This window comes from Arenicella xantha (assembly GCF_003315245.1).
Classification (GTDB): Bacteria; Pseudomonadota; Gammaproteobacteria; order Arenicellales; family Arenicellaceae; genus Arenicella; species Arenicella xantha.
Genome location: NZ_QNRT01000003.1, coordinates 248,947 through 303,887 on the forward strand (window position 1 = coordinate 248,947; position 54,941 = coordinate 303,887).

General features: G+C 48.1%; 66 protein-coding genes and 1 other RNA gene. 57 read left to right on the plus strand and 10 right to left on the minus strand.

Translation table 11 applies throughout. From position 1 onward, the window contains the following. From DFR28_RS13040 to DFR28_RS13185, 30 genes are all read left to right on the plus strand, one after another. Positions 1-123: EF-Tu C-terminal domain-related protein (locus tag DFR28_RS13040; protein WP_483959966.1), on the plus strand; the 123-nt coding region annotated here is incomplete at its 5' end. 82 nt (positions 124-205) lie between these two features. Continuing rightward, complete coding sequence (rpsJ, locus tag DFR28_RS13045) at positions 206-523, plus strand: 30S ribosomal protein S10 (RefSeq protein WP_113954802.1); 318 nt, start codon at positions 206-208, stop codon at positions 521-523. 60 nt (positions 524-583) lie between these two features. Beyond that, complete coding sequence (gene rplC / locus DFR28_RS13050) at positions 584-1,225, plus strand: 50S ribosomal protein L3 (protein WP_113954803.1); 642 nt, start codon at positions 584-586, stop codon at positions 1,223-1,225. A 9-nt stretch (positions 1,226-1,234) separates the two neighbouring features. Further along, positions 1,235-1,837, plus strand: a complete 603-nt coding sequence (gene rplD / locus DFR28_RS13055) for a 50S ribosomal protein L4 (protein WP_113954804.1) — start codon at positions 1,235-1,237, stop codon at positions 1,835-1,837. After that, positions 1,834-2,148 carry a 50S ribosomal protein L23 gene (gene rplW, locus DFR28_RS13060; protein ID WP_113954805.1) on the plus strand — a complete coding sequence of 105 codons (315 nt, stop codon included), beginning with the start codon at positions 1,834-1,836 and terminating at the stop codon, positions 2,146-2,148. Before rplD ends, rplW begins: the two co-directional genes overlap by 4 nt. 43 nt (positions 2,149-2,191) lie before the next feature. Then, complete coding sequence (gene rplB / locus DFR28_RS13065; RefSeq protein WP_113954806.1) at positions 2,192-3,016, plus strand: 50S ribosomal protein L2; 825 nt, start codon at positions 2,192-2,194, stop codon at positions 3,014-3,016. A gap of 24 nt (positions 3,017-3,040) precedes the next feature. Further along, entirely contained in the window at positions 3,041-3,313 is a 273-nt protein-coding gene (rpsS, locus tag DFR28_RS13070) for a 30S ribosomal protein S19 (protein WP_113954807.1), read from the plus strand. Between the two features lie 11 nt (positions 3,314-3,324). Beyond that, positions 3,325-3,672, plus strand: coding sequence for a 50S ribosomal protein L22 (rplV, locus tag DFR28_RS13075; RefSeq protein ID WP_113954808.1), 348 nt, complete (start codon positions 3,325-3,327; stop codon positions 3,670-3,672). Continuing rightward, complete coding sequence (rpsC, locus tag DFR28_RS13080; protein ID WP_113954809.1) at positions 3,672-4,349, plus strand: 30S ribosomal protein S3; 678 nt, start codon at positions 3,672-3,674, stop codon at positions 4,347-4,349. Before rplV ends, rpsC begins: the two co-directional genes overlap by 1 nt. A gap of 37 nt (positions 4,350-4,386) precedes the next feature. Next, positions 4,387-4,800, plus strand: a complete 414-nt coding sequence (gene rplP, locus DFR28_RS13085; protein ID WP_113954810.1) for a 50S ribosomal protein L16 — start codon at positions 4,387-4,389, stop codon at positions 4,798-4,800. Positions 4,801-4,817: 17 nt separating this feature from the next. Further along, entirely contained in the window at positions 4,818-5,027 is a 210-nt protein-coding gene (rpmC, locus tag DFR28_RS13090; RefSeq protein ID WP_113954811.1) for a 50S ribosomal protein L29, read from the plus strand. A gap of 17 nt (positions 5,028-5,044) precedes the next feature. Continuing rightward, positions 5,045-5,308 (plus strand): 30S ribosomal protein S17, encoded by a 264-nt coding sequence (gene rpsQ, locus DFR28_RS13095; protein WP_113954812.1) that lies wholly within the window; start codon positions 5,045-5,047, stop codon positions 5,306-5,308. A gap of 66 nt (positions 5,309-5,374) precedes the next feature. Continuing rightward, a complete protein-coding gene (gene rplN, locus DFR28_RS13100; protein WP_113954813.1) occupies positions 5,375-5,743 on the plus strand; it encodes a 50S ribosomal protein L14 in 369 nt (122 codons plus the stop codon). A 29-nt stretch (positions 5,744-5,772) separates the two neighbouring features. Further along, complete coding sequence (rplX, locus tag DFR28_RS13105; RefSeq protein WP_113954814.1) at positions 5,773-6,087, plus strand: 50S ribosomal protein L24; 315 nt, start codon at positions 5,773-5,775, stop codon at positions 6,085-6,087. A gap of 35 nt (positions 6,088-6,122) precedes the next feature. Beyond that, positions 6,123-6,665, plus strand: coding sequence for a 50S ribosomal protein L5 (gene rplE / locus DFR28_RS13110; protein WP_113954815.1), 543 nt, complete (start codon positions 6,123-6,125; stop codon positions 6,663-6,665). A gap of 49 nt (positions 6,666-6,714) precedes the next feature. After that, complete coding sequence (gene rpsN / locus DFR28_RS13115; RefSeq protein ID WP_113954816.1) at positions 6,715-7,020, plus strand: 30S ribosomal protein S14; 306 nt, start codon at positions 6,715-6,717, stop codon at positions 7,018-7,020. A gap of 53 nt (positions 7,021-7,073) precedes the next feature. Continuing rightward, a complete protein-coding gene (rpsH, locus tag DFR28_RS13120) occupies positions 7,074-7,466 on the plus strand; it encodes a 30S ribosomal protein S8 (RefSeq protein WP_211316994.1) in 393 nt (130 codons plus the stop codon). Between the two features lie 72 nt (positions 7,467-7,538). Further along, complete coding sequence (gene rplF / locus DFR28_RS13125) at positions 7,539-8,072, plus strand: 50S ribosomal protein L6 (protein ID WP_113954817.1); 534 nt, start codon at positions 7,539-7,541, stop codon at positions 8,070-8,072. 14 nt (positions 8,073-8,086) lie between these two features. Then, on the plus strand, positions 8,087-8,443 hold the full coding sequence (gene rplR / locus DFR28_RS13130; protein WP_113954818.1) for a 50S ribosomal protein L18: 357 nt from the start codon (positions 8,087-8,089) through the stop codon (positions 8,441-8,443). 20 nt (positions 8,444-8,463) lie between these two features. Continuing rightward, positions 8,464-8,982: a 30S ribosomal protein S5 gene (rpsE, locus tag DFR28_RS13135; protein WP_113954819.1), complete on the plus strand. Its 519-nt coding sequence runs from the start codon at positions 8,464-8,466 to the stop codon at positions 8,980-8,982. Positions 8,983-9,143: 161 nt separating this feature from the next. Next, a complete protein-coding gene (gene rpmD / locus DFR28_RS13140; RefSeq protein WP_113954820.1) occupies positions 9,144-9,332 on the plus strand; it encodes a 50S ribosomal protein L30 in 189 nt (62 codons plus the stop codon). A gap of 4 nt (positions 9,333-9,336) precedes the next feature. Next, on the plus strand, positions 9,337-9,771 hold the full coding sequence (rplO, locus tag DFR28_RS13145; RefSeq protein ID WP_113954821.1) for a 50S ribosomal protein L15: 435 nt from the start codon (positions 9,337-9,339) through the stop codon (positions 9,769-9,771). Between the two features lie 90 nt (positions 9,772-9,861). After that, the gene (gene secY / locus DFR28_RS13150; RefSeq protein ID WP_113954822.1) at positions 9,862-11,223 is read left to right on the plus strand and encodes a preprotein translocase subunit SecY; all 1,362 of its coding nucleotides are present in this window, start codon (positions 9,862-9,864) and stop codon (positions 11,221-11,223) included. A gap of 104 nt (positions 11,224-11,327) precedes the next feature. Then, positions 11,328-11,441 carry a 50S ribosomal protein L36 gene (gene rpmJ / locus DFR28_RS13155; protein WP_113954823.1) on the plus strand — a complete coding sequence of 38 codons (114 nt, stop codon included), beginning with the start codon at positions 11,328-11,330 and terminating at the stop codon, positions 11,439-11,441. Between the two features lie 193 nt (positions 11,442-11,634). Continuing rightward, complete coding sequence (gene rpsM / locus DFR28_RS13160; protein ID WP_113954824.1) at positions 11,635-11,991, plus strand: 30S ribosomal protein S13; 357 nt, start codon at positions 11,635-11,637, stop codon at positions 11,989-11,991. A gap of 46 nt (positions 11,992-12,037) precedes the next feature. Continuing rightward, positions 12,038-12,427 (plus strand): 30S ribosomal protein S11, encoded by a 390-nt coding sequence (gene rpsK / locus DFR28_RS13165; protein WP_113954825.1) that lies wholly within the window; start codon positions 12,038-12,040, stop codon positions 12,425-12,427. A 147-nt stretch (positions 12,428-12,574) separates the two neighbouring features. Continuing rightward, complete coding sequence (gene rpsD, locus DFR28_RS13170; RefSeq protein ID WP_113954826.1) at positions 12,575-13,198, plus strand: 30S ribosomal protein S4; 624 nt, start codon at positions 12,575-12,577, stop codon at positions 13,196-13,198. Positions 13,199-13,316: 118 nt separating this feature from the next. After that, positions 13,317-14,309: a DNA-directed RNA polymerase subunit alpha gene (locus tag DFR28_RS13175; RefSeq protein WP_113954827.1), complete on the plus strand. Its 993-nt coding sequence runs from the start codon at positions 13,317-13,319 to the stop codon at positions 14,307-14,309. Positions 14,310-14,339: 30 nt separating this feature from the next. Beyond that, positions 14,340-14,759, plus strand: coding sequence for a 50S ribosomal protein L17 (rplQ, locus tag DFR28_RS13180; protein ID WP_113954828.1), 420 nt, complete (start codon positions 14,340-14,342; stop codon positions 14,757-14,759). A 236-nt stretch (positions 14,760-14,995) separates the two neighbouring features. Next, positions 14,996-16,495, plus strand: a complete 1,500-nt coding sequence (locus tag DFR28_RS13185) for an FMN-binding glutamate synthase family protein (protein WP_113954829.1) — start codon at positions 14,996-14,998, stop codon at positions 16,493-16,495. A 64-nt stretch (positions 16,496-16,559) separates the two neighbouring features. Here DFR28_RS13185 and DFR28_RS13190 read toward each other — a convergent pair whose 3' ends face one another. Further along, positions 16,560-17,540 carry a polyprenyl synthetase family protein gene (locus DFR28_RS13190; protein ID WP_113954941.1) on the minus strand — a complete coding sequence of 327 codons (981 nt, stop codon included), beginning with the start codon at positions 17,538-17,540 and terminating at the stop codon, positions 16,560-16,562. 281 nt (positions 17,541-17,821) lie between these two features. On the opposite strand from DFR28_RS13190, the gene rplU reads away from it, so the two are divergent. Together rplU and rpmA are read left to right on the plus strand one after the other, a co-directional pair. Next, on the plus strand, positions 17,822-18,430 hold the full coding sequence (gene rplU, locus DFR28_RS20080; protein ID WP_113954830.1) for a 50S ribosomal protein L21: 609 nt from the start codon (positions 17,822-17,824) through the stop codon (positions 18,428-18,430). Between the two features lie 54 nt (positions 18,431-18,484). Further along, positions 18,485-18,742, plus strand: coding sequence for a 50S ribosomal protein L27 (rpmA, locus tag DFR28_RS13200; protein ID WP_113954831.1), 258 nt, complete (start codon positions 18,485-18,487; stop codon positions 18,740-18,742). A 114-nt stretch (positions 18,743-18,856) separates the two neighbouring features. On the opposite strand, the gene DFR28_RS13205 is transcribed toward rpmA, so the two are convergent. Further along, positions 18,857-19,537, minus strand: coding sequence for a helix-turn-helix transcriptional regulator (locus tag DFR28_RS13205; RefSeq protein ID WP_170132090.1), 681 nt, complete (start codon positions 19,535-19,537; stop codon positions 18,857-18,859). A 212-nt stretch (positions 19,538-19,749) separates the two neighbouring features. Between DFR28_RS13205 and DFR28_RS13210 the strand changes: the two genes are divergently transcribed. Next, positions 19,750-20,592, plus strand: coding sequence for a hypothetical protein (locus tag DFR28_RS13210; protein ID WP_113954833.1), 843 nt, complete (start codon positions 19,750-19,752; stop codon positions 20,590-20,592). Positions 20,593-20,660: 68 nt separating this feature from the next. Here DFR28_RS13210 and cysG read toward each other — a convergent pair whose 3' ends face one another. After that, positions 20,661-22,085, minus strand: a complete 1,425-nt coding sequence (gene cysG, locus DFR28_RS13215; RefSeq protein ID WP_113954834.1) for a siroheme synthase CysG — start codon at positions 22,083-22,085, stop codon at positions 20,661-20,663. Positions 22,086-22,131: 46 nt separating this feature from the next. On the opposite strand from cysG, the gene DFR28_RS13220 reads away from it, so the two are divergent. Further along, positions 22,132-23,217, plus strand: coding sequence for an anthranilate phosphoribosyltransferase (locus tag DFR28_RS13220; protein ID WP_113954835.1), 1,086 nt, complete (start codon positions 22,132-22,134; stop codon positions 23,215-23,217). Between the two features lie 163 nt (positions 23,218-23,380). Further along, complete coding sequence (locus DFR28_RS13225) at positions 23,381-24,514, plus strand: type IV pilus twitching motility protein PilT (RefSeq protein ID WP_113954836.1); 1,134 nt, start codon at positions 23,381-23,383, stop codon at positions 24,512-24,514. A 295-nt stretch (positions 24,515-24,809) separates the two neighbouring features. Here DFR28_RS13225 and DFR28_RS13230 read toward each other — a convergent pair whose 3' ends face one another. Both DFR28_RS13230 and DFR28_RS13235 read right to left on the minus strand, forming a co-directional pair. Beyond that, the gene (locus tag DFR28_RS13230; RefSeq protein WP_113954837.1) at positions 24,810-25,274 is read right to left on the minus strand and encodes a peroxiredoxin; all 465 of its coding nucleotides are present in this window, start codon (positions 25,272-25,274) and stop codon (positions 24,810-24,812) included. Positions 25,275-25,314: 40 nt separating this feature from the next. After that, a complete protein-coding gene (locus DFR28_RS13235) occupies positions 25,315-25,962 on the minus strand; it encodes a histidinol-phosphatase (protein WP_113954838.1) in 648 nt (215 codons plus the stop codon). Between the two features lie 125 nt (positions 25,963-26,087). Here DFR28_RS13235 and DFR28_RS13240 point away from each other — a divergent pair, with 125 nt between their 5' ends. Both DFR28_RS13240 and DFR28_RS13245 read left to right on the plus strand, forming a co-directional pair. Further along, positions 26,088-26,615, plus strand: coding sequence for an RNA pyrophosphohydrolase (locus tag DFR28_RS13240; RefSeq protein WP_113954839.1), 528 nt, complete (start codon positions 26,088-26,090; stop codon positions 26,613-26,615). 131 nt (positions 26,616-26,746) lie between these two features. Then, on the plus strand, positions 26,747-27,898 hold the full coding sequence (locus tag DFR28_RS13245) for a penicillin-binding transpeptidase domain-containing protein (protein WP_147251021.1): 1,152 nt from the start codon (positions 26,747-26,749) through the stop codon (positions 27,896-27,898). 48 nt (positions 27,899-27,946) lie between these two features. Here the strand turns inward: DFR28_RS13245 and rfaE2 are convergent, their stop codons facing one another. The 5 genes from rfaE2 to DFR28_RS13270 form a co-directional block, all read right to left on the minus strand. Continuing rightward, positions 27,947-28,441: a D-glycero-beta-D-manno-heptose 1-phosphate adenylyltransferase gene (gene rfaE2, locus DFR28_RS13250; RefSeq protein WP_170132091.1), complete on the minus strand. Its 495-nt coding sequence runs from the start codon at positions 28,439-28,441 to the stop codon at positions 27,947-27,949. A gap of 15 nt (positions 28,442-28,456) precedes the next feature. Then, a complete protein-coding gene (locus DFR28_RS13255) occupies positions 28,457-29,083 on the minus strand; it encodes a BON domain-containing protein (RefSeq protein WP_113954841.1) in 627 nt (208 codons plus the stop codon). A gap of 92 nt (positions 29,084-29,175) precedes the next feature. Beyond that, positions 29,176-29,748, minus strand: coding sequence for a D-sedoheptulose-7-phosphate isomerase (locus DFR28_RS13260; RefSeq protein ID WP_113954842.1), 573 nt, complete (start codon positions 29,746-29,748; stop codon positions 29,176-29,178). Between the two features lie 64 nt (positions 29,749-29,812). Beyond that, positions 29,813-30,172, minus strand: coding sequence for a YraN family protein (locus DFR28_RS13265; protein WP_170132092.1), 360 nt, complete (start codon positions 30,170-30,172; stop codon positions 29,813-29,815). Further along, a complete protein-coding gene (locus DFR28_RS13270) occupies positions 30,117-32,186 on the minus strand; it encodes a penicillin-binding protein activator (protein WP_113954843.1) in 2,070 nt (689 codons plus the stop codon). The genes DFR28_RS13265 and DFR28_RS13270 overlap by 56 nt, the downstream gene beginning before the upstream one ends. Positions 32,187-32,278: 92 nt before the next feature. Between DFR28_RS13270 and rsmI the strand changes: the two genes are divergently transcribed. From rsmI to ftsZ, 20 genes are all read left to right on the plus strand, one after another. Next, positions 32,279-33,178 (plus strand): 16S rRNA (cytidine(1402)-2'-O)-methyltransferase, encoded by a 900-nt coding sequence (gene rsmI / locus DFR28_RS13275; protein WP_245941762.1) that lies wholly within the window; start codon positions 32,279-32,281, stop codon positions 33,176-33,178. 16 nt (positions 33,179-33,194) lie between these two features. Continuing rightward, positions 33,195-34,382 (plus strand): D-alanyl-D-alanine carboxypeptidase, encoded by a 1,188-nt coding sequence (locus tag DFR28_RS13280; protein WP_170132093.1) that lies wholly within the window; start codon positions 33,195-33,197, stop codon positions 34,380-34,382. After that, entirely contained in the window at positions 34,379-36,151 is a 1,773-nt protein-coding gene (locus tag DFR28_RS13285; protein ID WP_211316995.1) for an ABCB family ABC transporter ATP-binding protein/permease, read from the plus strand. The genes DFR28_RS13280 and DFR28_RS13285 overlap by 4 nt, the downstream gene beginning before the upstream one ends. A gap of 40 nt (positions 36,152-36,191) precedes the next feature. After that, entirely contained in the window at positions 36,192-37,316 is a 1,125-nt protein-coding gene (gene pyrD / locus DFR28_RS13290) for a quinone-dependent dihydroorotate dehydrogenase (RefSeq protein WP_245941763.1), read from the plus strand. Positions 37,317-37,384: 68 nt separating this feature from the next. Beyond that, positions 37,385-37,730: RNase P RNA component class A (gene rnpB / locus DFR28_RS13295), an RNA gene on the plus strand. A gap of 510 nt (positions 37,731-38,240) precedes the next feature. Further along, positions 38,241-38,696 carry a division/cell wall cluster transcriptional repressor MraZ gene (gene mraZ, locus DFR28_RS13300; protein WP_113954846.1) on the plus strand — a complete coding sequence of 152 codons (456 nt, stop codon included), beginning with the start codon at positions 38,241-38,243 and terminating at the stop codon, positions 38,694-38,696. An 8-nt stretch (positions 38,697-38,704) separates the two neighbouring features. Further along, positions 38,705-39,667, plus strand: a complete 963-nt coding sequence (rsmH, locus tag DFR28_RS13305) for a 16S rRNA (cytosine(1402)-N(4))-methyltransferase RsmH (RefSeq protein WP_113954847.1) — start codon at positions 38,705-38,707, stop codon at positions 39,665-39,667. After that, entirely contained in the window at positions 39,660-39,962 is a 303-nt protein-coding gene (gene ftsL, locus DFR28_RS13310; RefSeq protein WP_170132094.1) for a cell division protein FtsL, read from the plus strand. The genes rsmH and ftsL overlap by 8 nt, the downstream gene beginning before the upstream one ends. Beyond that, positions 39,949-41,730 carry a peptidoglycan D,D-transpeptidase FtsI family protein gene (locus DFR28_RS13315; protein WP_113954849.1) on the plus strand — a complete coding sequence of 594 codons (1,782 nt, stop codon included), beginning with the start codon at positions 39,949-39,951 and terminating at the stop codon, positions 41,728-41,730. The genes ftsL and DFR28_RS13315 overlap by 14 nt, the downstream gene beginning before the upstream one ends. Next, positions 41,730-43,184: a UDP-N-acetylmuramoyl-L-alanyl-D-glutamate--2,6-diaminopimelate ligase gene (locus DFR28_RS13320; protein WP_113954850.1), complete on the plus strand. Its 1,455-nt coding sequence runs from the start codon at positions 41,730-41,732 to the stop codon at positions 43,182-43,184. Before DFR28_RS13315 ends, DFR28_RS13320 begins: the two co-directional genes overlap by 1 nt. Then, complete coding sequence (locus DFR28_RS13325) at positions 43,181-44,560, plus strand: UDP-N-acetylmuramoyl-tripeptide--D-alanyl-D-alanine ligase (protein ID WP_113954851.1); 1,380 nt, start codon at positions 43,181-43,183, stop codon at positions 44,558-44,560. The genes DFR28_RS13320 and DFR28_RS13325 overlap by 4 nt, the downstream gene beginning before the upstream one ends. Then, on the plus strand, positions 44,554-45,636 hold the full coding sequence (gene mraY, locus DFR28_RS13330; RefSeq protein ID WP_113954852.1) for a phospho-N-acetylmuramoyl-pentapeptide-transferase: 1,083 nt from the start codon (positions 44,554-44,556) through the stop codon (positions 45,634-45,636). The genes DFR28_RS13325 and mraY overlap by 7 nt, the downstream gene beginning before the upstream one ends. Before the next feature lie 5 nt (positions 45,637-45,641). Beyond that, on the plus strand, positions 45,642-47,024 hold the full coding sequence (murD, locus tag DFR28_RS13335; protein WP_113954853.1) for a UDP-N-acetylmuramoyl-L-alanine--D-glutamate ligase: 1,383 nt from the start codon (positions 45,642-45,644) through the stop codon (positions 47,022-47,024). After that, positions 47,021-48,187, plus strand: coding sequence for a putative lipid II flippase FtsW (ftsW, locus tag DFR28_RS13340; RefSeq protein ID WP_113954854.1), 1,167 nt, complete (start codon positions 47,021-47,023; stop codon positions 48,185-48,187). Before murD ends, ftsW begins: the two co-directional genes overlap by 4 nt. After that, complete coding sequence (gene murG, locus DFR28_RS13345; RefSeq protein ID WP_170132095.1) at positions 48,187-49,257, plus strand: undecaprenyldiphospho-muramoylpentapeptide beta-N-acetylglucosaminyltransferase; 1,071 nt, start codon at positions 48,187-48,189, stop codon at positions 49,255-49,257. Before ftsW ends, murG begins: the two co-directional genes overlap by 1 nt. Further along, positions 49,250-50,653: a UDP-N-acetylmuramate--L-alanine ligase gene (gene murC, locus DFR28_RS13350; protein WP_113954856.1), complete on the plus strand. Its 1,404-nt coding sequence runs from the start codon at positions 49,250-49,252 to the stop codon at positions 50,651-50,653. The genes murG and murC overlap by 8 nt, the downstream gene beginning before the upstream one ends. Continuing rightward, positions 50,650-51,588 (plus strand): D-alanine--D-alanine ligase, encoded by a 939-nt coding sequence (locus DFR28_RS13355; protein ID WP_170132096.1) that lies wholly within the window; start codon positions 50,650-50,652, stop codon positions 51,586-51,588. The genes murC and DFR28_RS13355 overlap by 4 nt, the downstream gene beginning before the upstream one ends. Next, the gene (locus DFR28_RS13360) at positions 51,581-52,390 is read left to right on the plus strand and encodes a cell division protein FtsQ/DivIB (protein WP_170132097.1); all 810 of its coding nucleotides are present in this window, start codon (positions 51,581-51,583) and stop codon (positions 52,388-52,390) included. Before DFR28_RS13355 ends, DFR28_RS13360 begins: the two co-directional genes overlap by 8 nt. A 20-nt stretch (positions 52,391-52,410) precedes the next feature. Continuing rightward, complete coding sequence (gene ftsA / locus DFR28_RS13365; RefSeq protein ID WP_113954858.1) at positions 52,411-53,646, plus strand: cell division protein FtsA; 1,236 nt, start codon at positions 52,411-52,413, stop codon at positions 53,644-53,646. Between the two features lie 97 nt (positions 53,647-53,743). Then, entirely contained in the window at positions 53,744-54,916 is a 1,173-nt protein-coding gene (gene ftsZ / locus DFR28_RS13370) for a cell division protein FtsZ (protein WP_113954859.1), read from the plus strand. The last annotated feature ends 25 nt before the right edge of the window (positions 54,917-54,941 follow it).

A 54,941-nucleotide genomic window follows, 5' to 3' on the forward strand; every position in this document is an offset into this window, starting at 1 on the left:
GACAACATCAAGATGCAAGTTGAGTTGATTGCTCCAATCGCGATGGAAGAAGGTCTTCGTTTTGCGATTCGTGAAGGTGGCCGTACTGTTGGTGCGGGTGTTGTAGCGAAAATTACTGACTAAATCTGGTAGGCGCTCTCGGTTCGCTGAGAGCTCTGCTTAAAAGTCACTATAAGAATATTTATATTAAGGTTATAGGTTAACTATGAGCGTCGAAAATCAAAAAATTCGGATTCGACTAAAGGCTTTTGATCACCGCATGATCGATCGCTCGGCACAGGAAATTGTGGAAACAGCTAAGCGCACAGGCGCTATGGTGTGTGGCCCAATTCCATTGCCAACACGCATTGAGCGAATGACTCTCTTGCGTTCACCTCACGTGAACAAGAAAGCACGAGACCAGTTCGAAGTACGTACTCATAAGCGTATCGTCGATATCGTTGAGCCCACTGACAAAACTGTTGATGCGTTAATGCGTCTTGATTTGGCAGCCGGTGTAGACGTTGAAATTAAGGTTAACTAGGACTTCAGTTTAGTCGCTGATAAGTCCCTCTAACCAATCACTAATAGAGTTGATAGAAAAATGTCACTTGGATTAATTGGACAAAAAATAGGTATGACGCGCGTCTTCCAAGAAGATGGTCGCTCAGTGCCTGTTACGGTAGTAGAAGTATCTACTAACCGTGTCACACAGGTTAAAACGGTCGAAACTGACGGTTATGAAGCTGTGCAAGTAGCAAGCGGTGAACGTCGTGCAAATCGCGTTCCAAAAGCGCTTGCTGGTCACTATGCTAAAGCTAAAGTAGCACCAGGTACTCGACTTGTTGAGTTTCGTGTTAATGCGACTGAAGCTGAGCTCGAAATCGGGTCGGAAATCAAAGTCGATTTGTTTGAAGCAGGCCAAAAGGTAGATGTGCAAGGCACAAGTATCGGTAAAGGTTTTGCTGGCGGTATTAAGCGATGGGGTTTTGGTGGTTTGCGTGCAACCCACGGTGTCTCCGTTTCTCACCGTTCACTCGGTTCGACTGGCCAATGTCAAGACCCAGGTAAGGTCTTCAAAGGCAAGAAAATGGCTGGTCACATGGGCGCACGTAAGCGTACGCAGCAGGGCCTTGAAGTAGTTCGAGTTGATGCTGAGCGTAACGTCATTTTGGTGAAGGGTTCTGTGCCTGGATCAAAAGGTGGCAGCGTGATCATTAAGCCTTCTGTTAAAGCTAAGAAGTAGGTCACTATCATGGAACTTAAACAACAAAATGGTTCGGCCCTAAAAGTCTCTGAGGCTGTTTTCGGCGCGGATTATAACGAAGCATTGATTCATCAAGCAGTGGTGGCATATCAAGCCGGCGCGCGTCAAGGTACTCGTGGCCAGAAGAATCGTTCTGCGGTTTCTGGTGGCGGTGCTAAGCCTTGGCGTCAGAAAGGTACAGGCCGAGCGCGTGCTGGTACTTCTCGAAGCCCAATTTGGCGTGGTGGTGGTAAAACGTTTCCTGCTGGACCTCAAGACTTCTCACAGAAAATGAACCGCAAAGCATACCGTATTGCGATTCGTTCGATTCTTTCTGAGTTGGTTCGTCAAGACCGCTTGGTAGTCGCCGACGATTTCGTCGTGACTGAGCCAAAGACTAAGCAATTAGTCGCCAAGATGAATGATTTCAAATTGGACGACGTGTTGATCGTAACGCATGAATTCGATGAGAACTTGATTCTAGCGTCGCGTAATTTGTACCACGTCGGAATTTTGGAAGCGCAGGAAATTAACCCTTTGAGCTTGATCGGTTTCGATAAGGTCTTAATGACGACCGAAGCGATTAAGCAAATCGAGGAGAAATTAGCATGAGTCAATCTAAGCTAAGCAAAGACGAATTATATAAGGTGATTATTTCACCAATCGTCACCGAGAAAAGCACTCGCGCAGCTGAGCATCACGGTCAAGCCGTGTTCCAAGTTGCAAATAGCGCTAATCGTCACGATGTTAAAGCAGCTGTTGAGCAAGCATTTGACGTTGAAGTCGAATCAGTGAAGATCTTGAACGTGAAAGGTAAAACTAAGCGTTTTGGTAATGCTCTCGGTAAGCGTAACGATCGTAAAAAAGCATACATACGTTTGAAAGACGGCAGTGATATTGATTTCACTGAGTTCCAAGCGTAAGTACGTCTAAAGACAAGTAGTTAAGAGAAAAGGTAATTAGAAAATGGCATTGGTAAAGTTAAAACCTACCTCACCCGGTCGCCGCGGTACGGTTCGAGTTGTTAACTCGGATCTGCACAAAGGCGAAGGCTTTAAGCCTTTGTTGGAGTCCAAGCGTGCGATTAGTGGTCGTAATAACGTAGGTCGCATCACTGTCCGTCATCGTGGTGGCGGTCATAAGCGTAAATATCGTGTTATTGATTTTCGTCGTAACAAAGACGCTATCCCTGCGAAAGTAGAGCGTTTGGAATATGACCCGAATCGTAGCGCTCATTTGGCACTGTTGTGTTATGCAGACGGCGAGCGTCGTTACATTTTGGCTCCGAAAGGCCTGAATGCTGGTGATTCGGTAATCTCTGGATTGGATGCTCCAATTGCAGTAGGTAATACCTTGCCGCTACGCAACATTCCTGTTGGTTCAGTAGTTCATAATGTTGAACTAAAGCCTGGTAAAGGCGGCCAGTTGGCTCGCTCTGCCGGTACCTCGATTCAGTTCGTTGGTAAAGAAGGTAATTACGCTCAGATCAGAATGCGTTCTGGTGAGATGCGTAAAGTGCACTTAGAGTGTCGCGCTACCTTAGGTGAAGTAGGTAACTCAGAGCATTCATTGCGCAAATTGGGTAAAGCTGGTGCGAAGCGCTGGCGTGGTATTCGCCCAACCGTTCGCGGTGTGGCAATGAACCCGGTAGACCATCCGCATGGTGGTGGTGAAGGCCGTACCTCAGGTGGACGTCATCCAGTATCACCAACGGGTGTGCCAACCAAAGGTTACCGTACACGTAGCAACAAACGCAGCGATTCGATGATTATTCGTCGTCGCAAGAAATAAGGGATAGAGGTCTAGATAAATACTATGGCACGTTCAATTAAAAAAGGTCCATTTGTAGACCATCACCTTTGGGCAAAGGTTGAGAAGGCCGCGGCAGCACATGACCGCAAGCCTATCAAAACTTGGTCACGTCGCAGCATGATTATGCCTGAATTTGTAGGCTTAACGATTGCGGTTCATAACGGCCGTCAGCATGTACCTGTGTTGATTTCCGAGAATATGGTTGGTCACAAGTTGGGCGAGTTTTCACCAACTCGTACCTTCAAAGGCCATATCGCTGATAAGAAAGGTCGATAGGAGCAATAGATATGCAAGTTAAAGCTACTGCAAAAAACGTACGTATCTCGCCACAAAAAGCGCGATTAGCTGTGGATCTGATTCGCGGTAAATCGGTTGCGCGTGCTCTTGAGATTCTTTCATTTAGTGAGACCAAAGCGTCTACGCTAGTTAAGAAAACGCTAGAGTCTGCGATCGCTAACGCGGAACATAACGAAAGTGCTGACATCGATGAGTTGTTTGTTGCTAAATGTTTTGTTGACGAAGGTCCGACCATGAAGCGTATGCGTCCGCGTGCAAAAGGCCGCGCGTTCGGAATTTTAAAGCGTTCTAGTCACATTACAGTGGCCGTGAGCGATGATCTAGCAGGAGGCCAGTAATGGGTCAGAAAGTACATCCTAATGGAATGCGTCTTGGCATTGTTAAAGACTTCAATGCTAAGTGGTATGCCGATAAGACCGACTATGCAAAGTTCTTGTTACAAGACTTGAAAGTTCGCGAGTTTCTAGAGAAGAAACTTAAGAATGCAGCGGTTAGCGAAATTACTATTGAGCGTCCTGCGCAAAATATCAATGTGATTATCCACACGGCTCGTCCAGGTATCGTAATTGGTAAAAAAGGCGAAGATATTGACCGTATGCGTAAAGCAATTGCGGCCATGACTGGTCTGCCAACACAAGTGTCGGTAGAAGAGATTCGTAAGCCTGAAATTGATTCTCAATTAGTTGCTGATGGAATTTGTCAGCAGCTAGAGAAACGCGTAATGTTTCGTCGTGCGATGAAACGAGCGGTTCAGTCTGCAATGCGTGCTGGTGCTCAAGGTGTGAAAGTGATGATTTCTGGCCGTTTAAACGGTGCTGAAATTGCACGCTCGGAATGGTATCGCGAAGGTCGTGTGCCACTTCATACACTACGTGCCGATATCGATTACGCCACTTCAGAAGCTCTTACTACTTACGGCATTATTGGCGTAAAAGTATGGATCTTCAAAGGTGAAGTGTTTCAAGCGCTGAATAGCGCGCCTGCAGAAGAAGCAAAACCTGCGGCGAAGTCTTAGACTTCCCCGGTTGCGAAAAGTTTAGAGGTTAATAGAAATGTTATTACCAAAGCGTACCAAATTCCGCAAAGCGCACAAAGGGCGTAATCGCGGATTGGCTCACACTGGAAACAAGGTGAGCTTCGGAGAATTCGGTTTACAGTCAACTACACGTGGTCGAATGACTTCGCGTCAGATCGAAGCGGCTCGTCGAACTATTACACGTCACATTAAACGTGGCGGTCGAGTTTGGATTCGAGTGTTTCCAGATAAGCCAGTTTCTAAAAAACCATTAGAAGTTCGAATGGGTAAAGGTAAAGGTAACCCGGAATTTTGGGTTATGGAAGTTAAGCCAGGTCAGATGTTGTACGAATTGCAAGGCGTTAGCGAAGAACTCGCACGCGAAGCTTTCGAACTGGCAGCAGCTAAGCTTCCATTCAAATGTAAATTTGTTAAGCGTCAAGTCGGATAAGGCTGGGAACATTAGATATGGCTACTGAATCAAGAGCAGCTGAATTGCGAGCTAAATCGGCTACTGAGTTGAAAGACGAATTGGTTGAATTACGTAAAGAAGAATTCGGCCTTCGCATGAAAAGAGGGACTGGTCAATTGGCAGACACCGCGCGTTTCAAAAAGATTCGCCGCGACGTGGCTCGCATCAAGACCATCCTTAACGAACAAGCTAAAACAGCTTCCTAAGGTTAGAGAGAATCAAGATGACTGAGAACACTGGTGCCCGTACTGTTGAAGGCAAAGTGGTGAGCAACAAGGCTGAAAAAACTATTTCAGTATTAGTTGAGCGCCGCGAAAAGCATCCTTTGTATGGCAAGTATATTCGCAAATCGACAAAATTCCTCGCACACGATGAAGCCAATGAATGCGGTGAAGGCGACAAAGTGCTGATCGAAGAGTGTCGCCCATTGTCAAAGCACAAGACTTGGCGTTTGGTTAAAGTGATCGAAAAAGCAGTAATTGTTTAATCGAACACTCGAAGTCAAACTAAGTCGAATTGAATTTAACGCACTGAATAGAATTGGAGTAACCCCATGATTCAAATGCAAAGTATTTTAGATGTAGCTGATAACAGTGGTGCACGCAAAGTTATGTGTATCAAAGTATTGGGCGGGTCTAAACGTCGTTACGCCGGAATCGGTGACGTGATCAAAGTCAGCGTAAAAGAAGCGCTACCCAATTCTCGTGTGAAGAAAGGTGGTGTTTATGATGCGGTTATCGTACGCACCCGTAAGGGCGTACGTCGCCCAGACGGATCAGTCATCCGCTTTGATAAAAACGCTGCGGTTATTTTAAACGCTTCTCGTCAGCCAATGGGCACTCGTATCTTTGGGCCTGTGACTCGTGAGTTGCGTGGCGATAACTTTATGAAAATCGTTTCTCTAGCGCCAGAAGTGCTTTAGACGATTATTCAAAATAGGCAGAGAACAAGATGAATAAGATTAAAAAAGACGACACCGTAATTGTGATCAGCGGTCGCGATAAAGGCAAAACTGGCAAAGTACTCCAGATTTTGGAAGACGGACGTGCGTTGGTAAACGATATAAACCTCGTTAAGAAACACACGAAAGCAAACCCGATGGCTGGTGTAACCGGCGGCATTCTGTCAAAAGAAGCCCCGATTCAATTGTCTAATGTTGCGATTTTGAATCCTAAGACTAACAAGGCGGATAAAGTTCGCATTGAAGGCGAAGGCAAAGACAAGCATCGTGTATTTAAATCGGATGGCAGCAAGGTTGACGCGTAAGCGCCAAACCCTCCATCTACGACAGGTATAGAACAATGACTAGATTGCAAGAACATTACGTAAAGAATGTGGTTCCTCAATTGCAAGAGAAATTTCAATTTTCGAGCGCGATGCAAATTCCTCGCATCACCATGGTCTCCATTAATATGGGTCTAGGTGAAGCCGTTGGTAACAAGAAAATTATCGAGAGTGCGGTTGCCGATCTTGAAGCGATTACTGGTCAGAAACCAGTAGTGACTTTGGCCCGTAAATCAGTTGCTGGATTCAAAATTCGTGACGGTTGGCCGATTGGTGCGAAGGTAAATCTTCGTCGTGATCGTATGTATGAATTTTTGGATCGCTTGATTTCAATTGCGATCCCACGAATTCGTGACTTTCGCGGTTTAAATTTGAAGTCGTTTGACGGTCGCGGAAACTATACGTTCGGTTTGAAAGAACAGATCGTGTTCCCTGAGATCGATTATGACAAAGTAGACTCACTACGTGGTATGGATGTAACCATTACTACTAGCGCTGCTACTAATGAGGAAGCTGAGGCACTATTACGTGGCTTCAACTTCCCACTGAAGACCAAATAATTACAACGCCTTCGGTTAGTCCGGGGTTTATAGAGTTAGAGACACAGCTATGGCTAAAAAATCAATGATCGCTCGCGAAACGAAGCGTACCAAACTGAACAACCGCTTTGATGCGCGTCGTGAAGAGTTGAAAGCAGTCGTCAGCAATGAAGATGCTGACTACGATTCAAAATGGGACGCGATGATGGCTTTGCAGAAGTTGCCACGCGATTCAAGTAAAGCACGTCAGCGTAACCGCTGCGGTTTGACTGGACGCCCACACGGCTACTATCGCAAGTTCGGCCTAAGCCGTAACAAGCTTCGTGAAATCATTTTAAAAGGCCAAGCGCCGGGTGTTGTGAAAGCGAGTTGGTAACAGCAAACGCCTAACAACGATCCAAATAACAGAGATAGAAACGGTACAGCACCATGATGACAGACCCAATCGCGGATCTACTAACGCGTATCCGCAACGCGCACCATGCTGAAAAAATTTCTTTGACCATGCCTGGTTCAAAGATCAAATCAGCAATTGCGAAGGTGTTACAAGACGAAGGTTACATCGAAGGCTTTGAAGCTGCTTCAGAGGACGGTAAACCTACGTTGACAATCAAATTGAAGTACTACGAAGGTGAGCCCGTTATCGAGCAAATCCAGCGTATCAGCAAGCCTGGTCTTCGCGTTTATAAAAGCGCTGAAGAGCTTCCGAAAGTAAATGGTGGCTTAGGTATTGCTATCGTTTCAACTAGTAAAGGCATTATGACTGACCGCGCGGCTCGTACCGCTGGTGTTGGTGGTGAAGTGCTTTGCTCCGTTAGCTAATTTATTAGCTAGTTTATTAAGTAAGCTGAGGCGCAAAGTCGTCAATAAGCTGCATTAATCGAGAATTTAGACATGTCTAGAATTGCAAATGCACCTGTCAGTATACCAAGCGGCGTTGAAGTGACGCTTGATGGTCAATTGGTTAAGGTGAAGGGATCGAAAGGTCAACTCGAGTGGAATGTCCATGAGTTGGTCACTGTCAAACAGGAAGATACTGACATAAAAGTATCGGCCAATCGAGACAGTAAAGAAGCCGTTGCGTTGGCTGGTACCACACGCGCGTTGGTCAATAATATGGTAACTGGCGTTAGCGCTGGTTTTCAGAAAAAGCTAACAATTATAGGTGTTGGTTATCGTGCACAAGCACAAGGTCAAACATTGAATTTGACGTTGGGTTTTTCACACCCAGTTGCTTACGCCATTCCAGAAGGTATCAAGGTTGAAACGCCAAGTAACACCGAGATCGTTGTTTCCGGTGTTGATAAGCAAGCCGTTGGCCAAGTAGCAGCAGAGATTCGCGCCTATCGTAAACCTGAGCCTTATAAAGGTAAGGGTGTTCGGTACGCTGATGAATATGTATTGCGTAAGCAAGCTAAGAAGAAGTAATCGGGGAGTTAGACATGAAAGATAAAAAATTAGCACGTCTGCGTCGGGCTCGTAAGCTCCGCGGAAAAATCGCCCGACAAGGTGTTTCTCGTTTGAGTATTCACCGTACTTCACAGCATATTTATGCGCAGGTGATTGATGAAACAGGCAGCCGCGTACTCGCTGCTACATCAACGTTGAGCCCTAGCATTAAGAAAGAAGCCAAGAACACTGGCAACTGCGAAGCCGCAGCGTTAGTGGGCAAAGAAATTGCTGAGTTAGCGAAACAAGCTGGCGTTGAGTCAGTTGCCTTCGATCGATCTGGTTTTCGTTACCATGGTCGCGTTAAAGCACTGGCTGAAGCGGCTCGCGAAGCTGGCTTGCAGCTGTAATACATACCAGGAGATTAATTATGGCTGGTCCAAAAAGAAATTCACGTAACGATCGTGAGCCTGTAGATGAGAGCTTAGAGCAACTTATCAACGTACGTCGTGTAGCGAAAGTTGTAAAAGGTGGTCGAATTTTCGGTTTCTCGGCTTTGACAGTAGTCGGAGACGGTAACGGTAGCATCGGCATTGGTCGTGGTAAGTCGAAAGAGGTTCCTCTTGCTGTGTCTAAAGCGATGGATTCAGGTCGCCGCGATATGAAAAAAGTACATTTGGTAGGTGGCACACTACAGTATCCTGTAGTTGCAACTCACGCCGGATCTACCGTTGTCATGCGCCCGGCTTCACCGGGTACCGGCATCATTGCTGGTGGCACCATGCGCGCAGTATTCGAAGCGGCCGGCGTTAAAGACGTTTTGGCTAAGTGTATTGGTTCTACTAATCCGGTAAACGTTGTTCGTGCGACTCTAAAAGGTTTGCGATCAATTAATAGTCCTGAATCTGTAGCGGCTAAGCGCGGCAAATCAGTAAAAGACATCTTATAAGGTTAGGGCGATAGCGTAAGTAACGATAGCGGTCAGTCATGACGAAGGTTTATTCGTCGTGGACAGTGTAGAAATAGCACTGTTTACTGACCTCGCTAAGATTACTGGCAAATTGACTCCTTTATAAGAAGCGTTCAAATTCAAACTTTCGGTATAGACAAATGGCTAACGAAAAGAAAATTAAAGTGACTCTAGTCAAGAGCATGTTTGGTCGTGGTGCGAAGCACATGGCCTGTGTTAAAGGCTTAGGTTTACGTCGCATGCACCATTCGGTTGAGGTGATTGATACACCTGAAAACCGTGGCATGATTAACAAAGTTTCTTACCTTCTAAAAACGGAAGAGGTATAAGACGATGCGTTTAAATACTATTAAACCAGCTGAAGGTGCTAAGCACGCTCGTAAGCGTGTTGGTCGCGGTATTGGTTCTGGGACTGGAAAGACTGCGGGTCGTGGTCATAAAGGCCAAAAGTCGCGTACTGGCGGCAAAGTGCAAATCGGTTTTGAAGGTGGTCAAATGCCAATTCAACGTCGCTTGCCAAAACGTGGTTTTCGTTCAGTAACGGCTAAAAATATGGCAGAGATTCGCTTGCATGAGTTGAATCTAGTTGAAGGTGAGGTCGTTGATTTGGCATCACTACGGTCAGCTGGCCTATTAAATGCTAGTCACCTTCGTGCCAAAGTGGTGTTGTCAGGTGAGCTGAATAAGGCAGTAACGCTAATGGGTATCGGAGCTACGGCTGGCGCTAAAGCGGCAATCGAAGCTGCCGGTGGCAAAGTAGAAGGCTAATCCTCGGATTAGTCTTTTATGATTTAAGTTTGCCCCGATAAAGCTATTACTACTAATAAGACTAACGAAGATTAAAGCTTAGGTTTCAGTATGGCACGTGAACAAGCCGCAGCCCTCGCAGGGTCTGGCAAATTACAAGAACTTTGGTCGCGAATTTTATTCGTGCTTGGTGCGTTTATCGTTTACCGAATAGGTACGCATATTCCGGTGCCTGGTGTGGATCCTATCGCAATTGCCGCTCTCTTTGAGCAAAGCCGCGGGTCGATTCTTGACGTACTCAACATGTTCTCTGGTGGAGCATTAAGTCGTTTGTCGATCTTGGCGCTTGGTGTCATGCCATACATTTCTGCATCGATTATCATGCAAATGTTGACCGCTGTAGAGCCGCGCATGAAGCAGGTGAAGCAAGAAGGTGAGGCTGGTCGTCGTAAGATACAAAAGTGGACTCGATATGCCGCGGTTGTTCTAGCGACATTTCAAGCCTTCGGTGTTGCAAGCACAGTTCAAGGTCAGGATGTTGGTGGTTCACCGGTAACGCTGATTGGTGGCTTTCAGTTCACCATTGTGTGCGTATTGGCATTGGTCGCTGGCACCATGTTTCTAGTGTGGTTAGGTGAACAAATTACTGATCGTGGTATCGGTAATGGTATGTCGCTAATCATTTTCGCTGGTATCGTCGCTGGTCTGCCAAGCGCGATAGCTGGGACTATTGAGCTAGCGAGCAGTGGCGAGTTCTCACCGATTTTTGTGGTCTTTTTACTGGTTGCTGTCGTAGTCGTAACCGCATTTGTGGTGTTTGTTGAGCGCGGACAACGTCGCTTAACGGTTAATTACGCTCGACAACAGCGTGGCAACAAGTTGATGCAAGCGCCGAGTAGCTATTTTCCACTTAAAATGAATATGGCTGGCGTGATTCCGCCGATCTTTGCGTCTAGTATTATTTTGTTTCCAGCGAGTTTGGTGGGTTTTTTCGGTAGTGATTCAGCCACAGGTGTGGCGGGAGTGCTGCGCGATATCTCAACCAAAATGCAACCGGGTGAATTGATTTACACGGTAATGTATATCGGTATGATCTTGTTTTTCGCATTTTTCTATACTGCGTTGACATTTGACCCGAAAGAGATTGCCGAAAATTTGAAGAAACAAGGCGCGTTCGTTCCCGGTATTCGACCTGGTCAGCAAACGGCACGTTACATTGATGGCGTGGTATCAAAGTTAACCTTAGTTGGTGCTTTGTATCTTGCTGTAGTGTGTTTGCTCCCAGAGCTGCTAATTGTTAATTACAATGTGCCATTTTATTTTGGTGGTACGTCGCTGCTGATTATTGTTGTAGTAATCATGGATTTGATGGGCCAAGTGCAATCACATCTCATGTCACAGCAATATGAAAGCTTAATGAAAAAAACCAACCTCACCGGTAAGTCAACTGGCGGTAGAAAGCGTCGTAAATAGTTGATGACTTGTGGGGCGATTGTTACTAGGTAGTATTTGGGTAATGATCAATTTGGCTGTAAAGACAGCGCGTTATAGCGTTAAAGAAAGTTTCGAGGAATATTATGAAAGTTCGTGCATCAGTAAAGAAAATTTGCCGTAACTGTAAAGTTGTACGTCGCAAGCGTGTGGTTCGGGTTATTTGTAGCGATCCGCGTCACAAGCAACGTCAGGGCTAGTCAGTTAGCATAAGACGGCATAAATTGTCTAGAAAACTCCGCATATCAACAAGTATTCGGTTGATTTTTTAGATTCTAAACAGTATCCTAGCGCGCCTTTCGCAGGTCGGCTAGGGCGATAAGAAATTGTCTGGCGACATTTGGAACTATCCAGACTCGCTGGTTATTATTAAGAAGCATCCGGAGACACATAGTGGCACGTATTGCAGGTATTAACTTACCATCACACAAACATGTTGAAATCGCGTTAACGTCGATTTACGGCATAGGTAAAACTCGTTCGCAAAAGATTTGTGACGCGGCTGGCATTGAAGGCTCTACGAAAGTAAGTGCCCTTAGCGAACCAGATGCAGAAAAATTGCGTTCCGAAGTTGCGAAATTCGAAGTTGAAGGTGATCTCCGCCGCGAAGTATCCATGAACATCAAGCGATTGATGGATCTAGGCTGCTATCGTGGTCTCCGTCACCGCCGCGGTCTGCCTTTGCGCGGCCAACGTACTAAAACTAATGCACGTACCCGTAAAGGTCCGCGTAAACCTATCAAGCGCTAAGCGCCAGCTTTTAATCCGTTAAAAGATCTGTTTTTGAGAGTTTAAAATGGCTAAATCACCTAGCAAATCGAAGAAGAAAGTTAAAAAGCATATTGTGGATGGCATTGCGCACATCCAAGCTTCTTTCAACAATACCATCGTTACTATTAGCGACCGTCACGGCAACGCCCTATGTTGGGCTACTGCTGGTGGATCAGGTTTTCGTGGTTCACGAAAAAGTACTCCATTCGCTGCTCAGGTTGCAGCTGACCGCTGTGGCAAGATGGCCCAAGAATTCGGCATGAAAAATTTGGAAGTTCGCGTTAAGGGCCCTGGTCCTGGTCGTGAATCTGCTGTTCGTGCATTGAATAACTGCGGGTTCGAAGTGACTCAGATTACTGATGTTACTCCAATCCCACATAATGGTTGTCGCCCTTCTAAGAAGCGTCGCGTATAACCCGTTCGATTCGGTGACTTTTTGAGTTTAATTTTCTTCGAAAATTAAAGGCCGCAGGCGCTAAGTTAGTTTTAGTGATTCTTGCTTAAAGGCTTAAAAAGTACGTCACACCGGTCGAGAGCAACTTTAAAGACAGAGAAAACAATAATGGCAAGATATATAGGCCCAACTTGTAAGTTGGCGCGTCGTGAAGGCACGGATTTATTCCTTAAGAGCCCAGCACGTTCGCTTGAATCAAAGTGTAAGATTGATAAGGTACCTGGAGCGAACGCACAGTCGCGTCGTCCACGTACTACTGTTTACGGTACTCAGCTCCGTGAAAAACAGAAAATGCGTCGAATCTACGGTGTATTAGAAAAGAAATTCCGTGCTTATTATGCTGAAGCAGCTCGGGTAAAAGGATCAACTGGTGAAAACCTATTAACGTTGTTGGAGTCTCGACTTGATAACGTTGTTTACCGTATGGGTTTTGCTGTAACACGTGCAGAAGCACGTCAACTGGTCAGCCATAAATCAATCAAAGTGAATGGGCAGATCGTGAACATTCCTTCGTTTCATGTGAACCCTGGTGACGAAATCGAAATTCGTGAGAAAGCCAAGAAGCAGCTTAGAATCAGTGCTGCGCTTGAAATTGCAGAGCAAATCGGCATCGCTGATTGGGTAAGCGTAGATTCTTCAGCGAAGAAAGGCGTTTTCCGAGCAGCTCCTGAACGAAACGAGTTGTCTGCAGGTATTGACGAGTCACTCGTAGTAGCACTTTACTCTAAGTAAGTTAGTTGGTCTTAAACGACGTTAAGTTGTTTAAGACCGCTGTTACTTAGACGAAATAATATTCTAAACATTGACCTGCGCTCCGCCAGAGGAGCTGGGTAAATAACGGAGATTTTCCATGTCAGAAACAATTGAACAGCTGCTTACCCCGCGTTTCGTTGATGTAAATACCGAGGACGGAGTACGTTCAAAAGTAGTGATCGAACCTTTAGAGCGCGGTTTTGGTTACACGTTAGGTAATGCTTTGCGTCGAATTTTGTTGTCTTGTATTCCAGGCGCAGCAATTACCGATGTAAAGATCGATGGTGTTTTACACGAGTACTCTTCAATCGAGGGCGTTCAAGAAGATGTCATTGACATTTTGTTGAACCTTAAAGGCGTTGCGATTAAGAAAGAGTTTGATGAGCCAGTTACATTAACGCTGACGTCGACAGGCGAAGGTGTGTTGACTGCAGGCGACATACAGACCGTTTCTGACGTTGAGATCGCTAATCCTGAGCACGTAATTGCTCATCTTTCTAAAGATGCTAAGTTTCATGCTGAGTTAACGGTGCGAAGTGGTCGCGGTTATCAAGTCTCTGAAGCTCGTAAGAGTGAGACTGAAGATAAAGAGATTGGCTTGATGCAACTCGATGCTACCTATAGTCCAGTGCTTAAGGTATCTTATTCAGTTGATGATGCTCGCGTAGAGCAACGTACCGACCTTGATAAGTTAACGCTTAATATCGAGACTAACGGCACGATCGATCCTGAAGACGCAATTCGCAAGGCAGCCACTGCGCTGAGCCAACAGATTCAGGTTTTTGTTAATCTGGAAGAAATTGCTGCTGTTGCGCACGAAGAGAAAGAGCCGGAAGTAGATCCTGTATTGCTTCGTCCGGTTGATGAGTTAGAGCTGACAGTTCGATCTGCGAACTGCTTGAAAGCCGAGAGCATTTACTACATCGGCGACTTGGTTCTACGCTCAGAGGTTGAGTTGATGAAAACTCCAAACTTGGGCAAGAAATCGCTCACCGAGATCAAAGATGTTCTAGCACAACGTGGACTTTCTTTGGGAATGCAATTACAAAATTGGCCGCCAGCTGCACTTCGTGTAGACAGCGATCGATAAGAATTAAACAATAGGACAGAGGTTTCTATCATGAGACATAGAAAATCAGGTCGTCAGTTCAACCGTAACTCCAGTCACCGCCAAGCGATGTTTCGCAATATGATGGTGTCTTTGTTGAAGCACGAGCAAATTAAAACCACAGTGGCTAAAGCCAAAGAACTGCGTATGTTTGTTGAGCCAGTCATTACCTTAGGTAAAGACGCTACGCTTGCGAATAAACGTAGTGCGTTTGCTAAGCTTCGCGATCGCGATATCGTTGCGAAATTGTTCGATAATATCGGCGAGCGTATGAAAGATCGTCCCGGTGGCTATACTCGTATTTTGAAATGCGGCAATCGCGCCGGCGATAATGCACCGATGGCGTATATTCAGTTGGTGGACTTCGATTTAGAAGCTCACGCTGCATTATTTGTGGATGACGAAGAAGAGTTCGAAGAGAACGCTGCTTAGTAACTGCAAGCGCAGAATGTTTTAAAAAGGGTCTACTTTGGTAGGCCCTTTTTTGATGTGTCGAGGGAATTGAAGGAGTGGTAGGGAACGGTAGCTAACACCATCGCTTTTGATTAGTGGGGCTGCATTTAATTAGTAGTTTTGTAGCAGATAGAAATGTTGGGAAATTCTGGAGTCATGCCTTACTATGGTTGGTATTCCAATCATGACCTGTGTTTAAAAAGCGCGATTATATTATGAGTAGCATAGCCGGCTTCGCAAGTTCTTTTATCACCTTCACCGTCGTCTTATTTGTTTTTCTAGTTGGTGTTTTGTTCGTTTATTTGATCGCGATTTACTTTATCGATAGAACTCAAACAGAGCATACAGTGCGGCGGAATTACCCGGTTATTGGTCGGTTTCGCTACATCTTCGAGCATTTAGGGGAGTTTTTTAGACAGTATTTCTTTGCAATGGATCGCGAAGAGATGCCCTTTAATCGAGCTCAAAGGTCTTGGGTTTACCGTGCCGCTAAGGATATAGATAGCACCGTGGCGTTCGGCTCGACTCGTGACCTGCGCCCAGAGGGCACGGTGATGTTTGTTAATTCTGCGTTTCCGCCGTTAACCGATGAGTCTTTGCCGCCGAAGCCTATAGTCGTAGGTGATGGGTTTTGTGCCAACCCTTTTACCAGCAGTGCCTTGGTGAATATATCCGGCATGAGTTTCGGGGCGATATCAAAGCCTGCTGTTTTGGCTCTTTCACATGGAGCAAAAAAAGCGGGATGTTGGATGAATACCGGCGAAGGCGGCTTGTCTCAGTATCACTTAGAAGGCGGTTGCGACATTGTCTTTCAGATTGGCACCGGTAAATTTGGTGTTCGCGACGAGTTTGGCGGGCTAAGCGAAGAGAAGCTTAAGGGTATCGCGGGGCATGACGTGGTTAAGATGTTTGAAATCAAATTAAGCCAGGGCGCTAAGCCTGGTAAAGGCGGCATGTTGCCAGGTGCCAAAGTGACTAAGGAGATTGCGAACATAAGAGGATTGGAGGTCGGGCAAGATGCGATTAGTCCAAACCGCCACCATGAATTAGAGAATAACGAGGATTTGCTCAACATGATTCAGCGAGTACGTCGAGTAACTGATAAACCGACCGGTTTTAAAGCGGTGATCTCCTCAATGGCTTGGTTGGATGACCTTTTTGAACTAATCAATCGACGTGGTTTAGATGCTGCGCCTGATTTTATTACCGTAGATAGTTGTGATGGCGGCACCGGGGCGGCACCTATGTCGTTAATGGATGACATGGGTTTGCCGGTCAAGGAAAGTCTGCCAATGTTGATTGATAAACTAAACGAGTATGGCCTTCGCGAGCGTATTAAAGTTAATGTCTCGGGTAAGATGATTAACCCAACTGAAGTCGCTTGGGCGCTGTGTATGGGAACTGATTTTGTATCGACAGCACGCGGTCCGATGTTCGCTTTGGGTTGTATTCAGGCATTGCAATGTAATAAAAACACCTGTCCAACCGGCATTACCACGCACGATAAAGATTTGCAAAAAGGCTTGGTCGTCGCGAGTAAGCAGAAGCGAGTTGCCAACTATATTAAGAACTTAGAGAAGGAAATTCGTATTATTGCGAATTCGTGTGGGGTTCGGCGACCACGCGACCTAAATCGAACACACGCACGAGTAGTGGTATCGCATGGGCGATCGAAAACGCTAGCGGAGCTGTACCCCGAAATTTCTAAAGACTAATGACGCTAATTCGTTTGCTGCAATAGACGTGATTTTGCGTGTTCGCTTAGGCGCCGGCATTTTATCAAAATGCGCGATTAACTGAAAATTCAGCTAAATCAATCAATGCGGTTTTATGTGGCGACTCCGGTAGAATTTTAAGAGCGGTTTGCGCAAGGTCGGCTTGTTCGCGAGCCACTCGAGCCGTATAAGCCAACGAACCGGTTCGTTCGATAATGGCTAGCACCGCATCCAAATTCTCTCGACTGGCGTTCGTGATGGCTTCAACTAACAGCTTACGGTCATTGCCGGTTGAACGCTCAATGGCATTGATCAAAGGTAGTGTTGGTTTGCCTTCAGCTAAATCATCTCCGACATTTTTCCCCATAGCTTCCGCGTTAGCGGTGTAGTCCATAATGTCGTCCATCAATTGAAACGCTGTACCAAGGTGCAAGCCGTAGGCTGCCATTGCTTCTTCAACGGGTCTGGATTGGTGTGTAATAACCGCGCCTAGTTGAGTTGCGGCTTCGAACAAAATTGCCGTTTTAGACTGAATTGTTTCCATGTATTGCGCTTCGGTGGTATCTGCCGAACCGCAATTAATCAGTTGCATCACCTCGCCTTCTGCGATTTGATTGGTGGTGCGCGACAAGATTTCCATGACACGCATGCTGCCGACCTCTACCATCATTTGAAAGGCCCGTGAATAGAGATAATCACCAACCAGAACACTGGCCGCGTTACCGAATAATTCATTCGCTGTCTCACGACCGCGACGTAGCGCGGATTCGTCGACGACGTCGTCATGCAGAAGCGTTGCTGTATGGATAAACTCCACAATGGCCGCTAGTAGAGTTTGTTCAGCAGTGGTAGTAGTTAGTTCGGGATTGCTCGCCTTTGCTGCGAGTAGCAATGATACCGGCCGTAGACGCTTGCCACCGGCTTGAATAATGTAAGCACCTAACTGATTAATTAGCGCAACCTCGCTGTTGAGGTTATCGATAATGGTGCGATTAACCAGAGCCATATCGTCCTTGACTAGATCAATAATGACTTTGATATCTATGCTTGGTGACGCGATGTCACTAATGGGTGAGCGTTTTAGGGTCATAGGTCGAGATTATAGCCTAGTCGAATGAAAATCCTTCTATTTTGAGTCAAATCTCGTGCCAAACTAAGCGTTGAGCAAAAGCTAACTAAATTGCGGTTAGTTGGTTGACCTTGATGTGTAGAGGAACTAGAATTCGCCTCCTGTTCGCTGGGTCCGTTAAAAGGAAGAAAGTTGCGGTAGCGGTTGTTACCAATCCCCTTCAGAACGCCAAATGGTCGAAAGATCGGAGAATCATTATGTACGCGGTAATTAAAACCGGCGGTAAGCAATACCGTGTCGCTGTAGGCGACAAACTGAAAGTTGAGTCGCTTAATGCAGAAGAAGGCGACAAAATCACTTTAGATCATGTTCTTATGATTGGTGATGGTGAAACTGTCGAAGTCGGCACACCAACACTAGATAAGTCTGTTGAGGCAGTCGTAGTTGGCAACGGTCGTGGTAAGAAACTACGAGTTGTTAAGTTTCGCCGCAGACAGAATTCACGTACCCGTACTGGGCATCGTCAAAATTTCACCGAGCTAGAAATCACCGCTATTGGTGGTAAGGCCGCGGCTAAGAAGCCAGCAGCGAAAAAGGCTGTAGCAGCTAAGAAAGATGACGCCCCTAAAAAAGCAGCGCCAAAAAAGGCGGCTAAAGCAGATTCAAGCGCTGATGATTTGAGTAAAATCTCTGGTGTTGGTCCTGTGATCGTCGGTAAATTGGCTGGTCTTGGTATTACGACTTTCCAACAAATCGCTGATTTTACTGCTGAAGACGTCGCACGCATCGATGATGAGTTAAACTTCAAAGGTCGAATTGAGCGTGATGAGTGGATTAAGCAAGCTAAAGAATTCCTAAAAGGTTAATTTCTCGTCTCTAGTCAATAGAGCAAGAAATAATCAGAAAACGAGGCATATAGAATGGCACATAAAAAAGCAGGCGGTAGTTCAAGGAACGGTCGCGATTCAAATTCAAAACGTTTAGGCGTAAAGCGCTATGCAGGTCAATTGATCAATGCTGGCACTATTATTATTCGTCAACGTGGTAGTGAGTTCCATCCTGGCGACAATGTCGGTATGGGGCGTGACTTCACATTGTTTGCTCTGCAAACAGGCGTAGTAAAGTTCGAAAAGAAGGGTCCTAAAAACCGTCGACACGTTAGTGTTGTTGCTGCGTAATTTGGACTCCGTAGCACATTAGTGCTGCCAGTAAAAAAGCCCCGCTTAGCGGGGCTTTTTTGTGTCTGGTGCTTCGGTAAGGCGGTAGTCTTTTAATTTGGCCATGCTGTATAGCTAAGAGCCAGCCAATAACCTTACGGCCAGAATCAATGCGTCATTGAAATCCCGCACTTGCATTTTTGCATAGAGCGCGCGGAGGTGGGATCGAACGGTATGAACTGAGATGTTGGTGGTATAGGCAATTTGTTTTGGTTTTTGGCCTTGAACCATTAATGCGATTACTCGTGTTTCACATTTTGACAGGGCGAATGTTTTCGCGAACTGCTGCATTCTTTTGCATGGTATTCGTTGGTCTGAATCGATGCCTAGGTCGCCAGCTATACTTATCAGAAAGTGGCTGTCATCTATGTCTGTTTTGGCGACGGTGACGGTTCGAAGCCCAGTGCTGTTCAAATCTAAGTACAGTTGCTCAGTTACTGGGCTGCTGGTATTGGCTGGGCTGATTGGCGCCGCCATTCGCTGTGCGGCAAATTTTATTTGTTGCGTGCTGGCGCTGTCTCCAATCTGCAGCGTGGATCCGCTTAATGAAACGATATTGTGATCGAGCAAGCGTTGTGCTGCGCGGTTGCTAGCTATCACTAATAAGCTTAGGTCAACCAGAAAGCTTGGTGTTGGTAAGTGCTCAATCTCGTTTAAATTGTTGTGATTTTTGAGTCTTTGATGGGTAGGCGGCAACGGCATTAAGGATGGGTTGCGTCTCGAAAAACTCACTACACTATTTAACTGGGTATTCATCATCACTCCAAAATATATCGCTCGCTGACTAGGTAAAAGCTGGTTGCCGCCGTTCGGTGCGGTAGTCGCTTGTCTATTTGAATACGCGCTTGAGCTTAGGCCTACTAGGCGGGGCGTTAACGGTATTTAAATTGTTAGTGCATGTGATGTGACTTATCTCCCACCTTTTGAGAATGGGGCTAAACAGGTACACTCGAGAAATGCGATTATCTATGTCTATTCTTCTTTTTATTGTTCAGCTTGGTTTGTCAAATCGCTTAGCTGCCATTGAGATAGACCAGTTAAGCCATTGTGCGCCAACAGCTACCAGCGATTCGTCAGTTGCTGTGCTGGATTCATCCCATACTGACATGCAAGCATGGAGTCATGTTGGTGCGTATTTGACTGGCGACGGAAGTCTAGCCCCGCTCCAAAAGCGTGTTGGCTTGATCGGGCCTGACAAAGTGCCGGGCGCGCAATGTCGTGATTGTTGGCCGTTTAGAGGGGCGCTGGTCGTCAAGCTAAGTGATTGGACTCAGCAACATGTGAATGGCTTGGAGGTGAAGAACTTCTCTGAGCCGGTTGTGTTTGGCGATCTAAAGGGTGTCGAAATTGAACTAAAGTTTCATTCTCAACGCAGCCAAATACTAGACCAATCAGAACTGACTGTGCGTTACCGGCAACAGGTGTCACCGGGGGCGCTTAGTTTGGTTGATCATGGCAATGCTAACCTCGGAATTACGCTATTCGGTGGTCGACCAAGGAGTGATTCGGCGGCGACGTTAAATGCCGAAATAATTATTGGTCAAGACGCAAGCTTAGTGGCTGATCGCTGGTTACGTGTATTTATCCCGATCGACGAATTCGCCACGTACTTAGAGCAGGACTATCAACGTCAGCCTGCGCAGTTGCTTAGCAACCATGAGCAGCCAGTGTTGGGCCTGCGTTTGGTAGCTGAAACAGAGAGTGGTCAACAGTTGCGCAATGTACTCGGCGATGCGTGGCATGCGGCGTTGCCCGAAACGTTTAAAGTTCTGGACATGAGTCTGTGTCGGATTCGTTTGCTTAAGCACTGAGCCTATTAACTCTAGCCGTTAAACTTGTTGTTATTAAACAGCCTTGCCGGCAGAATTTGGAGCGTCGCTTAGTCGCTAGTGGTTTTCGCAAAGATACTAGCGTCGTCGCCGCCATCAAACCAAGCGAGTTGATCGCGCAATGAAACTACTGTGCCGATAATAATGAGGGTCGGAGCTTTGACTGATTGGCCTTCGATAATGCCAGCCATTGTTGCCAAGGTGCCGGTATATACTTTTTGCGATGAAGTGGTACCTTGTTCTATTAGCGCTATTGGCATGTCTTCGGAAACGCCATGAAGAATCAATTGTTGGCAGATGATGGGTAAACCCACTAACCCCATGTAAACCACAACCGTTTGATTGGGTGTTGCCAATAATGGCCAATTTAGATCAACCGACCCGTTTTTTAAATGACCGGTTACAAATAGACAGGATTGTGAATGGTCTCGATGGGTTAATGGAATGCCTGCGTAGGTCGCGCAACCGCTTGCTGCGGTAATCCCCGGAACAATTTGGAATGGGACGCCAGACTGTGCCAGCAGAGCAATTTCTTCACCGCCGCGACCAAAGATAAATGGGTCACCTCCCTTGAGGCGAACGACACTTTTCCCCTGTTTTGCGAGGTCAACCAGCAGCTGGTTAATTTCGGATTGGGGAACAGCGTGATCAGAGCGGGCTTTACCTACGTAGATGCGGTCTGCGTCGCGGCGAGTTAGGTTTAGAATCGCTGGGCTTACCAAGCGGTCATAGAGCACAACATCGGCTTGTTGCATAAGCCTGAGGGCTCTAAACGTCAATAAGTCAGGGTCTCCAGGTCCAGCTCCGATTAACCATACTTCGCCCTCAGACGTGTGCTTTGGATCGTTGAGTGCGTCAATCGCAGCCTCGAGCTGAGCTTCCGCTTGATCTTCCCTGCCGGAGAAAAATAATTCCGCAATTGGGCCTTGAATGACCCGTTCCCAGAAGCGACGACGTTCTCGTTCGCTGTGGACTACGCCTTTAAGCTTATCGCGAAAGCGACCCATTGCCGCCGCTAAAGTGCCATAGCTGGCAGGTATGAAGGTCTCTAATCGCGTTCTGAGCATGCGCGCGAGCACCGGCGCATCGCCGCCTGTTGATATGGCGATCAAAACTGGTGATCGGTCAACTATTGATGGCGTAATAAAGCTACAGAGCTCAGGTTGGTCAACCACATTCACTGGAATGTTTGCCTGCTGTGCGAGTTCGGATACAAGTCGGTTGACCGACGGAATATTGGTGGCGGCGGTAATAAGTCGATAACCGTGAATGTCGCTAGCTTCGAATGGTCTTGCTAGATGGGTGATTTCAGCGCCAAATTCTTCGGTAAGCTCCGTGCATAGCGCCGGTGCAACCACCGTGATTTCGGCTCCAGCAGAGCGCATCAAGCGTATCTTTCTGAGCGCAACCGGGCCACCACCTACGACTAAGCAAGGTTGCTGCGTGAGATTGATGAAAATTGGATAATTTTGCATAACGGTATTTTAGCCTACCTGACATTGATTGTGGCATCATCCGATCATGCAAGAAAAAAATTACACTAACGAAAGTGCTATCCGTGAAGCGATACAAAGTATCGCCGTTGGTCCTGATCGCGGTCGCGATATTTCACGTGAGCTAGCCAGCCAAGTGATGCGAGCAATTTTACGCTCGGACGTCGACGACGTGCAGGCCGCAATTTTTTTGATCGCGTTGCGCATGAAGCGAGAGTCGATGGACGAGTTTGCTGGCATTTTCGATGCGCTTGCTGATCAAGTTGTCCCCATTACGGCTTCCGTCGATCGTGTCGTTTGTTTGGCTGACCCGTTTGACGGGTATGTTCGCTCGGTGCCTATGACGCCCTTTTTGCCGGCCGTGTTGGCAGCGCTTGGTGTGTCGGCCGTATTGCACGGCGTTGAAAGTGTGGGGCCAAAGCATGGTGTAACCGCGCACAAAGTATATCGCTTAGCCGGTATGAATCCCTTGCAGTCGGTTGCGCAGGCCGCCGCGCAGTTGGACAGCGTGGGTTGGGCTTATGTGGACCAGCAAGTCTACGCGCAACAATTGGCGTCGCTTGCCGTTTTAAGAGATAAGATGATTAAGCGCACGGCTGTTACCACCTTGGAACGCTTATTGATGCCGATTCGTGGACGTCGGACAACCCATATGGTTCTTGGTTACGTGCATAGCGCTTACCCGGAAATCTATGCGCGTATCGCTCGACAAGCGGGTTATGACTCGGTGTTGCTGGCAAAAGGCGTTGAAGGTGGCTTGGCGCCAGCCTTAAATAAGCCGTTGCGTCGTTTTTTCTTTGAGTCGGATATTCCGTTTGATGCGTCGAGTTCTAAAGAAATTATCGCCGCCGAGCGTCTGTTTGATGCGAAACAGGCGGCGTTGCCGGCGTCGAATGCTGAGTCACCGGTGGCAGAGTGTCTGGATGTTGGTCTCAAAGTGCTTGATGGGGCGTCAGGTATGGCGCGAGATAGTCTATGTCTTGCCGCCGGTCAGATCATATTCGCACATCAGCCTAGCTTGACTCTCACGCAAGCTGTTGAAAATGTTCGAGACTGCTTGGATAATGGCACGGCGAAAGCCCGTTTTTATGCGATGATTGAACAAGCTAGATAGTGCTCGATTTAAGCATTGTCCTAAACATGTTAAAACGCTATGAGTCCTTTGCACGGTACTGAACCTGTGCAGGAGTTTGTCAGCGCAGTACAATTCAGGGTATGCCGGACGATGTTTGGCTCACGCTGACCGTCGGCCTAACCTATTAATTGAGTGACACGCTATGTCTTCCAAATCAAATCATCTCACCGCACAACTGCCCGATACCCCGCAAGTCAAGGAAGCAGTCGAATTCTTAACCAGTATTGTGGGTTCGGCGGTTAAATTTAAGGCTTCCGATATCCATATCCGAGCTAATCATCAAATTATGATGCGTCTCGATGGTCGAATTCGGCAGGTGAAGGGTTCCCCTGAAATGACCGACGAGATGATCGAACGGCTGATTTTTCCGATGATGTCTAAGTATCATCTATCCATATTTAAGGAAAATAATCAGGTCGATTTGGCACTTACGGACAACGAGGGTAACCGTGTTCGAGTCAATATGTTTCGTCAGCTTGGTCAGTTGGCAGTGGTGATGCGAGTAATCGAAAATGTTATTCCTGACCCCGATGCGTTAGGTTTACCCGAACAAGTGCGGACAATTGCCCGCATGCGTCAAGGCTTAGTAATATTTTCCGGTGCGACCGGCTCGGGTAAGTCGACGTCGATGGCGTCGTTGCTAAACGAAATCAATCGTGAACGTTACCTGCATATTTTGACGATTGAAGATCCCGTTGAATATGTCTTTACTGAGCATCGGTCGGTGATTTCACAACGGCAGGTGGGAATCGATGTGCCGGACTTTGCGTTAGCCATGAAGGCCGCGCTGCGTGAAGATCCTGATGTTATTTTGATGGGCGAGATGCGTGACCCCGAAAGTATTGAAATTGCGTTGACCGCAGCTGAAACCGGTCACTTAGTATTCAGTACGCTGCACGCGCCAAACTCGGCGGATGCGATTACACGAATGGTGTCGAGTTTTGGTGGTGATGAGCAGGCGACAATTCGGGCTAAGTTAGCGTCCAATCTGAGAGCTATTGTGACGCAACGATTACTTCCCAAAAAAGAGGGCGCTGGCCGAACCGTGGCTTGTGAAGTATTAACCGTCACGCCGTTAGCACGAGAGCTAATTGTCGATCCGATGCGGATTAAAGAGATCAAAGATTTGATTAAAGGCGGCGATAAAGTAGAAGGCATGCTCGCGTTTGATGAGCATTTATTGCAACTGGTTCGTGATGATGTAATCACCGATGAAATCGCACTTACCAGTGCCTCAAGCTCCACTGACTTGGCGTTGAAACTGAAAGGTTTCTAGCGCGCAGATCGTGTTGTTTCTTCGCGTCAGTGGTGATGCGTTGTATTGCTGAAGAAAGTGAACTGAGTGGGGTCGTAAGGCTTTGCTTAGCTATAGGCTTACTCCAAAAGAGTGCAATCTAGTAATGTGGAAGTGGCTGGCGACGGCGTTGGTTGTCGCAATGATGACTCGCCGAAGTTGACGAAGCGGGAGTTGAGCGGACTTACGTGTAGAGTTACTTCGTTTTCTCTCTAACGGAGTCAGCTGGCACACAGCCAGCTTGACCCTCGTCCTAAAGATCCTATAGCGCTTTGTGTTAAAGAGCCTTCACTAAGGCTAATACTTCGTCAACGTGACCTTTGACTTTTACCTTGCGAATCTCATGTCGAAGCGTACCTTCGGCATCAAAAATAAACGTACTACGTTCAATTCCCATGTAATTTTTGCCGTACATGTTTTTTTCTTTGATGACTTCCATTGCGTTGCAAAGTTCTTCCTCTGGGTCGGAGATCAAATCAAAGGGGAATTCATGTTTGTTAATGAAGTTTTGATGTGAGCGAATGCTCTCGCGCGAGACGCCTAAAATCTCAGTATTGGCACTTTGAAACTCTTTGTATGCGTCACGGAAATTTTGTCCTTCAGTGGTGCAACCTGGTGTGTTGTCTTTGGGGTAAAAGAACATTACGAGATTCTTGCCCTTCAAACTTTGTAGTTCCAGCGACTCATTTTGGGTTGTCGCCACGGTTAAGTCCGGAATTTGGTCGCCAATAGAATATGTCATGGTAAATGCTGTCGGGTTGATAGTTGGTTGGATTATAGGTTTAGTCGATGATTTGCCAGTGAAGTGACTGCGCATGCTGTCTTAGTCGGTCATCGGGAGTTACCGCAATCGGTGTGTCCACTTGTTCGAGTAAGGGGAGGTCATTAATTGAGTCACTGTAGAAAGTGCAGTGATCGGGCTCGATATTTTGCGCTTTGAGCCACTGTTGTAGTCGTGTGACCTTGCCTTCGCGAAAGCACGGAACACCGGCAATTTTTCCGGTGTAATGCCCATCGACAAATTCAGCGCGTGTGGCTAATAGATGTTCTACGCCCAATAGGTCGGCAATTGGCCGTGTGACAAAATCGTTGGTTGCGGTAATGATAACAATTTGGTCACCGGCATCGCGGTGCGAATCCAATAAGTGTGGCTTACCGTTTGCAATCATCGGTTTGATGGTAGATTTAATGAAGTCGTCACGCCACTGATATAGCTGATCAAGTGGATGCTGTGTGAGTGGTTGAAATTGATATTCACAAAAAGCCACGATATCGAGAACACCGTCGACGTATTGTTGGTAGAAGAAATCTTGTTTTTGCTGTTGCTCTACTGGGTCTACGGCACCAACTTGTGCCAAATACATGCCCCAACCATGGTCGCTGTCGCCATTTAATAGAGTGTTGTCCAGATCAAATAATGCGAGCGCCACGAAAGTCTCCAAAATAAGGTTGAATTGCAGAATACTGATTTAGTAATGCACAAACTGCGGGGAGTTGATTATAATGATCCGATTGAGTCTGGCAAAGCGCCGATATTATTTAATTCAACAGAGGCATGCAGAACTTCGAACCAATCTTTGCGAACGATGGATATCGACCGAATGTCGGGATCATTATTTGCAACAATCAAGGACAGTTGTTTTGGGCTCGACGAGTCAATCAAGACGGCTGGCAATTTCCTCAAGGCGGCGTCAGCCGAAATGAGTCTCTGGTCGAGGCCATGTATCGAGAGCTGCAAGAAGAAACTGGCTTGCAAAAAGAACAAGTCCGCTTAGTTGCCCATACTAAAGAATGGCTGCGTTACGACCTGCCCAGACGTTTATTGCGTAACCAGCGCCGTCGTGCGCAAAGCACCGGCCGACGACGAGTTAATTTCCGAGGGCAAAAGCAAGTTTGGTTTTTGATCGAGCTGATTGAAGACGATTCAGTGGTTGATCTTGCCGCCGGGCTTGAAACGCCGGAGTTTGACAGTTGGCGTTGGGTCGACATGCATCATGCCATTGATAATATTGTTGAATTTAAAAAAACGGTCTATCAACGTGCTTTGTCGGAGCTCCATGAATTTCTCCCCACTAATAACTAACGTCCTACGTATTCATTGATGACTTTGCTACCCCGCGCTAAGAATTCTCGGTTTGTGTTTAATGTTGCAGCCGTGGCCGCATTGGTGTTGTCACTAAGCTCGCCAGCACTCGCGCAACAAAAAAGCTCAGCTTGGACCGAGAGGCGGTGGCCGATGCGGTGACAGCACATGCCCTTAATAGTCGGTTCCCGACTAGGATGGAGTTTAAGGGCGAACAAGGCCAGCCCATCGCGGGATTGGTCAATTACACATTCGATGAGACAGTGCACGATGATATGGCGGACGTGTACTTACGTTACCAGCCTGACTATGCCTGTTTCGTCGCGATTGATGTTGAAACCGGCGCCATTCTCAACATAACAAGCTTCATTAAAGCCGATGAGAAGTGGGATAATCTTGTGATGCGTTCGGATTATCCGGCGGCCTCGGTTTTTAAAATGGTGACAGCTGCGGCGGGTCTTGATTTAGGTAAGGTAACGCCTAGCAGCGTTATTCCATTCAATGGCAAGTCGACCACCTTATATAAAAAGCAAGTTCTTAGCCATGAGAAGACAAAATGGACTCGCTCTCCGACCTTTAAAGAGTCATTTGCGAAATCGGTTAACCCCGTATTTGGTCGCTTGGGGGTAAAGCAAATAGGGGCTGATAATTTACGACTTTATGCTCATAAGTTCGGTTTTGGCGAAGCATTGCAAAGCGATTTTCATTTGCCGCCTAGCACGCTTGGGTTGGCGATGGAAGACGAGTGGGAAGTGGCTGAAGCCGCATCGGGTTACACTCGAGACATTACTTTAAGTCCGATTCATGCTGCACAAATTGCTGCCATTGTCGCGAATGATGGAAAAATGGTGACGCCATACATGGTTGATTCAGTGGTAAGTAATGATGGGCATGTGCTCTACCGAGCGCAGCACCAGAATAGCTCAACGCCGGTAATCACTGAGAAGACGGCTGCGTCTTTGCGTAGCCTGATGACTGAGACTACGCGTATTGGTTCAGCTCGCAAGTCGTTTCGCGGTCTAGATCGCTACAAAGTTTACAATAATATGGAAATCGGTGGTAAAACCGGTTCGCTCACTGGTTTGTCTCCTCGCGGACGGCATGATTGGTTTGTTGGCTATGCCGAAAAGGACGGTCGGCGCGTAGCGTACGCTTCACTCATCGTTAACAAAGAGAAGTGGTATGTGCGCAGTGCCTATGTGGCCAGACAGTTTATCTACCACTATTTTACCGAGCGTATGCAAGATGATGTCGAGATGGCTTCCGCGGCCGCTGCCGAATAGTTGATTTGAGACGTTGGTTTGGTTAACCGCGTGATTGTCTTTTTGACACTAACCGCCGGAGCGTATTTTTTTTAACAGTGCGGTGGTTGAGCGCTCAAACTGAAACGCGATTGAATGCACTTGGCCGCCATGCGCCGTAACAATGTCGCCACCAACAATATCCTTCGGTAGCCAGTCTCCGCCTTTAACTAAGTGATCGGGTAATATTTGCTGGATTAATAGAAAGGGCGTGTCTTCGTCAAAGCTCACTACCGCACCGACACACTCAAGGCTGGCCAATACCGACATGCGGTCTTCGAGACAGTTGACTGGGCGATCATCGCCTTTCCCCTGCCGTTTTACCGAAGCGTCACTATTCACTCCGACGATCAGTGCCGAACCCAAATTACGCGCTTGTTCAAGGTAAGTGGCATGACCGCGATGTAAAATGTCAAAACAGCCGTTGGTGAACACTAAAGGGCGCGGTAATGCGCTGACCATTGCATCTATGGATGCAATGTCAGCGTTTGCCGGAATCACCTTTCTCTGTGTGTTTAGCATCATTGGATAGTCCGGCGGTTAACCTTCTTGGTACTCAAATACTTTTACAACTCGCTCAACACCGCGAACCGTGCGAGCATACTCAACTGCATCGGTTGCTTCGTCAAGCGTTACGATACCCATCAAGTAAACGCTACCACGAGTCGTGACTACTTTTACGCGATTAGCATCAAGCCCAGTTTTTAGTAACAATCTACTTTTTACTTTTCCGCTAATCCACGCATCGTTAGTTCGTACACCAATTCGAGTTTTATCAGTGATAGTGGTTTCGTCGACGACTTGTCGTACTCCTTGAATTTCGCCAAATTGGCTAACTACGTTGCGTTTTACCGCCTCGTTATCGATTTCGCCGGTTACCAACAAAATGCCGTTCCATGAAACAGGTTTGACGTGCGCTGCTTCGCGAATTTCATTGGTTGATACCAAAATATTGCGGGCTTTAATTTCAATTGCGCTGTCATCAATATACTCGCCAACGGTGCGGCGGTCGTGAATAATGTCTACGGTAGCAATGACTGCGCCGGCTACTAGTGCGGTTACGCAAGCACTCAAGCTGGCCGCAACGCCTAGTGCTAACCATAGCATTCGAGTCCGGATGGCAAATTGTTTTACCGACGAAGAAAACTTAAGCGTTGTGGTGGGCATACAAGCTCCAATTAGAGAGTGATTCGAGCGCAAAATTGAGTTGGTGCGCTTTCGGTGCAGCGAAACTTCAGTGCTGCCTAATCCGGTTTATATTAGTCCAGCTCATAGATGTCGATTAACTCGCAAATACAATGAATAATTAAGCCATGAACTTCTTGAATTCGAGCGGTTACATCACCTTTTACAATAATGTCGATGTCGTCGCTGCCGAGGATTGGGCTTAATTTTCCGCCAGCTTTACCGTTCAGTGCAACCACTGTAACTGATTTTTCATGTGCGACTTCGACGGCACGCGCGATATTTGCAGAGTTACCGGAAGTGGTGATTACCAATAGTACATCGCCTGGGCGTCCTAGTGCGCTAACTTGTTTGGAAAAAACTTGTGAGTAGTCATAGTCGTTGCCAATTGAAGTTAATGTCGAGCCATCTGTCGTTAGCGCGATTCCAGGTAATTCGCGACGTTCCCGTTTGTAGCGGTTTAGTAATTCAGATGACAAGTGTTGTGCATCCGCGGCGGAGCCGCCGTTGCCGCAAATAAGTAACTTGCCGCCTGCTTCGAAGCTGGCGTAGATGTGCTTCGCTGCGGCTTCGATTTGTGATTCTAGATGCGCGTTATCGAGAATACTTGCGGCGCTTTCTTTAAAGTGTTGTGAAATGATCGACATGATGTAAGTCTGCTTGGCGCCAACGATATTCGAAGGGCCGTTATTGTTGAAAGCGAGAGTGGTTTTAAAAAGCGTTGCTTATCCACTCAAAGCTCGGGTTGCTAAGGTTTCCGTTGACGCAAAGTATATCAAAACGGCATGGGCAGTCAGAGGTTTTGGTCGTTACTAAATAGTGCTCTGCAGCACGACGTAGCTTGGTTTGTTTAAAGTAGTCGATACTCTCAAGAGCACCGCCGTAGTCTCCGCGCTTGCGATGCCTTACTTCAACAAAGACCAGATAGTCTTTATCTCGCATGACAATGTCAATTTCGCCAACACGACAATAATAGTTGCGCGTCACCACAACCAGTCTTTTCTTAACTAAATAGTTAGTTGCTAGATCCTCGGCGCGGTTGCCCTTGGCTCGGGTCCCAATTTGAATCATTGTAAGTTCCTTTTACATTTGAATTTGGTAGCTGACTGCCATTAAGCGCGTCAAGGGGGGCAATGTCAATGCCGTAGGACTCGTCGACCACCGCTTCACCGTTTTCAAACCGTGCCCAAGCCGGTTGATAAATCGCTTCGCCGTAATTGTTGATGGTTATTTGCCCTGTCTTGCCGTTCAACGCTAAGTCGTTATTGACCAAAGAAGCGTAGTTACCAGCAATCTCATAGGCATCACCGCCCATCGCAAACAGCATATTTAATTGTCCGGCATAGGGCGACACATTCGCTGATTTTAATACCCAAGGCATTACCGGGAATAGGGTGTTGTCTAAGTCGATATTGTTAACGCTATCTTGAATGCCATTGAATATGGCAGACGTTGAATACACTGGAATGCGCGACCCGCTAAAGAAGTTTATTTGTGGACGCACTAGGCGCCCAGTGTCGTTGTCGGCAATCATGAAGATGAAGTCAATATCTTGTCGCTGGTATGCGGCGAACTCGGGTCGATAGCCGAGCACTTTACGTAGCTGTGAATTGCGGTATTCGCTTTGATTGATATCAAATAATTGCTTGAGCTCGATGCTGTGGTCAAACTGCTTGGGTGAGTAGTTGACCACCGCGCTGATCTTTCCTCCAAGCGATAGCCAGCGTTGGCTGAAGGCATCAACGGTGCGCTGACTTTGAGAATCTGTCGGCACCATCAGCGCGGCGCTAAGGTGTCCGTCCTTCCATGCTTTTTCTGCGACATGTTGACCTTCTAGTTCTGGGCCCATGGCAAAGCGTGACACTGCGCCAGCAAGGGGAGCTTCGCCACCTAGTAATAATGACGGGATATTGGTATTGGCATAGCTGTTTACTTGGTCGGCGTAGTCTTTACCTAATGGGCCAATAATGAAATCCGCTCCTGCTTGCACTGCGGCAGCGTAATACTGCGGCGCTTGGCTCGGGATGTCGCCGATATCATAGAATCTTACTTCTGGGCGAAACGGCGAGTAATTTTGCTCGTGTTGGTAGCGTATGCCGTCTTTTACGGCATTAGCGGCTTTGCTGAAACGCGAGCTCAATGGCAACAATACGGCAACGCTGGTGGGCGAACTCTGAGACCAGTTGGCGTTAATGGTTTTTTTGCTGCTTTCTAATGGTTCGTTGCGCCAGCGGTTAAACTGCTGTGGTTCCAAGCTGGCATCGCCCACTTGGGTGCCAAGGCTTTGTTCAACGCGATTGCGCACTAGGGAGTATTCTGTATTCTCTATAATAAGTTGTCGTTCTTCTGCGGGAATAGCATTGATTACTTGCCAAATGTAGCGCGTTGTTTCACTCCGTGCAGCACCAACCAGCGCGCTCTCACGTTGTATCAATGCTTGTACTGAGGCGTCTAGCTGGCCAAGTTTTTCATAGGCAAATGAAATTAATAAAAGCGCGTCAACTTGTTGGGTGCTCACCGGTGGTTTCGCGGGTATGACTACTGGTTGAGGCTCATCATCCTCAAGTACTTCCGGTTCTGGTGCGCTTAAAAAGTCTTCTGGGACGTAGTTTATTAACGGTGTTAGCAGGTCGATAGTTTGGTAATAGTCGCCTCGGTGAAAAGCGATATACGCCTGAACAACGCGCCGTCTGTGGCCTTGAGTGATATCTGTTGGTAGCCCTAGCAGCTCTCCCAAAGTTCGTTCTGCGCTGTCAAAGTCGTTCGCTTGCACGTAATACTCTGCGGCGCTGAGTACGGCGTTCACTTTGTCTTCGGGTGCTTGTTGGTCGGCTTGTTGTTCAAAGTAGCGTGCGCGTTCGGTGTTGCGAGCCGCTTCTAGTTCTTCGACTTGTAAGCCGCCGGTTCTAAAATCGGGATATGCCGTGCCAGGTTGGATCGGTGATGCAAATGGCTCATCTAAGACGATGTCGCGAGCTTCAACCTGAGCAGGTGGGTAGACAGGAGACGAGGCGCAGCTAGCGAGCAGAAAAATGCTGCCGACAAGTGCGAGTCGATATGAACAGCGGTGTAATTGATGATGCATTATGATCGTATTCCGATTATTCTCAAAACCTTGTATCTGCTTGCCAAATCAGCAGAACCGATTTCGATCTATTCCAACGCGAAGTATACCGAGTGAGTGACCCAATTAGCAAAGAGACCGAATCAGACAGTCATCAATTAAGTACGGCTGATCGTGGACATCTGTATATTGTGGCGACCCCTATTGGCAATCTTGCCGATATTAGTCAGCGTGCGCTGGATACATTAAAGGCGGTTGACATTATCTTGGCAGAAGATACGCGTCATAGTAAACGTTTGTTAAATCATTACGGGGTCAATCGCCCGCTGCGCTCATGTCATGAGCATAATGAGCAAAGCATGGTCGATTGGGTTGCCGAGCAATTGTCACAAGGTCAAAATCTGGCGTTAATCAGCGATGCCGGTACGCCACTAATAAGTGATCCTGGTTTCGTGTTAGTGAGGGCGTTGCGAGACTTGGGGCATTCGGTGTTGACTATCCCCGGACCGAGTTCGATTATTGCGGCGCTATCAATTGCCGGTTTACCGACCGACGGATTTATTTATGATGGCTTCTTGCCGGCCAAGTCGAGTGCACGAAAGACGGCGTTAAGTGCTTACCTTGCACAGCCTCGGACCGTTGTGTTGCTTGAGTCATCGCATCGCATCGAGGCTTGTCTTCGAGATGTTGTCGAGGTGCTAGGTGCGGTGCGCCAAGTCGTCTTGGCTCGCGAATTGACCAAGCGCTTTGAAACTGTCTTGACAGGGAGTGCAGAGCAAGTGTTGGCGACGCTTGAAGCGGATTCTGATCAAACTCGAGGCGAGTTCGTGTTAATGCTGGCAGGGCAGAAGCTTGTGTCAGAATCCGATGCCGATATTAGCGCTATGCTGCGTGTTATGTTGACTGAATTACCGGTTAAGCAGGCCGTTGGTTTAGTGGCCAAGTTAACCAATAAACGTAAAAATGAGGTCTACCAGCTGGCGCTGGATTTAAAAAATGAGATGCCTAACTAGCCTTTTAATCGCCAGCATGCTTATCGCTTTCAGCTCGGCGAGCATTGCCGGAGCCTCTTTCTTGCAAGAGAATTTGTCCGTTAATGATGCGGTTTATGTTGTCGATCATGCCGGTAAGGAAATTTTTAATTGGCAAGCGGATAAGCCGCTCGTGCCTGCATCATTAACGAAGCTAGCTACGGCCTATTTGGCGCTGGAGAAATGGGGTGGTGAGCACCACTTCACGACGGACTTTTACCTCGCCGGCGACACTTTATGGGTCAAAGGTTATGGCGATCCGTTTTTGATCTCGGAAGAGCTAGAGCTGATTGCGCAGCGTTTGTCTATGCTCGGTTTGTCGACGGTACGAGAACTAAAGATCGATAATACTTTTTTTTCGATTACTAAAGTTCCAGGACGCAGTCAGGTAAGTGACCCGTATAATGCGCCGATGTCGGCGGTTGCGGCGAACTTCAATACCGCCATGTTGCGCCAGCATGAAGGGCGACTCGTGAGCGCTGAACCGCAAACCCCGCTAACCAAAACCGCGCAACGAGTGGCGCAGGGTATTGGTGTTCGAGCGACTCGAGTGAACCTTCGTAACGCGATCAATGCGCAACAGAATTTTGCTGAATTGTTAGTCGCTAAATGTGGTTGGAAAGATGTTCGGATCTCGGTAGGTCAGCAAGTTCCAACTGATGTGCCGCGTTTATTCAGCTACCAAAATTCGCGCTCCTTAGCCGAGGTGTTGCGCGGTGCTCTAGAATATTCCAATAACTTCATCGCTAATCAGGTGTTTTTGAAGCTTGCCGAGCAGTCGCAGGGCAACTCAGTAACGTTTGAGGCTGCCAGCGCGTATGCCCGAGCGGTATTGGAAGCGGATTTTTCTTGGCAAGGTGCTGTATTGCAAGACGGTGCCGGTTTGACTCGCGATAATAGGCTTTCTGCGTATCAGTTAGATGACCTGCTTAAGGCGTTGACTCCAAACAAACGATTGCTTAAGGAGTACTTGATTGATCGTGATGACGTAAATGTGTTTGCCAAAACCGGAACCTTGAATGCGGTGCATAGTTTTGCTGGCTACATCGAGTTTCCGGCTCATAGCTTTCGCTTTGTTTTCAATTTCAATCGCACGGTTCCCTATCAGTATCGCATTCGCTTGCTCGATAAATTAGTTATGGATCTGAAGCAGCAAATAGCCGCAACATCCGGAGACCTGCAATGAGAGGCATGCGACAGAGTGCGGCAACGGATCAGCGCGTCGACTGGTCAAGCCTGAAGCAGTTGCTGCCTTATTTGATGGAGTTTAAGGGGAGAATCGGCCTCGCCTTGCTGTGCCTAATTGGCGCTAAGCTTGCTAGTGTCGGCTTGCCGTTCATCCTCAAGCACATCGTCGACCAACTTAACGCTGATACTTCGTTGATTGTGGTGCCGATGGCGTTATTGATTGCCTATGGTTTGGTGCGATTCTCCAATGTGTTATTTGGGGAGTTGCGAGATACTTTATTTGGACGAGTCACCGAGCGCGCCATGCGCCGGGTGGGTCATCGCGTATTTCAACACTTGCACTCACTAGATTTAGCGTATCACTTGAACCGCCGCACAGGTGGGGTGTCACGTGATATTGAGCGTGGTGTCTCAGGTATCAGCTTCCTGATGCGTTTTATGGTATTCAATATCGTGCCTACGTTTATCGAAATTGGCATGATTGCGGTGTTGCTGTTTTGGAATTATTCGTTTTGGTTCGCGCTTATTGTGGTTGTGTCGGTATCGGCCTATGTCGGATTTTCGGTGGTTGCCACCGAATGGCGTACTGCCACGGTACGTGCGATGAATAAGGCCGAGAGTCAATCGAGTACCCGAGCCGTTGACAGTTTATTGAATTTCGAAACGGTTAAGTATTTTAATAACGAAAATTTTGAGGCAGACCGGTATGACGTCGATTTGGCGGCTTGGGAAGCTGCGCGGCGTAAAAATCGACTAACCTTGTTTGGCTTGAATGGTGGTCAATCGCTAATTATTGCTACGGCCGCAACAGCGGCCATGGTATTGGCTGCCAGTCAGGTTGCCTCGCAGGCCATGACCATCGGCGACTTTGTGTTGATTAATGCGTTGATGATGCAGATATTTATGCCGCTTAATTTTCTCGGTTTTGTTTATCGGGAAATGAAAGGCTCGATGGCTAATATTGATGCGATGTTTGCATTGCTAAGAGTGCAGCCGGCAATTAAAGATCGAGAGCGAGCGAGGCCATTGGTGTTGGGTCAGGGTAAAATCAGCTTTCATGACGTTGGCTTTTATTATCATGCTGATCGGCAGATTTTGCAGGGTGTGAGCTTTACCGTCCCGGCTAAGCAAAAGGTGGCTATCGTGGGTGGTAGCGGGTCAGGGAAATCGACCATCATGAAGCTATTGTTCCGATTTTACGATGTGACCAGCGGGCAAATTCAAATTGATGGTCAAAATATTGCTGATGTTACACAGCAGAGTTTGCGTCGTGCGATCAGTGTGGTGCCGCAAGATACGGTGCTATTTAACGCTAGCATTTATGACAACATTCAATATGGGAACGTTAATGCGACAGCGGAGGAAGTCAATGAAGCGATCAGAATGGCATATCTTGATGATTTCATTCGCCAGTTACCTGACGGTGGCGACACGCAGGTGGGCGAGCGTGGACTCAAGTTGTCTGGTGGTGAAAAGCAACGAGTCGCGATTGCTCGCGCCATTCTGAAGAAACCTAAAATTCTGGTGTTTGACGAGGCGACGTCGTCGTTAGATAGCCAAGCAGAGCAGCGTATTTTGGCGGCGATGGAGCGAGTTCGAGGTAATTATACTAGCGTAGTTATTGCGCACCGCTTGTCCACTATTGTCGATGCTGATTTAATCTTGGTGCTTGATCAAGGCTTAATTGTTGAGCAGGGAACGCATCAAGAGTTGTTACAGCACGGCCAGCATTATGCTGCTGCGTGGCGGTTGCAGAATAGCGATTAAGTTAGTGTTGTAGTCTCGCTCTTAGGTATGAGTCTACGATATGATCCAGACCATGTTTAGTTTCTCGTCAGATCTTATGTATTCTTTCGCTCGCCCCATTTTATTTAAGCTTGACCCTGAGTATGCGCATGACTTAACGCTGTCCAAGCTTGCAATGGCATCAAAGTCGCCATTCTTAACCGGCCAAATTCAAAAGTGGTTTGGCAACCGAGTGAACGATTTACCGATTAAGTGTATGGGTATCGATTTCCGGCATCCAGTTGGCTTAGCGGCAGGTTTAGATAAGAATGCTCGAGCTTTGCCGGCATTCTCAGCTCTCGGTTTTAGTGGGGTCGAACTCGGGACGGTCACTCCGAAGCCTCAGCCGGGCAATGATAAACCAAGAATGTTTAGGCTTGAGGATGATGAGGCGCTGATTAACCGCATGGGTTTTAACAGTGGTGGCGTTGAGCTATTTGTTGAGAATATTAAGAAAACTCAGCGCACCGCGGTGGCGGGGATCAATATTGGTAAGAACGCCATTACGCCGATTGCGGATGCACATTTTGACTACGTGTCGGCGATGCAGCGTGTCTATGCGCATGCTGATTACATTACGGTGAACATCTCATCACCGAATACTAAGTCACTAAGAGATTTGCAGAACGAGTCGTTTCTGGATCACTTATTGCAGCAGATAAAGCAGGCGCAGGTAAAGTGCCAAAAAGTCCATAAGCGATCAGTGCCGATCGCGCTGAAAGTGGCGCCGGATTTGACCCCTGATGAAATTGAAATAATCGCGGAGTTGTTGATTTCGCATCAGTTTGATGCGTTGATTGCGACCAACACCACTGTGGCTCGGCCTAGTTCGCTTAAGAGTCAACACGCCAGTGAAGGTGGCGGTTTGAGTGGTGCGCCAGTTAAAGAAATGTCGACTGATTGTATTCGTCAATTTTACCCCTTGTTAAAGGGTCGAGTTCAGATTATTGGCGTTGGTGGTATTAAAACAGTCGATGATGCCTGGGAAAAACTGTTGGCGGGCGCTGACTATTTGCAAATATATACGCAATTTATCTATCAAGGCCCAGCGATGATTAAGGACATTGTTCACGGTCTGCAGGCTAAAGTGCAGTCGCATGGGTTTAGCGATCTCGGAGAGGCCCTCGCGCAGCTACGCAAGGAATAATTGGCTTAGCGCGAGCATTCTTCGGAATAGGCTTTGCTAAGGTCTAGGTTATTGGGTAGACTCGCGGCGAAGTCAGCCAGACAGTCGCCGCTCGTTAATTCGGGGGGAGGAAAGTCCGGGCTCCATAGGGCAGGGTGCCAGATAACGTCTGGGCGGCGTAAGCCGACGGCCAGTGCAGCAGAAAGATACCGCTTCTTCTTCGGAGGGAGTAAGGGTGAAATGGTGCGGTAAGAGCGCACCGCGTTAGTGGTAACACGAGCGGCTAGGTAAACCCCACTCGGAGCAAGACCAAATAGGTGTTCATATGGCGCGGCCCGCGTTGAACACGGGTAGGTTGCTTGAGGCGTATAGCGATGTGCGCCCTAGATGAATGACTGTCTACGACAGAACCCGGCTTATCGGCTGACTTCCTTTTTTCCAGTTTTCAGAATGTTAATTATATCTGGAGGCTGCGCTAACCCTCTGAGTAAGGCGCATTGCAATATTGGGTTTTATCGCTGGGTGGCGAGTGTCAGTGGCATCATTGAGCGCTGTTTCGGTATATCTCGCGAGAATGATGCGGTCAGGCAATTATTGTTTTTCCTTAAGATATTGCTGGTTTGATAGTATGTATGTCTTACCGAAGATTAATCTGTGGATAAGTCTGCGGTAGTGCTTAAAATTTAATCAATTAAAAATATAATCTTGTGTTCGATAGTTAAAGTAATACTTTAACTTGAGTGGTTAAGTTGCAATGGAATGTGCGCTAAGCTACTGAAAGAAAAAGGTTTTCCCTTCTAATAAACCCTTGACAGTCATGCCTGCGTCGTAGATAGTGGCGAAATGTGGGTAATTGTGGGAATTTGTGGATAATTTATCCCAATTCCTGCAGCCCTAACCAGAAAAACCGAACCACAATCCAGTAACTACAGGACGAGCATCGTCGTGGCCAGAGGCAGTAACCATTTAAATCTAGACGCGAAGGGGCGGATGTCAATTCCGACCCGGCATCGTGACGCCTTAAAAGGGGAGTCCGAGGGTGCGCTGGTGGTGACTATTAGCCCAAGTGATCGTTGTTTATTGCTGTATCGACTAGAGGATTGGGAGCAGGTAGAGAAGAAGCTAACCGCGTTGCCGACGTTGAACGCACAGACTCGACAGTTGAAACGGATGCTGATTGGGCACGCGGATGATTGTGTTATGGATGGTAGTGGGCGAATTCTGGTGCCGACTCCGTTGCGTGAATTTGCTGGTATTGATCGAAAAGCGGTCTTGGTAGGGCAAGGCGACAAGTATGAAATATGGAGCGAAGCGCAATGGGTTGCGCAGCGCGATTCCATGTTGTCAGTAGAGCTCGATGAGTCGGCGTTGCCGAGCGAGCTCGAATCTCTCTCTTTTTAGAGGGCGCCATGGAAATTGTTGAGCAACACATTCCTGTCCTGAAGCGAGAGGCTCTCGACGCGTTGAATATTCGTTCGGATGGCGTCTACGTAGACGCTACCTTGGGTCGAGCAGGTCATGCGCGAGCGATTCTTGAGCGATTGGGCGACAATGGTCGTCTGATTGGTTTTGATCGTGATCCGCGTGCGATTGAGCTAGCTAGCGCCATTTTTGCCGAAGAGCCTCGTGTGCAAATCATTCACTCGGACTTTGCGCGCATGGCTGAGAAGCTGCATGCGGTGGCTCAGCTCGAATCAGTGGATGGTGTGTTCATGGACCTAGGAGTTTCGTCACCGCAACTGGACCAAGCTGAGCGCGGCTTTAGTTTTATGCGTGACGGTGCGCTGGATATGCGTATGGATACGACTCAAGGTGAGTCCGCGGCGCAATGGCTGGCAAGCGTTGACGAGCGCGATCTGATGATGGTGCTGTTTGACTTGGGCGAAGAGAAGTTCGCGCGTCGAATAGCGCGTGCCATTGTGTTGGAGCGTGACGAGTCAGCGATTCAGACTACCTTGCATCTGGCGCGTATCGTCGAAGAAGCCACACCTAAAAAAGACAAGCATAAGCATCCTGCGACGCGTACGTTTCAGGCTATTCGTTTGCATGTGAATCAAGAGTTGAGTCAGGTTTCAGAGGCATTGCCTCAGGCTGTTAGCCTGCTCAATGAGGGAGGGCGTTTAGCTGTCATCAGTTTTCATTCTCTGGAAGACAGAATTGTAAAACGCTTTATTCGGGACCTGTCTACGCCGAATTTGCCGCCGAAAAATATCCCGGTGACAAGCGATATGTATCTAACGCCGCTCAAGCCAATTGGCAAAGCGATTAAGCCGACTGCGGATGAGGTTCGCGAAAATCCGCGTGCTCGTAGCTCGGTTTTGCGAATCGCTGAACGTACTGCTGTACCTTATTTGGGAGGTAAGCATGCGTGATAGCGTGATGTGGTTTTTAGTTACGAGCGTAGTTATCAGCGCGCTGGCGGTGGTGAATGTGCGCCATGAGCATCGTATTGCGTACCTGGCATTTCAAACCGAGCAAGATCGGCGCGATGCTTTGGATGATGAATGGGGGCAGCTATTAGTTGAGGAAAGTCTATGGGCGTTTCCGCATCGTATTGAAAAGGATGCAACCAAGCTTCTCTCGATGCGCGCACCTAAAAAAGAAGATATAAAATTTGTTGGAATGGATCAGCGGTTAACCGGTGAGGTCAGTGATGGCACGCGGTAAACCTATTGTGACAGCGACCAAGCGCAAGACCCAAAAAGAAGTGGTTGTGCCAGTTGCGTCGTGGCGCTATAAGATGATCGGCGGCATTTTCGGGCTGATTTTTATCGGACTCATTGTGCGAGCCGTGCACTTGCAAATTATTGATAACGATTACTTGCAGTCGCAAGGTGATGCTCGATATTTGCGTGTGCAAAAAGAGGAGCCTACGCGCGGCATGATTGTTGACCGAAATCATCAGCCGCTGGCGATTAGCACACCGGTTGACTCGATTTGGATGCATCCTGCTACTATTTTGCGGCAACAGAATGAATACTCCTATGAGCAATTGACGGGGTTGCTGGGAATGACTCGTGCGGAGTTGTTGGCCAAAGCCGAAAAGGCTAAGGCGAAGGAGTTTAGTTACTTAAAGCGTCAGTTGTCACCGCATCTAGCAAATAAAATTTTGTCGTTGGATGTGCCTGGAATCAATTCGGTACGTGAGTACAAGCGTTATTACCCTGCGGGTCCAGTGTTGGGGCATGTGCTGGGGTTTACCAATATCGATAACGAAGGTCAGGAAGGTTTGGAATTGGCCTTCAATAAGTCACTTAAGGGCTTGCCGGGTCGGACTCAGGTATTGCGTGACCGTTTTGGCCACGTGGTTGAATATGTTGAGCAGTTGAGCCAAGTGGAGCACGGTCAGGATATTACGTTGAGTCTAGATGCTCGAATTCAGTATCTTGCGTATCGGCACCTGCAGGCTGCAGTTAAAAAACATCAGGCTAGTTCGGCTTCATTGGTGGCGTTAGATGCCAAAACCGGAGAGGTTTTAGCCATGGTTAGCATGCCGGATTTTAATCCAAATGATCGCTCCGACCTAATCAGTGCTCAGTTTCGCAATCGCTCTATTGCCGATTCGTTTGAGCCTGGGTCTACGGTAAAACCGATTACCATTGCGATGGCTTTAGAGGAAGGTGTGATAACGCCAGACACTATCATAGATGCCGAGAAAGGCTTTTTCTATATTGGGCGAAGTCGTATTTCCGATACAAAATCACTCGGCGAAATTACTGTAACGGATGTGATAAAGCGCTCGAGTAATATCGGCGCAGCGAAGATTGCGATGATGATGTCAGCACGGGATCTTTATGACACTTATCGCTTGGTAGGCTTTGGTAGTACCAATGATCTGAAGATGCCTGGCGAGCAGCGCGGCATTCTTGCGAAACGTAAGAAGTGGCGGCCAATTGAGCACGCTACGCTTTCTTATGGTTACGGTTTGTCGGTTAATACCTTGCAGCTAGCGCGTGCTTATCAGGCATTGGCAAACGACGGAGTGCTTTTGCCGATTAGTATTCATCCGGTGACTGACGTGCCCGAAGGCAAGCGTGTGTTTAGTAAAACCGTAACAGATCAAGTGGCGCTGATGCTAGAAGCTGCGGTCAGCGATGAAGGGACTGCGCCTCGTGCACAGGTAGACCAGTATCGTGTCGGCGGCAAAACGGGTACCGCACATAAAGTATTAGATGGTCGGTATCAAGACGACGCGTATATGTCGATTTTTGCTGGATTCGCGCCGATCAGTGATCCTGAGATTGTGCTAGTCGTGTCGGTTGATGATCCCAAGGGCGTTGATTATTACGGCGGATTAGTGGCTGCGCCGGTCTTTTCCGAAGTTATGGCCGGAGCTTTGCGGTTTCGCAATGTGGCACCGGACGCTTTGGAGTCTGACGCTAAACCGGAACTTAAATTAATGATTGCACGCCCCAGAGCGACGGAGGCCGGCTAATGTCTTATTCATTACCGCTTGCTGAGTTGTTGGCGCTATTGGGTGTGGAGTCTAGTGAAACGCTCGAAATAACCGCACTTAGTCTGGATAGTCGGCAGATTGCAGCCGGTTCGTTGTTTCTGGCCTACCCAGGGGCGAACTCGGACGGCCGAGATTTTATGTTGCAAGCGCAAGCGGCCGGCGCGAGTGCGATCATCTATGATGAGCGTGATTACTCGCTGCCAGATGCTATTGCCATTCCTAGTTTCGCAGTTGCTAACCTGCAGGCGCAAGTTGGTGTATTAGCGGATGCCTTTTACGCCAAACCGTCTGCTGAATTGCAGGTGTTTGGTGTCACAGGCACCAATGGCAAAACGACCTGCTGTTACTTGCTGACCCAAGCATTGACCCAATTAGGTTTGCAGGCGGCGATGATTGGAACCATTGGCGTTGGTCGCCTTGATGCTCTGCAAAAAGCTGGGCATACCACACCTGACCCAATTTCACTGCACCGGCAGCTAGCCGAGTTTCGTGATCAGGGAATTACCCAGGTGTGTATGGAGGTTTCTTCTCATGCATTGGACCAAGGACGTGTGAGTGGCGTTCGGTTTTTCTGCGCGCTATTCACCAATCTGAGTCATGACCATTTGGATTACCACGGTGACATGGCCTCTTATGGTCGCGCAAAGCAGCGCTTGTTTACGCAGTTTCATAGCGAGTTGGCGATCATCAATGTGGCGGATTCATTCGGCGCTCAGCTTCGCGAGCTTGGCGGCGCTGAATTCTCCGTAGGTTATGGTGCTGGTGGTGATGTTTATCTTGATGATCTTGAGATGAACTCGTCGGGCATGCAGTTTGTGGTTGAAGGGAGTGGCGTTGAATTCGCGGCCGAGACGCCGCTTATCGGGCAAGTAAACGTGCCCAATATAGAGTTGCTAGTTGCTACGTTGCTGGGATTGAGTACGCCGATAGAGGACATTCAATCTATTTTAAGGTCCTTGCGTCCCGCGCCCGGGCGCATGGAGCTGTACCGCCACGGTTTGTCGCCTCATGTGGTGGTCGATTATGCACACACGCCAGACGCTCTCGAAAAAGCGTTATTGTCGGTCAAGCGACATTGCGAAGGAGACGTTTGGTGTGTGTTCGGGTGTGGCGGAGATCGTGATCGAGCTAAGCGGGCGGTGATGGGGGCAGCAGCAGATCAATATGCTGAGCATGTCATTATCACTAATGATAACCCGCGCTCAGAAGCCGGTGATGCTATCGCCGCTGATATTGCTAAAGGCATTCACGGTTCTTATGTCGTGGTACTGGATCGTGCCACGGCTATCGCGCAGGCAATCGAGTCAGCGGCGCCTGAAGATTGGGTGTTGGTGGCCGGTAAGGGTCATGAAGCTACGCAACAAGTCGGTAATGATTTCCTAGAGTTCTCTGATCGCGAGCAGGTTTCACGCTTACTTGAGGTGGATGCATGATTCAGTTATCACAAGCTTGCCAAGTGGTCGACGGTGTTTTGCGCGGCGCCGATGTGTTGTTCCACAACGTGAGTATCAATACTCGTGATGTGTGTGAAGGGCGATTGTTTGTCGCGCTTAAAGGTGAGCAGTTCGATGCGCATGATTATGTGGCGCAAGCCGCGACAGCCGGAGCGGTGGCCTTGTTGGTTGAGCAAGATGTGTCTTCAGTATTGCCAGTGGTTAAGGTTGATAGCACTCATCAGGCGCTTAAAGATTTGGCGGCATGGTGGCGTACGCAGTTGGTGTTACCCGTAATCGGGATCACCGGCAGCGTTGGTAAAACCACAGTCAAAGAAATGGCTGGCGCGATTTTTTCTCAATTGGGGCAAGGCGTAGTAACTCATGGCAACCTAAATAATGAAATCGGTGTGCCATTAACATTGATGCGTTTAAGTGAAAATGATCGATTTGCGATTGTCGAAATGGGTATGAATCATGCTGGTGAGATTCAACGTCTGACCCAGGTTGCGCAGCCGACCATTGCGTTGATCACGAATGCTGGCGAAGCGCACCTAGAGCATCTTGGCTCAGTGGCGGCGGTGGCTAAGGCGAAAGGTGAAATATTTGCGGGACTTACTCCTGACGGCACAGCGGTTATCAACGCCGACGATGCGTTTGCTTCAGAGTGGCAGCAAAGTACTGCTGGGCGACGTGTTGTCTCCTTTGGTTTAACTAATGCGGCAGATATTACCGCCACGTATCGACAACATCGTGGCGCGTTAGAGATACAAATTTCGACGCCCGATGCCACATTTGAGATTCGTTTAAAGGCTCTTGGTGAGCATAGTGTGCGTAACGCTTTGGCGGCAACCGCTTTGGCGATCGCAGCGAATGTGCCGATTGACTATATTCAACGCGGTCTCGCTGAGTACCGTTCTCCGGCTGGGCGATTGCAGGTGAGTCAAATTGGTGAAAACACATTAATTGATGATACCTACAATGCCAACCCTACTTCGATGGCTGCGGCTGTTGAGGTGTTAGCAGGTTTTGCACAGTCCACTCTAATAGTTGGTGATATGGCTGAGTTGGGCGAACACGCGGAGTCTGCGCATCGACAGCTTGGGGTTTTAGCTCGCGCGAATGGGATCGATAAAGTCTTAGCCTGTGGCCGGTATGCCGAACTGGTAGTAAACGAGTTTGGAGCCGACGGCCACTGTTTTGTAACACAGGCTGAGTTGATTGAGTTCGTTTTGTCCGCACCACTGAGTGGTGCCATTCTGGTTAAAGGCTCTAGGTCCGCAGCAATGGAAAATGTGGTGCGAGCGTTAGGTCAATATTTTGACGGCAGTCAAACCAGCAATAACACAAAAAAACACGGGGAAGGCGCATGTTAGTCGCACTATTTGGATGGCTCGCGGAGCAACACAGTTTTTTTAATGTCTTCCAGTATCTAACGCTGCGAGCTATTTGCGCGGTGCTTACGGCTCTCATTCTGTCGTTAGTCATGGGGCCGGTGATGATACGTAAATTACGTTTTCATCAAATTGGGCAAACTGTGCGTCAAGATGGGCCGCCTACTCATTTTGATAAAGTCGGAACGCCGACGATGGGCGGCTTGTTGATTCTGGCGTCAGTCTTGTTAGCGACTCTGTTATGGGCGGATTTGACCAATCGCTATGTGCTAATCACTATTTTTGTGTGCTTTTTCTTTGGCGTCATCGGTTGGTACGACGACTATCAAAAGCTAATTAATAAAGATCCAAAAGGCATGGGGTCGCGCAATAAGTTTTTGGGGCAAAGTGTGGTGGCGACGATTGCCGCATTATTTCTCTATTACACCGCTCAAACGCCGATTGAGACATCGTTGATCATTCCATTTTTTAAGGACGTGGTGTGGCAGCTCGGCATTTTGTTTATACCGTTGACCTATTTTGTGATTGTCGGAACCAGTAATGCGGTTAATTTGACAGATGGCTTGGACGGTTTGGCTATTGTGCCTACTGCTATGGTGGCCGGTGCTTTAGCAGTTTTTTGTTACCTTTCTGGCAACGTGATCTTCTCCGACTATTTACAGATTCCGCAAATTGCTGGTGCCGGCGAAGTGGCGATATTTTGCGCGGCCTTGGTCGGCGCTGGGCTTGGGTTTCTTTGGTTTAATACCTACCCCGCACAAGTCTTCATGGGCGATATTGGCTCGTTGTCGCTGGGTGCGTCGTTAGGTGTGGTGGCTGTAATCGTTCGACAAGAGTTAGTGCTATTCATTATGGGCGGCATCTTCGTGCTGGAAACGGTATCCGTCATTCTGCAGGTCTTTAGTTACAAAATGTTTGGCAAACGAATCTTTCGTATGGCGCCGATTCATCACCATTTTGAACTAAAAGGGTGGCCAGAGCCTCGTGTGATTGTTCGATTTTGGATTATTAGTTTGGTGTTAGTACTCATCGGTCTTGCGACCTTGAAGGTTAGATAAGAATAATGACGTCCCCTCGCCGAAATTTAACTACCAAGCTGATTGAGCAATATCAGCGCGCCGCTGTCGTGGGCCTCGGTATTAGTGGCTTGAGTGTCGTACGCTACTTGCGTTCGCACTCGATAGAGGTGATTGCGCTGGATTCCAGAAGTGTGCCGCCAGCTGCACAAGCATTGCAGGCTGTCTGTCCTGAAGTCAAAACAGTGTTTGGCGCGTTTGATGCAGAGCATCTTGATGGTGCGGAGCTGATTGTGGTGAGTCCGGGCGTTTCTATTAAAGAACCGATGCTGGTGCAAGCGCGACGACGAGGCGCAAAGATTGTTGGTGACATAGAGCTCTTCTTGCAAGTCAACCAGAAGCCTCTTATAGCCATTACTGGATCCAACGGTAAGAGCACGGTAACCGCGCTAGTTGGTGAGATGGTTTGTGCTGGCGGAATGGTTCCGTTAGTGGCAGGAAATATTGGTAAGCCAGTTCTTGATGCATTAACAGATAATGAGCCCTATGACGTGGCAGTGTTAGAGCTTTCTAGTTTTCAGCTTGAAACAACCAATCAGGTTCCCGCGGATGCGGCTGCTATTCTTAATATCAGCCCGGATCATTTAGATCGATATGACTCAATGGGCGACTACGTACTAGCCAAGAGCCGAATTTTACGCGGTGCGCAAAGAGCGGTCTTGCCGCGTCATGATGATCAGTTTACGATGATTACGCAAACCGGTGACGTGTTGAGTTTCGAGCTTGATGAGCCTCATCAAGCTAATGAATTTGGGGTTAAGAAGCGCTCGTCGGGGCGTTGGCTCATGCATGGTAAAACGCCACTGATGAGGCTTAGTGATATTGGTTTGCTCGGGCTGCATAACGTGAAAAACGTAGTGAGTGCGTTTGCGCTGACAGATTTTCTTGGCCTGACATTAGAGTCGCAGGTTGCCGCGGTTAAAGCATTTACTGGCTTACCGCATCGGATGCAAACCGTTGCTTCAGATGGCGGAGTGATATGGGTTAATGATTCAAAAGCGACGAATGTTGGCGCGACGATTACCGCGCTACGTAACTTGGAGTCGCCAGTAGTTTGGATTGCTGGCGGGCAAGGCAAGGGGGCGGATTTTGCTGATTTAGCCGATGCCATCACCGATGATGTGCGTGTGCTAATTTTATTGGGCGAGGATGCTGACAAGATCGATCAAGCGTTACGTTCTAAAGTGAAAATTGAACGCGTTAAGGATATGGAAGCTGCGGTTGTGAAAGCCGCTGAATACGCTCGGCCTGATGACGTTGTTTTGTTATCACCAGCTTGCGCTAGCTTTGATATGTTTACTGGTTTTGAGCATCGGGGAGCGGTTTTCATCGCTTGTGTAGAGCGACTGCTCCAGCGAGGTGCCGCGTGAGTAATACCGCACTACAAGCCACGCGTTTTGCCCCGCAAGATAATTCAGCCGGTGTCGATTCAGTGTTGCTAGGTAGTTTTATCTCGCTATTAATGCTTGGATTGATCATGGTTTTTTCTTCCACCATAGCCATGGGCGACCAGGATCTAAGCACTAATACCGCGCATTTTTGGCGTCAACTTGTGCATGTGGTGATTGGCGTAAGTTTAACCGTCGCCGTGGCCTGTGTGCCCGTGTGGTTATGGAAGAAGCTTAGCTTGCCATTATTGGCGGTGGCCATTGTGTTATTGCTGGTGCTCATCTTTGTCGGTATCGAAGTGAATGGGTCTACCCGCTGGTTTTCTGTTGCTGGATTTCGCTTTCAGCCGGCTGAATTCGCCAAAATTGCGATCGTGCTGTACACCGCAAGCTATTTGACACGTAGGCAAGCTGAGATTAAAAAATTCTCTAAAGGCATTGTCAATATTGCCATCGTCGTCGCCGTTATAGGCTGCTTGCTGTTGATGCAGCCGGACTTTGGTAGCTTTGTGGTGATGACCGCCACGGTCGGGCTGATGATGTTTCTTGGAGGCATTCGTGTTTCGCATACGTTGCTGTGTTTAGCCGTGGTTGGTATAGCGATGTTTTTTATGATTAGCCTGTCGCCATATCGAATGGAACGCTTCATCGCGTATCTGGATCCGTGGGCTGATCCTTATGGAGCTGGTTTCCAATTGACGCAAGCGTTAATAGCGGTCGGTCGTGGTGAGATTTTTGGTGTCGGGCTCGGAGCGAGCATTCAAAAGCTCTACTATTTGCCACATGCGAATAACGATTTTATTCTGGCGGTGATAGCCGAAGAGCTGGGATTAGTCGGGATTATTTTAGTGGTCGGCTTGTACGGTGTACTGTTGCAACGGGCTTTAATGATTTCGCGGGTTGCCGAATTAGTGGGCCGAGTCTACGCCGCGCGACTGGCGCAAGGTGTCGGCTTTTTGTTGGTCTTTCAAGCAGTAATTAATATTGGTGTGAACTTAGGCGTGTTACCGACTAAGGGGCTGACCTTGCCGTTTATTAGTTACGGTGGCAGCAGCATGTTGGTGTGTTGCATTGCTATGGGGCTTCTCTTTGGTGTCGATCGACAGAATCGTACCGGCGAGTTGAAAAAGGGCGGTGTCCAATGATGCGCGCTCCGAGATTATTGGTTATGGCTGGCGGTACGGGTGGACATGTTTATCCAGCGCTGGCGGTTGCGAATACGTTGCGTGAAACGGGCGTAGATGTGACTTGGCTAGGTACCCGTCTAGGTCTAGAGGCGAAAGTAATACCGGAAAATGCGATCCCGATTGAATGGATTAGCGTTGAGGGCCTGCGTGGTCGCCGTACGCTGAGTCTGGTGTTGGCACCGTTTAAACTGTTGCGTGCTATGTGGCAAAGTATGCGTGTAATTCGCCGAGTAGAGCCTGATTGTATTTTGGGAATGGGCGGATTTGTGTCAGGTCCCGGCGGTATTGTCGCGCGACTTATGCGAAAGCCATTAGTGGTTCATGAGCAAAACGCGGTGGCTGGATTGACCAATAAGTATTTGGCTAAGGTAGCGTCGCGCGTCATAACCGGTTTTCCGAATGTGGCTGGCTTGCCTGCTGGCGCGTTGTGGGTCGGTAATCCAGTTCGTAAAGAGATAGAGCGCGCGACTATCGAAACGCGTAGTGACGCTGAGCCGTTGCGCGTATTGATTATTGGCGGTAGCCAAGGGGCGCATACCTTTAATACCAAACTACCGGAGGTTTTCACTAAGCTCGATGGTGCGGTGGTGGAGATCTGGCACCAGACAGGTCGCGATCAAGGTGACGCCGTTGAAAAGCGCTATCGTGAGTTCGGCGTGCATGTAAAAGTAACGGAGTTTATCGATGATATGGCTGCCGCGTATCAATGGAGTGATCTGTTGATATGCCGAGCTGGTGCGATGACGATTGCCGAGTGCTGTGCCGCAGGGAGGCCCGCGCTATTGATTCCCTATCCATTTTCAGCTGGCGACCACCAGCGTAAAAATGCCGAAGCTATGGTAGCTGTCGGTGGTGCAAAGGTGCTGGATAATCAGCAGGTTGAGCAAGCCATTATGGTGTCTGAGTTAAATTCAATGTTAGCCGATAAAGCGCAGTTGCATGCGATGGGCGAGCGTGCGCGCAAATTACACAAGCCCAATGCCTTGAACGATGTGGCCGATGTCTGTCGGGAGTATCTAAATGCGTGATCGGGTAAAAAACATTCATTTTGTTGGTGTTGGTGGCAGCGGCATGTCGGGTATTGCCGAGGTGCTGGTTAACTCTGGGTATCACGTAAGTGGTTCCGATATCGTCGATGGTCCGGTCGCTCAGCGCTTGCGCAGTGCGGGAATCGAGGTAGTAATTGGGCATCACGTTGACAACATTAAGCAGCGCGACGTGGTGGTGGTGTCATCCGCAATTGATCCGACTAATCCTGAGGTAAGTGGTGCCATTAAAGCAGGTATACCGGTGATCCCTCGCGCCGAGATGCTGGGCGAGTTGATGCGATTTCAACAAGGAATCGCGGTGGCCGGAACGCATGGTAAGACCACCACGACCAGCTTGGTTTCGGCAATTTTGGTTGCCGGCGGTTTAGATCCTACCTTTGTTGTCGGTGGTTTGATTAATAGTGCTGGCGTGAATGCCAAACTAGGGCAAGGCGACTATTTGGTGGCCGAAGCAGATGAAAGTGATGCGTCCTTTTTGAACTTGAAACCGCAGATGGCCATCGTTACCAATATTGATGAAGATCATATGGTGACCTATCAAGGTGAATTGGAGACACTGAAGAAAACGTTCGTGACGTTTTTGCAGAATTTGCCATTTTATGGCCTTGCCGTGTTATGTGAGGATGACGCAAATGTGCGATCTATCCGCGCGCAAATTCACAAGCCAATGGTGTCTTATGGGTTTGATGAAAATAGCGATTATCGAGCCTACGATGTGACTCAAGATGGCACGTTTATGCAATTCAAGGTTGCACGCCCGAATAATCCGCATGATCTCGCCATTAAGCTTTCAATTCCAGGCAACCACAACGTTCTCAACGCAACAGCGGCCATTGTTATTGCCAGCCATCTAGGCGTGAGTGATGAGGCAATTCAAGCTGGGTTAGAGGGCTTCCAAGGTGTTGGGAGACGGTTTCAAATTTTTGGTGACGTTGATGTTCAAGGTAAAGCGATTACTTTGGTGGACGACTATGCTCATCATCCGGTTGAACTTGCCGCAACGTTATCCGCTGCACGCGGCTGTTGGCCCGATCGACGCATAATTGCGGTGTTTCAGCCGCACCGATATAGCCGTACTAACGACTTGTTCGATGACTTTGTGACGGTGTTAGCTGAGCAGCCAGATCTATTGATTTGTGAGGTTTACCCTGCTGGTGAACAGCCTATCAGTGGGGCAACCGGCCAGGCTTTGTGCCAAGCGATACGGATTCGAGGCGCGAGCCATCCGATTTTTGTCGCGAACATTGATGACCTGCAACATGTTCTAGCGCCGATCGTGAAACACAATGATGTGGTGTTGACGATGGGCGCTGGCACTATTGGTAAGGCCTCTCGACAGCTATTTGATGCCTTGCAGGAAGAGGTAAGCTCATGATCAATAATGCACAAAAATTCGGTAAAGTCGCCGTTCTATTGGGCGGTGTGTCGGCTGAGCGAGAAGTGTCATTAATGAGTGGTGCGGCGGTGCTCGAGGGTCTGTTGCGTCAAGGTGTGGATGCTCACGCGGTTGATGTTGGGCCGCACAATATTGATAGCTTAACGGCTCAAGGCTTTGATCGTGCATTTATCGCACTGCACGGCCGTTGGGGCGAAGACGGCGTTGTGCAAGGAGCGCTGGAATCAATTGCTATGCCGTATACCGGTAGTGGTGTGTTGGGTTGCGCGCTAGCGATGGACAAAGTCCGTAGTAAGCAAATTTGGCAGACCTTGGGTCTGCCGACGGCGGCCTACCGAGTGTTGCGTGACGAATCAGATCTAGACGGCCTAATTGATGAGCTCGGCTTGCCATTGTTTCTCAAGCCGGCTCGCGAAGGGTCTAGCGTCGGGATCGGAAAAGTAATTACCGCCGATCAGCTGTTAGCCGCCTACCAAGCTGCAGCGAAGGTTGGAGATGATGTGCTCGCCGAGCAGTTTATACCTGGTGCTGAATTAACTGTTGCGATTCTTAATCAGCAGGCGTTGCCAATTGTCCAGATGACGACTGATCACGAGTTCTATGATTACGATGCAAAGTACCTTGCTGACGATACTCAATACGTGTGCCCAGCCGAAATTGACGTCGAATTGTCGAATTCAATTAGCCAATTGGCTTTGCGAGCATTTGCGGCTCTGGATTGCCGAGTTTGGGGGCGAGTCGACATCATGTTGGACGCTAATCAGCAGCCGATTTTACTCGAAGCCAATACTGTGCCAGGCATGACTAGTCACAGCTTAGTACCGATGGCCGCCGCCGCGCGTGGTATTTCGTTCGATCAATTGGTACTTACTATACTGCAAACGACTTTAGATGACGGAGGGCGCCATGAATAAACAGCGAGCCTTTGCATCGCAAGAGAAAGAATTTCAGGCTCAGCGTTTCACGCGCGTCATGCGAGCTTTGTTATTGACAATAGCAACACTATTGACCTTTGTGACTGTGGGCTTATTGGCTGCAGATCAACTGTATAGGCCTGACACCTTTGTGATAAGCCAACTCAAGATAAAAGGTACGTTTCGCCATCTCGAGCCAGAACAAGTGCGCGAAACTTTGACTGAAGGTGAGTTGGGTAATTTCTTTTCAGTTGATTTGCCGGCGATTAAACAAAAAGTTGAGAGCATCCCTTGGGTGCAGCGTGTTGACGTTCGTAGAGAGTGGCCAAACACACTCGAGTTATTTGTTGTGGAGCACCGCCCTGTGATGCGCTGGGGGCGCGATAAGTGGGTAAGTTCTGCTGGTGAGGTAATTGCATTGCCGGCGTCGATTGAGTTGGACAAGGCGATTGAATTGAACGGTCAAGAGGCTGACGCAAAACGCTTGTTACAAGCAGCGTTTAATTGGCGAAAACGACTAGCAAAAAGCGATTTGGTGCTGTCTTCAGTAAGCCTGAGTGCTAGCCAAGCCTGGAGCTTAGGTATCTATTTTCCTGAACGTGACAATACGTTTGAGTTGCGACTTGGGCGTCGTGATATCGAGCTTCGTTTGGCACGTTTTGAAAGTCTTTTTGCACAGCAATTTAGACACGCAGACTCTCTTTTGGAACGCGTCGACGCACGTTATCCAAACGGTTTGGCGGTGCTTGCTAAGAATACGCCGCAAGTTTCCGTTTCGAGCGTCGCTGCGGTCACTCACTGAATGCCAAAGGTAGAACAGTAATGAGCAAGAAAAACGAAAGCAAATTGATTGTCGGTTTGGATATAGGCACCTCCAAAGTGTTGGCAATTGTTGGTGAAGTTAATGCAGCCGGAGATGTCGAGATAATTGGCTACGGGCACCATCCTGCCACCGGTATGCGAAAAGGTGTGGTGGCCAATATCGAAGAAACCGTAACGGCGATTCAGCGTGCAGTTGAAGAGGCCGAGTTGATGGCTGGCTGCCAAATATATTCTGTGTATGCAGGAATCGCTGGAGCACATATTAATAGCTTTAATTCGCACGGCGTCGTAGCGGTGCGTGATAGTGAGGTCGATGCTAATGATGTTGAGCGGGTAATCGAATCAGCAAAAGCGGTCGCTATTCCCAATGATCAATCGATTCTGCATGTACTGCCGCAAGAATTCATTATTGATGGTCAAGAAGGGATACGGCACCCGATTGGCATGAACGGTATTCGACTCGAAGCCAATTTACATATGGTGACGGCATCTGTTAGCTCTGAGAAAAATATTGAAAAGTGTATCCGCCGCTGCGGTCTTGAAGTGGATGACATCATTCTTGAGCAATTAGCGTCGTGTGAATCGGTGCTTACCAACGACGAGAAAGAGTTAGGTGTTTGCCTAGTCGATATTGGCGGTGGTACCACCGATATTGCGGTCTATGCTGAAGGCGCGGTGCGACATACGGCGGTAATCCCGGTGGCTGGTGATCAGATCACTAATGACATCGCGATTGCTTTAAGAACGCCGACCGCCTCAGCTGAAGACCTTAAGCGGCGTTATGCCTGCGCATTACGTCAGCTTGCACCGTCGGATGAAAGCATTGAAGTGCAAACCGTTGGTGATCGGCCTGCTCGAAAATTGTCTAAGCAAACTCTTGCTGAGGTGGTTGAACCGCGCGTCGAAGAGCTATTTGAGTTGATCAAAGTCGACCTGCGTCGCAATGGCTTTGAGCACATGATCCGATCTGGTGTGGTATTGACCGGAGGAAGTTCGAAGATGGAAGGCATGATCGAGTTGGCGGAAGAAATTTTTCACTTGCCGGTCCGTTTGGGCACGCCGAAATACTTAGGTGGCTTAAGTGAGGTGGTTAAGAATCCAATTTATTCGACTGGAGTGGGGCTAGTTTTATTTGGTCATCGCAACCAGTCTGAGCCGAAAAAAACGGCCAAATCTGAATCTAAAGTCAGTGTTTTGACAGAACGTGTCAAGCATTGGTTTCAAGGTAATTTTTAAGTGAAGTAGTTGGAAAAAAATGCGGTAGTGATCAGCCGTCAACCATGTTGCTGATCTTACTAACTTGATTTCTATATTTTAATAACGGGAGTAACACATGTTTGAATTATTAGACACCGTAGACCAGCAGGCGATTATTAAAGTCGTCGGCGTTGGTGGTGGTGGCGGAAACGCCGTAAATTATATGCAGCAAGCCAACATTGAAGGCGTTGAGTTTATTAACGCCAATACCGATGTACAGGCATTGCAGGGCTCAGAGTGCGGAACCATTTTGCAGTTGGGCGCGAACCTAACTAAAGGTTTGGGTGCTGGTGCGGATCCTGATGTCGGTCGTCAAGCGGCGATCGAAGATCGTGATCGCATTGCCGAATCATTGGCAGGAGCTGATATGGTGTTTATCACCGCCGGTATGGGTGGCGGCACGGGTACCGGAGCCGCACCTGTGATTGCTGAAATAGCTCGAGATATCGGTGCGCTGACGGTTGCCGTCGTGACGCGACCATTTGGGTTTGAAGGTCAGCGGCGATCTAAGTTAGCGGATCAAGGTCTTAAGTTGCTTAAGGATTCTGTTGACTCGTTGATCACTATTCCGAATGAGAAACTGTTAGAAGTGATGGGCAAAGAAGCCTCTTTGCAAGATGCCTTTGCGATGGCCAATGATGTCTTGCGTAACGCAGTACAAGGTATCTCTGAACTGATCACTAGCCCTGGTTTAATTAACGTCGACTTTGCTGACGTCAAAACTGTGATGTCCGAGATGGGGCAGGCGATGATGGGGTCGGCTTCGGCAAGTGGTGCGACTCGTGCTTCTGAAGCCGCTCGTAATGCGTTGTCTAGCCCACTGTTAGAAGATACGAATATCCGTGGTGCGAAAGGCATTTTGGTTAACGTAACCGCTGGGCCGAACTTGTCGATTGGTGAGTTTGGGGAAGTTGGTGCAATGATTCGCGATATGGCGTCGGATGATGCAACTGTGGTGATTGGTACCTCTATTGACCCAGAAATGAAGGACGAATTGCGTGTAACCATGGTGGCAACCGGTATTCTAGACGGGTCTGCGCAAGTTTCTAATCGTAAAATGGAAGTCGTTGAGCCTATTGCCAGAGCTGTTGGAAGTAGTTATGAGCAAGTGCACGAGCATGATTCTCAAGCAGAACCGCAATTGGTAACGCGACGTCGAGGCCTTGGTTCAAGTGAGTTGCCGCTGTTTGATACTGAAGGTGAGTCAGGCCTCGATGTGCCGACTTTTCTACGACGTCAAGCTGACTAATTTTGGTTCATTTGTAGCCAAAGCT

Bases quoted from the DNA above. Each gene is read 5' to 3' on its own strand.
- rplD (WP_113954804.1), top strand. From the start codon at position 1,235: ATGGAACTTAAACAACAAAATGGTTCGGCCCTAAAAGTCTCTGAGGCT.
- rplR (WP_113954818.1), top strand. From the start codon at position 8,087: ATGAAAGATAAAAAATTAGCACGTCTGCGTCGGGCTCGTAAGCTCCGC.
- DFR28_RS13230 (WP_113954837.1), bottom strand. From the start codon at position 25,274: ATGACATATTCTATTGGCGACCAAATTCCGGACTTAACCGTGGCGACA.
- rpsC (WP_113954809.1), top strand. From the start codon at position 3,672: ATGGGTCAGAAAGTACATCCTAATGGAATGCGTCTTGGCATTGTTAAA.
- DFR28_RS13255 (WP_113954841.1), bottom strand. From the start codon at position 29,083: ATGCCCACCACAACGCTTAAGTTTTCTTCGTCGGTAAAACAATTTGCC.
- pyrD (WP_245941763.1), top strand. From the start codon at position 36,192: ATGATCCAGACCATGTTTAGTTTCTCGTCAGATCTTATGTATTCTTTC.
- rplB (WP_113954806.1), top strand. From the start codon at position 2,192: ATGGCATTGGTAAAGTTAAAACCTACCTCACCCGGTCGCCGCGGTACG.
- DFR28_RS13280 (WP_170132093.1), top strand. From the start codon at position 33,195: ATGCTTATCGCTTTCAGCTCGGCGAGCATTGCCGGAGCCTCTTTCTTG.
- rpsQ (WP_113954812.1), top strand. From the start codon at position 5,045: ATGACTGAGAACACTGGTGCCCGTACTGTTGAAGGCAAAGTGGTGAGC.
- DFR28_RS13360 (WP_170132097.1), top strand. From the start codon at position 51,581: ATGAATAAACAGCGAGCCTTTGCATCGCAAGAGAAAGAATTTCAGGCT.
- DFR28_RS13260 (WP_113954842.1), bottom strand. From the start codon at position 29,748: ATGTCGATCATTTCACAACACTTTAAAGAAAGCGCCGCAAGTATTCTC.
- rpsH (WP_211316994.1), top strand. From the start codon at position 7,074: ATGATGACAGACCCAATCGCGGATCTACTAACGCGTATCCGCAACGCG.
- rpmC (WP_113954811.1), top strand. From the start codon at position 4,818: ATGGCTACTGAATCAAGAGCAGCTGAATTGCGAGCTAAATCGGCTACT.
- secY (WP_113954822.1), top strand. From the start codon at position 9,862: ATGGCACGTGAACAAGCCGCAGCCCTCGCAGGGTCTGGCAAATTACAA.
- DFR28_RS13240 (WP_113954839.1), top strand. From the start codon at position 26,088: ATGCAGAACTTCGAACCAATCTTTGCGAACGATGGATATCGACCGAAT.
- ftsZ (WP_113954859.1), top strand. From the start codon at position 53,744: ATGTTTGAATTATTAGACACCGTAGACCAGCAGGCGATTATTAAAGTC.
- mraY (WP_113954852.1), top strand. From the start codon at position 44,554: ATGTTAGTCGCACTATTTGGATGGCTCGCGGAGCAACACAGTTTTTTT.
- rpsK (WP_113954825.1), top strand. From the start codon at position 12,038: ATGGCTAAATCACCTAGCAAATCGAAGAAGAAAGTTAAAAAGCATATT.
- DFR28_RS13210 (WP_113954833.1), top strand. From the start codon at position 19,750: ATGTCTATTCTTCTTTTTATTGTTCAGCTTGGTTTGTCAAATCGCTTA.
- rpmD (WP_113954820.1), top strand. From the start codon at position 9,144: ATGGCTAACGAAAAGAAAATTAAAGTGACTCTAGTCAAGAGCATGTTT.
- DFR28_RS13285 (WP_211316995.1), top strand. From the start codon at position 34,379: ATGAGAGGCATGCGACAGAGTGCGGCAACGGATCAGCGCGTCGACTGG.
- rfaE2 (WP_170132091.1), bottom strand. From the start codon at position 28,441: ATGATGCTAAACACACAGAGAAAGGTGATTCCGGCAAACGCTGACATT.
- DFR28_RS13225 (WP_113954836.1), top strand. From the start codon at position 23,381: ATGTCTTCCAAATCAAATCATCTCACCGCACAACTGCCCGATACCCCG.
- rplO (WP_113954821.1), top strand. From the start codon at position 9,337: ATGCGTTTAAATACTATTAAACCAGCTGAAGGTGCTAAGCACGCTCGT.
- DFR28_RS13205 (WP_170132090.1), bottom strand. From the start codon at position 19,537: ATGAATACCCAGTTAAATAGTGTAGTGAGTTTTTCGAGACGCAACCCA.
- rpsS (WP_113954807.1), top strand. From the start codon at position 3,041: ATGGCACGTTCAATTAAAAAAGGTCCATTTGTAGACCATCACCTTTGG.
- rpsD (WP_113954826.1), top strand. From the start codon at position 12,575: ATGGCAAGATATATAGGCCCAACTTGTAAGTTGGCGCGTCGTGAAGGC.
- DFR28_RS13315 (WP_113954849.1), top strand. From the start codon at position 39,949: ATGGCACGCGGTAAACCTATTGTGACAGCGACCAAGCGCAAGACCCAA.
- murD (WP_113954853.1), top strand. From the start codon at position 45,642: ATGACGTCCCCTCGCCGAAATTTAACTACCAAGCTGATTGAGCAATAT.
- rplE (WP_113954815.1), top strand. From the start codon at position 6,123: ATGACTAGATTGCAAGAACATTACGTAAAGAATGTGGTTCCTCAATTG.
- rplF (WP_113954817.1), top strand. From the start codon at position 7,539: ATGTCTAGAATTGCAAATGCACCTGTCAGTATACCAAGCGGCGTTGAA.
- rpsE (WP_113954819.1), top strand. From the start codon at position 8,464: ATGGCTGGTCCAAAAAGAAATTCACGTAACGATCGTGAGCCTGTAGAT.
- DFR28_RS13175 (WP_113954827.1), top strand. From the start codon at position 13,317: ATGTCAGAAACAATTGAACAGCTGCTTACCCCGCGTTTCGTTGATGTA.
- rpsJ (WP_113954802.1), top strand. From the start codon at position 206: ATGAGCGTCGAAAATCAAAAAATTCGGATTCGACTAAAGGCTTTTGAT.
- murC (WP_113954856.1), top strand. From the start codon at position 49,250: ATGCGTGATCGGGTAAAAAACATTCATTTTGTTGGTGTTGGTGGCAGC.
- rsmH (WP_113954847.1), top strand. From the start codon at position 38,705: ATGGAAATTGTTGAGCAACACATTCCTGTCCTGAAGCGAGAGGCTCTC.
- rplC (WP_113954803.1), top strand. From the start codon at position 584: ATGTCACTTGGATTAATTGGACAAAAAATAGGTATGACGCGCGTCTTC.
- rplQ (WP_113954828.1), top strand. From the start codon at position 14,340: ATGAGACATAGAAAATCAGGTCGTCAGTTCAACCGTAACTCCAGTCAC.
- rplW (WP_113954805.1), top strand. From the start codon at position 1,834: ATGAGTCAATCTAAGCTAAGCAAAGACGAATTATATAAGGTGATTATT.
- rplU (WP_113954830.1), top strand. From the start codon at position 17,822: ATGTACGCGGTAATTAAAACCGGCGGTAAGCAATACCGTGTCGCTGTA.
- DFR28_RS13270 (WP_113954843.1), bottom strand. From the start codon at position 32,186: ATGCATCATCAATTACACCGCTGTTCATATCGACTCGCACTTGTCGGC.
- DFR28_RS13185 (WP_113954829.1), top strand. From the start codon at position 14,996: ATGAGTAGCATAGCCGGCTTCGCAAGTTCTTTTATCACCTTCACCGTC.
- rpmA (WP_113954831.1), top strand. From the start codon at position 18,485: ATGGCACATAAAAAAGCAGGCGGTAGTTCAAGGAACGGTCGCGATTCA.
- rpsN (WP_113954816.1), top strand. From the start codon at position 6,715: ATGGCTAAAAAATCAATGATCGCTCGCGAAACGAAGCGTACCAAACTG.
- rpmJ (WP_113954823.1), top strand. From the start codon at position 11,328: ATGAAAGTTCGTGCATCAGTAAAGAAAATTTGCCGTAACTGTAAAGTT.
- rplP (WP_113954810.1), top strand. From the start codon at position 4,387: ATGTTATTACCAAAGCGTACCAAATTCCGCAAAGCGCACAAAGGGCGT.
- ftsA (WP_113954858.1), top strand. From the start codon at position 52,411: ATGAGCAAGAAAAACGAAAGCAAATTGATTGTCGGTTTGGATATAGGC.
- ftsL (WP_170132094.1), top strand. From the start codon at position 39,660: ATGCGTGATAGCGTGATGTGGTTTTTAGTTACGAGCGTAGTTATCAGC.
- DFR28_RS13265 (WP_170132092.1), bottom strand. From the start codon at position 30,172: ATGATTCAAATTGGGACCCGAGCCAAGGGCAACCGCGCCGAGGATCTA.
- DFR28_RS13355 (WP_170132096.1), top strand. From the start codon at position 50,650: ATGATCAATAATGCACAAAAATTCGGTAAAGTCGCCGTTCTATTGGGC.
- rplN (WP_113954813.1), top strand. From the start codon at position 5,375: ATGATTCAAATGCAAAGTATTTTAGATGTAGCTGATAACAGTGGTGCA.
- murG (WP_170132095.1), top strand. From the start codon at position 48,187: ATGCGCGCTCCGAGATTATTGGTTATGGCTGGCGGTACGGGTGGACAT.
- rplX (WP_113954814.1), top strand. From the start codon at position 5,773: ATGAATAAGATTAAAAAAGACGACACCGTAATTGTGATCAGCGGTCGC.
- DFR28_RS13325 (WP_113954851.1), top strand. From the start codon at position 43,181: ATGATTCAGTTATCACAAGCTTGCCAAGTGGTCGACGGTGTTTTGCGC.
- DFR28_RS13220 (WP_113954835.1), top strand. From the start codon at position 22,132: ATGCAAGAAAAAAATTACACTAACGAAAGTGCTATCCGTGAAGCGATA.
- cysG (WP_113954834.1), bottom strand. From the start codon at position 22,085: ATGCAAAATTATCCAATTTTCATCAATCTCACGCAGCAACCTTGCTTA.
- DFR28_RS13320 (WP_113954850.1), top strand. From the start codon at position 41,730: ATGTCTTATTCATTACCGCTTGCTGAGTTGTTGGCGCTATTGGGTGTG.
- rplV (WP_113954808.1), top strand. From the start codon at position 3,325: ATGCAAGTTAAAGCTACTGCAAAAAACGTACGTATCTCGCCACAAAAA.